The sequence below is a fragment of the Brucella pituitosa genome (genome assembly GCF_003049685.1).
Classification (GTDB): domain Bacteria; phylum Pseudomonadota; class Alphaproteobacteria; order Rhizobiales; family Rhizobiaceae; genus Brucella; species Brucella pituitosa.
The window spans coordinates 1-57,671 of record NZ_PYSY02000001.1 but is presented as its reverse complement, the minus strand read 5'-3'; the positions used below and the strand labels follow the sequence as shown (position 1 = coordinate 57,671).

Sequence of the window (57,671 nt, the reverse complement as noted above, 5' to 3'; positions counted from 1 at the left end):
AAACCGTTTCACACTTTTTGGAATGCGCTGTCAGCCATTTGCATTTTGCCAGACGGTTCTTAAATATTCACAACGAAACCCGATTCAGTTAGCTCTAGAGCCGACAAACCGAGCTTCGCCCACATCAGGGGCTTATGCGTTTGCCAGATGGAAGCGTATAGGCCGCCAAAGGAGTGATCCATGATCGAACATAATCCCACGACAATTTACGGCACGACCATCGTTACCGTTCGCAAGGGCGGCAAGGTGGTGATCGCCGGTGACGGGCAGGTTTCGCTCGGCAACACCGTCATGAAGGGCAATGCGCGCAAAGTGCGCCGCATCGGCAAAGGCAATGTCATTGCCGGTTTCGCCGGTGCGACTGCAGATGCCTTCACGCTGCTCGAGCGCCTTGAAGCCAAGCTTGAACAATATCCGGACCAGCTGATGCGCGCCTCCGTCGAGCTCGCCAAGGACTGGCGCACCGACCGTTATCTGCGCAAGCTGGAAGCCATGATGCTCGTTGCCGACAGCAAGGTGACGCTGGCACTCACTGGCACTGGCGACGTGCTTGAACCCGAACATGGCGTCATGGCCATCGGGTCAGGCGGCAATTACGCGCTGGCCGCAGCCCGCGCGCTGATCGATACCGATAAGGATGCCGAGGAAATTGCCCGCAAGGCGATGGAGATTGCAGCCGATATCTGCATCTACACCAATCACAGCATTCTTGTTGAAAGCCTCGACGCCGAATGAGCTCAATAGCGCAAGCCTCAACTTCCAAAACACAACGTTGGGGCTTAGGTGCTCTGATCGTCCTTGCCATTCTCGCTATACAAGCCTCCTGGCTTTATATCGACGGACGGATTCCCATGTGCGAATGCGGCACCATAAAATTATGGTCCGGTTCGCTGATGACCGAAAACTCGCAGCATATATCCGACTGGTATACGCTCTCGCACATCATTCATGGATTTCTGTTCTACTGGCTTCTGACAGTCATCGCGCCAAAGGCTCCGCTGGGCTTGAGACTTGCCATGGCAGTCGGCGTTGAAGCCGTCTGGGAACTGGTCGAAAACTCGAATTTCATCATCGAACGCTATCGCGCCAATACGTCCTCAGTGGATTATTTCGGCGACAGTATCGTGAATTCGATTGCCGATACCATTGCCGCCCTGATCGGCTTTTTGCTTGCTGCAAAACTGCCAACAAAAATCACCGTCGCTCTAGCGCTGTTCTTCGAAGTTCTTGCGCTGATTATCATCCGCGACAACCTTACGCTCAACGTGATCATGCTGCTGCATCCGTTCGAGTTCATCAAGCAGTGGCAAACCGGGTTATAATCATGAGTAATTTTTCTCCCCGTGAAATCGTCTCCGAGCTTGACCGCTTCATCATCGGCCAGAACGACGCCAAGCGCGCCGTGGCCATCGCTCTGCGCAATCGCTGGCGTCGCCAGCAGCTGGAAGGCCAGATGCGCGAAGAGGTCATGCCAAAAAACATTCTGATGATCGGACCAACCGGCGTTGGCAAGACGGAAATCTCCCGTCGTCTGGCCAAGCTTGCAGGCGCGCCTTTCATCAAGGTTGAGGCCACCAAGTTTACCGAAGTGGGCTATGTTGGCCGCGACGTCGAACAGATCATCCGTGATCTGGTGGAAGCGGCCATCGGTCTCGTGCGTGAAAAGAAGCGCGACGAGGTGAAGGCCAAGGCACATATCAATGCCGAGGAACGCGTGCTCGACGGCCTTGTCGGCAAGACCGCAAGCCCCGCCACCCGCGAAAGCTTCCGCAAGAAGCTGCGTGAAGGCGAGCTGGACGACAAGGAAATCGAAATCGAAGTTGCCGATACGGGTGCTGGTCAGAATTTCGAAATCCCCGGCATGCCCGGTGCCAATATCGGCATGATCAATATCGGCGATATTTTCGGCAAGGCCATGGGCGGGCGCACCAAGACGCGCAAGACCACGGTCAAGGAATCCTATGCGATCCTGATCAATGACGAATCCGACAAGCTTCTCGATCAGGATCAGCTCATTCAGGAAGCCCTGCGTTCGACCGAAAATGACGGTATCGTTTTCCTGGACGAAATCGACAAGATCGCTTCGCGCGAAGGCGGGATGGGAGCAGGCGTATCACGCGAAGGCGTACAGCGCGATCTGCTGCCGCTCGTTGAAGGCACGACCGTTGCGACCAAATATGGCCCGGTGAAAACCGATCATATCCTGTTCATCGCATCAGGTGCTTTCCACGTTTCCAAGCCTTCCGACCTTCTGCCGGAGCTTCAGGGCCGCTTGCCGATCCGTGTGGAATTGAACGCGCTGACACGTGAAGATTTCCGCCGGATTCTCACTGAAACCGAAGTGAGCCTGATCAAGCAATATATTGCCCTGATGGCGACGGAAGAAGTGAAGCTCGATATCACCGATGACGCGATTGATGCTTTGGCCGATATTGCTGTCGATCTCAACTCAACGGTCGAGAATATCGGTGCGCGTCGCTTGCAGACGGTGATGGAACGGGTTCTGGACGACATTTCCTATAATGCGCCCGATAAATCCGGCTCTGCATTCAAGGTGGATGGCGATTATGTCCGCAAAACCATTGGCGATCTTGCCAAGAATACGGACCTGTCGCGCTTTATCCTTTAAGCGATGAACGTGACCAGAAAGTCACGCTTCGGTCCCATAATCCAGAAACACAAAAATCCCCTCGACTTCATCGAGGGGGTTTTTTATTTTGCGCCAGCTTTTACATGCTACTGCATAGTTTGAACTGATAGAACGACCTTTGTGCGCCCACTGGGGCGCACGGCGCTCTATAACCATATTGGGGCCGTTACCGCGCAATGACCAGCCGAATGAACCGTATTGCAGGCATCTGCCTTGCCATCGCTTTCTCCTGCCAAAGCGCCTTTGCAGCCGTTAGCGTGCCGCCGGGAAACCGCAATGACGAACAACCGCCCATTCCTGGTGCTTCAGCCAAGCGCACAAAAGAGCTGAGCACGACTTACGAAGCCAAGTATCGCAAGATTTATAATCTTCTGAAAAAGGACGCTTCGCTGCGCTCGAAAATCAAATCGACCGCTTCGGCTTACGGCATTGATCCGATCCATATTGTCGGCGCAATCGTTGGCGAACACACCTACAATGTCGATGTCTATGACCGGCTGCAGACCTATTACGTCAAGGCTATGTCCTATGTGAACCAGGGCGTGAGTTTTGGTTACGATGGCGAAAGCATCGGTCAGTTCGTGAAGCGCCCGGAGTTTTCGGAGTGCCTCAAGTTCAAGGACAGCTATTCGCTGTGGGGTTGCCGTGAGACGATCTGGAACAAGCAGTTCCGCGGAAAATCCGTGAGCGGCAAGACCTATCCGAACAATCGTTTCAGCGCCGTCTTCTTCCAGCCATTCTATGCAGGACAGACATTCGGCCTTGGTCAGATCAATCCGCTGACCGCATTGCAGATGTCCGACATGGTCAATCGTGTATCCGGCCTGCCGAAGCTCAACGCCGAGAACGGAAATGTGGTTTACAAAACCATCATGGACCCCGATCTCACGCTGCCATATATCGCGGCAACGCTGAAGCAATCGATCACAGCCTATCGCCAGATTGCCGATTTCGACATTTCGAAAAACCCCGGCCTGACCGCAACCCTTTATAATACTGGCGGTGCGGAAGCCCGCGCCCGTGCACTTGCCAATGAAAATGCCCAGCGCAAGGCATCCGGGCAGGCACCATTGATGCCGCAGGAAAACTACTATGGCTGGCTGGTCAACACCAAGCTCGATGAGTTGAAGGCGCTGTTTTAGAGCGAGAGGCTTCAGGTAAACATCGTTAAGTCGCAATCCCGGAAGCGGGTCTGCTCGGCCTGTTTATCAGACCAAGCAACCGCTTCTTTATTTTCGGATTAAGCTGCCGTTCGATCACCACATGATAGAGAATGGAAAACACGATCAGCCCGATTACTGTCAGGGTAATGGCACTGAACGGTGACATTGTGCCCAGAAGACCAGTTATTGCTATATAGCCAACATTCTGATGAATGAGGTAAAGCGCGTAAGTAGCGCCTCCCGAAATGCTCAAGGCGCGCCAGTAGCGTTTACTGATGTTCATTCTCATCAACATCAAGAATGCAATGATCGATAGCAGAATAATTATTGTAATCACCACCGGCGAAAATGTGACGGAATAAGCCTGTTCACCCCATGCTATCGCAGCAAGTGACGTGTATATCGAATAGGCAGTGGCCACTCCGAAAAGTGCAATCGCATAAAAAGAAAATTGTCGGCTCAACCAGTTGAGCACAATCCCCATTGCAAAGAAGCCACTATGTTCGGTGATAAACAGATTCTGTAAATGCTCCGAGCCAACATAAAACTCATTCAAAAATGAGAGCGCCAGCCAGAATGGAACGATCCTGAGCAGGTTTCGGAATTGGCCGAGTGCAATAATGATAAAAATCCAGCCATAGAAAATGACTTCAAGCACGATCGACCAATATGCTCCATCAACAAGCGGTTCGCCCAACAATTTGGAAAAGATGAACAGATTGGCCACATATTGCTTGGCGCTGACCTGAAATAGCGGATTGGACGAGAGCAATATAACCACAGCTGTCGTGCTCATGAGAATCACGAAGGTTGGATATATTCGCGCAAATCTCGACACTAAAAAATCGAGCGGTTTCTGCCCTTCAGCGGAGTATGCAATCACGAAGCCGCTGATGATGAAGAACAGGCTGACGCCGAGATAGCCGTAACGGGCAATACTCTTCACGAAGTCCGAAATGTCGAGCGCAGGCAATTCCCCTGCAGCTTCACCCCGAAATGCAAAGTGGTAAAACACAACCGCCAGGGCTGAAATGATGCGGAGAATATCGAGACCATAGATGTGTCTGGATTGTCCTGGATGCGTCATTGGAGCCGTGAGCCCCGCGATAAACGAGCAACAGCCTTCACCACAATCATCAAGAGAACCCCCATTCCCCAGCAACTTTCGCTGGCAGTGGGGTATAAAGTGTGCGGGTATAATTTCTCTTAATGTTGCTCTTAACGTTGCAGGGGCTTAAAGCCCCGGCGGCGCTTGCGTGCCGCCTCAATTTCTTCCGTCAGATGCTTGATCGTCTCGCGATCAATGATGCGGATGTTGCGGGCAAGCAGATTGGCCAGTTCTGTCGCCTGTGGAGAAAGACCGGACGTGTCGATCACCACGCGGGGATGCGAAACCGCCGCCAGATTTTGCAGCTCCTCGGCCTCGTCCCAGATAATATTGAAATAAGTGATGATGCGTTGCAGCAGATCCCAGGTTGGCTGGCCGCGTCGCCCATGCTCAAGCGCCGAAAGATAGGCAGGCGAAACGCGTAAGGCTGCAGCCATCTCCTTTTGCGTCACATTGCGCTCTTCACGCAATTCACGCAGGCGTTTGCCAAAGGGGGTCATCGGATCAGACCTCCATTCTGCGTTTGCTTGCGCAGGCGCACGTAAAGCGCGCCATGACCGCCATGATGATGGGCCGCATCTTCAAAAGCGCTCACCAGAAGCCGGAACAAGGGCGTCGAGAACCAGTGCGGCACCGCCTGTTTCAGCACGCCTTCGCTGCCAAATGAGCGGCCTTTGCCGGTAATCACCATCACATGCTTGAGCCCACGTGCATGTGCGCTCAGCAAAAAGCCATAAAGCAGCTCATAGGCATCGTTCTGCGTAAGCCCATGCAGATCGATACGCGCTTCGATATCCACGCGTCCCTTGGAAATCTTGCGGTGCGTTGGCCGATCAAAGCTATGGATCGGCATTTCCTTGAGAGAAGTAAGCTTCTTTTTTGGCGTCGCTGGCTCGCTGGAAGGCGCGGGCGCTTTTTGCGAAGGTTTTTTATCAGCCTCCTGCGCCATCACCGCTTTGAAATCCGGAAACTCTTCCTCTACAGAGGGCTTTTTGCCAGCCAGCGGCTTGGCCGTTTTGGCCACCGTTTCCCAGAGAATACGGTCTTCTGGCCGAAGATAGTCTTTCGCAGATTTTTGGCTCTTATCGGTCATGGATCAGTTCCCGACCAGAGCGCGCGGGACGAGCGCATAAAAATCGGCTTTACTCTTGATCCCGCCAGCGATCTCACCGGCTGCATCACCCGATCCTGCAAAGAGATCACCGCGGGCAGGGCCGACAATCGCCGTACCGGTATCCTGCGCAATCATGAGACGCGAAAATGGGGCATTATCGAACGCTGTAACGCTAGGTGCATCGACATAAAATGGCGTCCCGAATGTATGCAGCAGCCTGTCCACAGCGATGGAACGACCACCCGTCAGCGGAACCTTGGCGGCTGCGATCTGCCCGACATTCGGATCATCAACCGGTGCTTCGCGGAAGAAAATATAGGAACGGTTCTGCCAGATGAGGTCATCGGCCTTTTCCGGGTGATCTCTCAACCATTGGCGGATCGTTTGCATAGAGATTTCATCAGCTGAAATCTCGCCTTCCACCACCAGAACACGCCCAATGCCTGTAAAAGGGTGGCCGGTTTTGGCGGCATAAGTGATGCGCATAAAACTGCCGTCGGTGAGCTTTAACCGCGCAGCCCCCTGCACATGGGCGAAAAACGCATCGACCCGATCAGCGACATAAGCAAGCTCCAGCCCGCGCCCGTTCAGGCTGCCCTGCTCAATTAACCGGCGATCATCATATTCTTCGATACCGTCCGCTGTTTTGCGCGCAAAAGCATAAGAAACATCCATGCCCGCAGGACGGTTTTCATCGGTGATCTTCACAAGATCATCGGGCTTCTTCAGAAAAGGCACGGTGAAATGCGAATCCGGCGTTCGTGACGCCTCAATCTCCGGCTCATAAAAAGCCGTCACAAAACCTTCAGCATTGATGCGGCATGGGATAAAATGCTCTTCGAAAAAAGCCCGCGCCTGAGCCGTATCGGGATTGTCGAGAGAGCGGGCGGCAGCGAAAGCCGGTTGCAGCATCTCAAAGGTGATACCGAGACTGCCGCTGTTATAGCGATTATGTTCCGCATAATCGGCTGAACGACGAAAGGCCGAAAAGGCCAGCGCCTGATCGTCCTGATCCCAGCCCGGGCAATCGGAATAGCCCAGCGGGTGAAAAAATTTCGCCAATTGGTTCACAGCCGGACCCGTAACAATGCGATATTGAAAGGGCCGCCAATTTCGCGGCCCTGTTATAAAAGATCTCTTTAGTCTTCCGCTTCGGTCGCGACAAGCTTCCAGTTCGGATCGCGCGAGCGCGTATCGCGCGCAAAGGTCCAGAGATCGCGGATCTCGACAACGTTCTCCTGATCGCCTTCGACCAGATTACCGTCCTTGTCGAGTGTGGAAGAAATCATCTGGCTCACAATATTGAGTGTAACATGTGCTTCCGAGCCCTTCATTTCGGCATTGGCGATTTCCGCCTTATCAATGCCGACAAAGGTCGAACGCGTGCTTTCACCGCGTGCTTCGCGTTCATCGATTGCCGAAACGAAGCCTTCATAGACGTCCTTGGACAGCAGGTTTTTCAGAACCTTGCGGTCGCCATCAGCAAAGGACATGACGATCATTTCATAAGCAATCTTCACGCCATCAACGAAACTTACGGGATCAAAAGCAGGGTCGGCTGCCTGAATGGCACGGAGCCCATCATTGACCGGTGTGCCGGCGGGCGCGACCTTGTCGATTGCGGTGAAATCTTTTCGCCGGGTCGCTGCGGCAGGAAACGACATTGTCTGTTTCGCCGCTGGCAGTCTGTGCATCGGTATTACGTGCAGAAGTATAGGGATCAAATGGCGGTTTTTCATTTCCCGTACGGCGGCCAAGAACATTCCTCAGCTGAAGAAAGATTACCACCGCTGCGATGAAGAAGAATATCGTGCCAAAATCAAAAAATTCCATACCGCCTGCCACCAATGGACGTTTCGGGATTACAAATCCGTCTCACGTCGTCAATTTCGTTACATATACATATAGATCGGCTTCACTGATCATTCAAATCCCGATCACGCATACCTATCTGATATTGTATGATAGAGAGTTTCAATTTTGTAAGAATGCGAAGCATTTTTGCATGTATGTCATGAATAGAACAAGCGAATGAAGTTTGCTTCATTACAAACGCAAATCAACATAAGGTCGTAACAGACGTGTCCTCTTCCCTTGCACCCCTTGCCATACTGGCAATGCCATTCATCGAGATTGCAGGTTTTGTGATCGTCGGCAGCGAAATCGGTGTGTTTGCAACGCTTGGTCTCATTATCCTCAGCGCCATGCTCGGCTTTTTCCTGCTGCGCGTACAGGGCTTCGGGCTGTTGCAGCGTATCCGCACCGAAAGTGCTGCAGGACGTGTGCCGGACCGCGAAATGATGCATGGAGCAATGATCGTCGTCGCCGCCATCATGCTCATTGTTCCCGGTTTTGTCACAAGCGCCATCGGACTTCTGCTTTTCGTTCCATTTATTCGTGATCTCGTCTGGAACCGGTTTGTGCGCAACCGACTGGTGGTGGCGACTGCATCGACACGCTATTCGGGAGCCTATCGTCCGTATGAGCCTGAAGAAAACCCATATGGGCCTAAAGAAAACAATGTGATCGATCTGGACCCGGAAGATTATACAGCAAAGCCGGACGAAAACTCACCGTGGAATCCGGACCGCAAAGATCACTAATCACGCAAATACTAACCTAAAAACGGTTTCTTGCCTCATCTACGCACACATGCTAGCCAAGCATCACTGCTTTTTGGGCAACAAGATAAATCATTAAAGAGAAGGCATACCGATAATGAGCGATAAGGCCGCTGCGGGCGAAGTAAAGAACGGCAATGGCGCAACCGCCCAGCCGTCCCTCAACATTCTGGCCCAGTACATCAAGGATCTTTCCTTTGAAAGCCCAGGCGCGCCTCTGTCGCTGCGCCCACGCGAAAAGGCTCCTTCGATCAACATCAATGTGAACGTAAACGCCAATCCTCTGTCCGAAACAGATTTCGACGTTGTTCTGACGCTTGAAGCCAAGGCTGTCGACGGTAAGGACGTTCTGTTCAACACAGAACTGACTTATGGCGGCGTATTCCGCATTCAGGGCATCGCGCAGGAGCATATGCTTCCGCTGCTGTTCATCGAATGCCCACGTCTGCTGTTCCCGTTTGCTCGTCAGATCGTTGCCGATGCAACACGCAATGGTGGCTACCCACCACTGATGATCGACCCGATCGACTTTGCGCAGATGTTCCAGAGCCGTATGGCCGAAGAAGAAGCCAGAAACGCTGTAAAGAGCTAATCTCTGCACACATCAAAAGAAAACCCCGCTTTTGCGGGGTTTTTTTATTAGAGCATTTCCAGCAAAAGTGCGAAGCGGTTTTGCGTCGGATAATGCGAAAAAACAAAGAGATAGGGCATTTCCAATGATTCAAGAAAAATGGGAAATGCTCTAGAGATCAGTTTACGTATTTTTTCCAGATCGCCTTGTCGCCCATTTTTGCGACAAGAGCATCATGCGCGGCGCGTTCCTTTTCACTGATGCGTGACGCCAATGGCGTCGGACGCTGGCGGAGCACAATACCGCTATTGTTATCCGAACGACCATCGCCATCCGAATTTCCTGATGAGCTTAAGCCGAGTGCGGTCTGCTTGCCGCCAATCAGTTCAATATAGACTTCGGCGAGAATTTCAGAATCGAGCAATGCGCCGTGCAAAGTACGGTGCGAATTATCGATGCCATAACGCTTGCAAAGTGCATCAAGCGAATTCGGGCCCATCGGATTTCTGCGGCGCGCCAGTGCAAGCGTGTCGACAATACGATCAACGGCTATTTCCGGCTTTCCCAAACGACCCAATTCCGCATTGATGAAGCCAAGATCGAACATCGCATTATGAGCAACGAGCTTTGCGCCATCGAAAAACGCCATGAATTCATCGACAATGTCTGCAAAGCTCGGTTCAGTGAGCAATTGCTCATCAGTAATGCCGTGAACCGCAAGTGCATCGGGATGAACCTTGCGACCCTGTGGATTGATGAATTTGTGGAAGGTACGGCCCGTGGAAAGCGATTGATCATTTCCACACCGCCGATTTCGATGACGCGATCCTCCAGCCGTTCAAGGCCAGTGGTTTCCGTATCGAAAACGATCTCACGCATGGAAAAACCTTTCAAATGATGCTGTACTTTTAAAGTGTTGGAGCGACCTTTGTACGCCCAACAGGGCGGCACGGCGCTCTAGTGCTTTATAACATGGTCGGGCTGGCAATCAGGATTGATTGGAAGGCTTTCCACGCAATTCCGCGACGATGGCTTCAATCTGCAATCTCGTTTCTTCAAAGTCTCCCGAAGAATCGATGATAAAATCCGCACGCGCACGTTTTTCTGCGTCCGGCATCTGCCGAGCAAGAATGGCTTCAAACTTTTCTTCGCTCATGCCGGGGGCGGGACAGAACGCGTTCACGCTGAATGTCGGCGGGGGCTGAGACAACAGCCACCTTGTCCACGCGCTTCTCACCGCCTGTTTCAAACAACAGCGGAATATCGAGAAGCGCAATTTCGGCACCACTCGCGCGCGCACTCGCCAGAAAGGCTTTCTCTTCTTCATGCACCAGTGGATGAATGATGGATTCAAGCTTTTTGAGTGCCTCTGGCTTGCCAAGCACGGCTGCTGAAAGTTTTGTCCGGTCGACTGTACCATCCACAACGGTTCCGGGGGAAGGCGGCCTCAATCAGAGGCGCGGCTCTGCCCGCATAAAGCTGATGCACCGCATCATCGGCGCTATAGACCGGAACACCGCACTCAGCAAACATGTTTGCCGCAGTGGTTTTTCCCATGCCAATCGAGCCGGTCAGTCCGAGGATGATCATAAAGCGCCAGCCTTTTTCATATCATCCAAAATATAACGACGAAGCGCTTCTGTCACTTGCGGTCTTTTGCCAAACCAGCGTTCAAAACCGGGAACCGCCTGATGCAGCAACATGCCGAGCCCATCAACGGTTTTGAGACCCGCTGCTTCCGCTTTGGCCAGAAATGGGGTCTTCAAGGGAATATAGACAATATCGGTTGCAACGGCTGATTTTTGCGCCTCGCTCAAATCAAGCGGAAATTCTTCTGCCTCACCATGTCCGCTCATGCCAAGTGAAGTCGTGTTGACGATCAGACCCGCTTCTTTGACAACACGCTGCGCTGCGTCCCATCCATGCGCCGAAACACCTTTGCCGAAATGACTCGCCAGTTCTTCCGCGCGGCTCAATGTGCGATTGACGATGGAGATGCGCGAGAAACCCCGCTTCTGCAAAGCGTGCACAATGGCACGTCCCGCGCCGCCTGCGCCCAGAACCAGAGCCGTATCAGCATTGTCCCAATCCGGTGCCAGCGCATCCATATTGGCAGCAAAGCCATAGGCATCGGTATTGCCACCGCAAAGCTTGCCATTTTCGAGCCAGAGCGTGTTGACCGCGCCAATGGCCTCGGCCGCTTCATCGCGGCTTCCCACAGTCGCAAAAGCCACTTCCTTATGCGGGATCGTGACGTTGCCGCCGACAAAACCGCTTTGCTCAAGCGAGGTGGCAAATTCCACAAAATTTTCAGGTGCCACTTCTATGGCTTCATAGGAGCCTTCGAGACCCAGTTCCTTGAGCCAGAAACCGTGAATGAGTGGCGAGCGCGAATGTTTTATCGGGAAGCCTGTGACAAATGCCTTTTTAGCCATCGATCAAATTTTCCTTCCTCAATTCATGGAGCAACGGCAACAGGGGCAATCCGACGATGGTGAAATAATCACCTTCGATTTCCTCGAAAAGCTGGATGCCTGGACCTTCGACCTGATAAGCACCAACACTTGAAAGAGCAATATCGCCAACGCGACCAAGATAACGCCCGACAAAACCCGGATCGAGATCGCGCATGGTCATGCGGGCGACCGAAACATGCCGCCACAATGTTTCGCCATTTTTGACCAGCACCACAGCGCTGTTGAGCTGATGCGTCTTGCCCGAAAACAGTAAAAGCTGACGGCGCGCCGCGTCCATATCCACAGGCTTGTGGAAAATCTGGTCGCCCAGCGAAAGCGTCTGATCGCAACCAATCACCACGGCATCGGGATGGTTCTCACTGACAGATAAGGCCTTTGCTTCAGCCAGAACCTGCGCCACCTCTTGCGGCGTCGCACCGCTTTTATAAAGGGGGGCCTCGACCGCACGTTCGTCGATATCCGCGCTTTCGGTCGAAAACGCGATGCCGGCATTTTTCAAAATTGCCGAACGGAACGGGCTCTTGGAGGCGAGAATAAGTTTCGTGGTCATGACTGATCTTCCTTCTGCCATCGCGCAGCAAGGCCATGATAGCAGCTGCGGTTTCCTCGATCGACCGGCGCGACACATCGATCAACGGCCAGCCATGCCGGTTGCACAGGTTGCGGGCATAAGCCAGTTCTTCTGAAATTGAAACGCGGTCTGTATAAAGTCCGGTATCAAGCGACGGCGCATTGCCAAGCGGGCGGTTCTGCCTGATCTGCGAAATACGCTCTGCGGTCGCCACAAGGCCGACAATCAAAGGTCGCTTTGCGGTAAAGAGAACTTCCGGCACCGGAATGCCCAGAACAATCGGCACATTCGTCGCCTTGATACCGCGGTTCGCCATATAAATGCTGGTGGGTGTCTTTGATGTACGGGAAATTCCCACCAGAATGACATCCGCTTCTTCTATATCGAGCGGCAATTGCCCGTCGTCATGCTCCATGGTGAAATTAAGCGCATCGATCCGACGGAAATAATCGGCATTGAGCACATGCTGGCGCTGGCGCGGCGATGCGCAGGCGCGCCCAGATAAGACTGAAACGTGTTGAGAACCGGCTCCAGCACCGAAACGCTCGGCACCCCCATCTCCGCGCAGGATTCATCGATGATTGCAGCAAGCTTCTGATCAACGATTGTGTAGAGAACGATGCCAGGTTCAGCGTCGATATTCTCAAGCACTTTTCCTAGCTGCTTTTCGGTGCGGATAAGTGGATAGATATGCTCGATTGCCCGCGCATTGGCATATTGAGCGGCCGCAGCGCGGCCAGCCGCCAGGAGAGTCTCTCCCGTCGCATCAGAAATCAGATGAAGATGAAAGTAAGAAAGCGGTCTGGTCACAGTTTTCTCCCGTCCCTGTTGACGAGTGTGCGTAAAACGCAGGCTTCATCCACAAGCCATGGCAGGCGGTGGGAAACTTGGCAAGTCATCCACAGCGAGCCAACATGTGAGAAGCTTTGGAAAGCCATTGTGGACAAGACTCGTAACATTTGGAAATCACGGTGATATACCCAGCTTGTCCACAAAGAGACCGAAACTGCGTCAATTGGTAACCCCTTATATTCAATGAAAGATTTTAGTTTTCATTGCTTTTGTCCCGGTGATCGGTGAATTATCGCACAGGCTGAGATGGCCAGAGCGGAACTGTGGGGAAAAGACGGACAAACCTTAATCCCCGATTCCAACAGACTCTAAGAATCAAAAGATTCCTGAATCATCCTTTCTTTATGAGAGCCGGACGGGAAAACTTTCACACAGACCCAAGAAAACAGATCAGACAGGGTGGAATGTAATGAAGCGCAAGGTCCTGAAAGTGATAGACGGTGAGACAGTCTTTCCACCTCCAATCTGGATGATGCGTCAGGCCGGACGATACCTTCCAGAATATCGGGAAGTGCGCAAAAAAGCCGGAAGCTTCCTCGACCTCTGCTATTCACCCGATCTGGCAGTCGAAGTGACGCTTCAGCCAATCCGCCGTTATGGCTTTGATGCAGCCATTCTGTTTTCAGATATTCTGGTTGTCCCTCACGCCCTTGGACGAGACCTTCGCTTTGAAGAAGGCAAGGGTCCATTGATGACGCCAATCGATGCAGATGAGATATTCTGGCTTGAGACCGAAGGTGTCGCCAAAAGGCTGGAGCCGGTCTATGAGACGGTTCGGCTGCTCCGCGAGCAACTCCCCGACGAAACAACGCTGCTGGGCTTCTGTGGCGCTCCCTGGACCGTTGCGACCTATATGATCGCCGGTCATGGTACGCCTGATCAGGCTCCTGCTCGTTTGTTCGCTTATCGCTTCCCGGAAGCGTTTGAGAAGCTTTTGAATGATCTGGCGGATGTTTCAGCCGAATATCTCATCGAACAGCTCGATGCAGGCGCTGATGCCGTGCAGATTTTCGATTCCTGGTCCGGTGTTCTTGATGAAGATTGCTTTGAACGTTTCTGTGTTCGTCCGGTTGCCCGGATCGTTCAGAAGGTGAGGGCCGTTTATCCCGACGCGCGTATCATCGGCTTTCCGAAAGGGGCCGGGATGCTCTATGCGGGCTACCGCGAAAAGACCGGCGTCGATGTTCTTGGCCTCGATTGGTCTGTGCCGGTTTCTTTTGCGCAGGAATTGCAGAAGGAAGGCGCTATTCAGGGTAATCTCGATCCGCTGCGCGTTGTCGCTGGTGGCGAGGCTCTGGACGAAGGGGTTGATGCAATCCTGAAAAATCTCGGGCAGGGCCCGCTGATCTTCAATCTTGGCCATGGAATTACGCCACAGGCACCGATTGAAAATGTTCAGCGCATGATTGATCGGGTTCGTGGAGGCTGATGATGAGTGCTTCCGATAAGGCAAACAGCGGCAAGGCCGCTCTGATCCGTACCATCGTTGGTCTTGCAGTAGTGGTACTCGGTTTATGGGGATTGTTTCACGTGAATCCAGCTGATGCTTATCTTTGATCAAATCGATCCACGTCATTGCCGTGATCGCCTGGATGGCGGGAATGCTCTATCTCCCGCGTCTTTTCGTCTATCATTGTGCCGCAACACCCGGTTCCGAAACCTCTGAAACCTTCAAGGTGATGGAAAAGCGGTTGCTTCGTTTCATCATCAATCCCGCTATGGTTGTGACCTGGATCGCTGGCCTATGGATGGCGTGGGAGATTTTTGGCTTTAAGGGTGGCTGGTTGCATGCAAAGCTTTTGCTTGTCGTGTTGATGTCCGGTCTGCACGGTTATCTGTCAAAGGCGACGCGGCTTTTTGCAGAAGATCGCAACACCAAATCGGCCAAACATTGGCGAATCATCAATGAAGTACCGACGATCCTAATGATCTTCATCGTCATTCTTGTGATCGTGAAACCGTTCTGATTTCCAATTTTATAAAGAAAGCCCGGTATTTATCCGGGCTTTTTATTTGGCACCGGGTATTTTTAGCAGAGCCACTTTCCATTTTCTGAGACTCGCACTAGCTTTTACCTATTGAACAAAAGACCGACACGCCTTATGTGAGGCTTGCTCTTCGTGCTGCAAACCGGTATGGATGAGTCCTCTTCCCACCATGACAGCAGGCCTTCGATGCCGGTCACATTACCAAAGTGACCACCTTTCCGAACAACTGCATTTTCTCCTTAAATTTCAAAAGAGTTCCTCACACATGCAGGAAATGAAACTACAAGAACTTAAAAATAAGACCCCGGTCGAGCTGCTGGCATTTGCCGAAACGCTTGAGGTCGAAAATGCGAGCGCCATGCGCAAGCAGGAACTGATGTTCGCGATCCTCAAGAGCCTCGCTGCTCAGGACGTCGAAATTATCGGCGAGGGCGTTGTTGAAGTGCTGCAGGACGGATTTGGCTTCCTGCGCTCTGCCGACGCCAATTATCTCCCGGGTCCTGACGATATTTATATTTCTCCTTCCCAGCTTCGCCGCTTCTCGCTGAAGACCGGCGATACGGTAGAAGGCCCGATCCGTGGTCCAAAGGAAGGCGAACGTTATTTCGCGCTTCTCAAGGTCAACACGATCAATTTTGAAGACCCGGAAAAGATCCGTCACAAGGTTCACTTTGATAACCTGACGCCGCTTTATCCGAATGAGCGCTTCAAGATGGAACTGGAAGTTCCGACCTCGAAGGATCTTTCGTCCCGCGTTATCGATCTGGTTGCTCCGCTCGGCAAGGGCCAGCGCGGCCTGATCGTTGCTCCGCCGCGTACCGGTAAGACTGTTCTCTTGCAGAACATTGCGCATTCGATCACAGCCAATCATCCTGAATGCTATCTGATCGTTCTTCTGATTGACGAACGTCCGGAAGAAGTGACCGACATGCAGCGTTCCGTGAAGGGTGAAGTTGTTTCTTCGACCTTCGATGAACCGGCATCGCGCCACGTTCAAGTCGCCGAAATGGTCATCGAAAAGGCTAAGCGCCTTGTCGAACATGGCCGCGACGTTGTGATCCTTCTCGACTCCATCACGCGTCTCGGACGCGCTTACAACACTGTTGTCCCTTCATCCGGTAAGGTTCTGACCGGTGGTGTCGATGCAAACGCACTCCAGCGTCCAAAGCGCTTCTTCGGTGCCGCCCGTAACATCGAAGAGGGTGGCTCGCTCACCATCATCGCGACGGCGCTGATCGACACCGGCTCGCGCATGGACGAAGTGATCTTTGAAGAATTCAAGGGCACAGGTAACTCGGAAATCGTTCTCGACCGCAAGGTTGCCGACAAGCGCATCTTCCCGGCCATGGACATTCTCAAGTCCGGTACGCGTAAGGAAGACCTGCTCGTCCCACGCGCTGATCTTCAGAAGATTTTCGTACTTCGCCGTATTCTTGCGCCAATGGGAACAACCGACGCGATCGAGTTCCTCATCGACAAGCTCAAGCAGACAAAGAGCAATGGCGAGTTCTTCGACTCGATGAACACGTAATTTCGGTTTATCCATATTCAAACAAAACGCCGCGCTGATTAATCAACGCGGCGTTTATCTTTTCTAATCTTTGAAATTATCAGGAATGGCCTCTCAGCAGGATTTCGAGTGCGGCAGGGGTCTCGACAGGCGCGAGGCAGACTTGCCCCTTACAGAGCCAGGCTGACGGTTTATCTGCATGTGCGGTGCCGCCAGTCGGAAGTTCAATCGCTTTTCCAGCTTCAAACTGAATGAACTTATCGACCCGACGCGGATCGGGAATTCGTTGAGCCAATAAGCTGAGTTCGCCGTCGACGCTTTCATCAGCAATCACCAGAGACAGCGGTTCGGCTGCAAAGCGGGCAGCGTTCAAGATACCAATCTGACCATATTGCTGGACGAGCGCACGCCCCATGGCCTGTTCGACCAGACGTTCATTCTGCGTATAGAGATGCAAATCTCCGGTAACGAGAAACAGTCGTGTGAATGCTTCGATGATCTGGCTTGTCGCGCTTGGGATCGCTTCATCATAGTCGCCATAGCTATGCAGAATAACATCCTCGGCATTGAGAGCTGAGAGCCGATAATTGCCGGATGCATCGCGATTGTTTGCATCAAGCGCCTCTTTGAGAGCTATCGCATCGCGGATAAATGTTCTGTCCCCCGTCGCTTCAAACAGCGAAAGGGCGGCATTCATCATCGCTGCGTAATCTGTCGAGAGAGCGGGGTAGACCAGCACATCATCCATTTGGCAATGCGCCATGCGCCCATCATCGAACGATGCTCCTATCGAACGATAGGTTGAAACTGCATATTCAATCCAGTCTGATCGCTTGAAGCTGCGGCCGGCTTCAGCCAATGCGCGGATCATGAGGGCGTTCCAGTCTGTCAAAGCTTTCTCATCGCGGCCCGGTCGAACACGAGCATTGCGATAGTCGAGAAGCTTATTTCTGGCAGCCGCGATATCCGGGGGAACCGAAGGTTCTTCGTTGACGGCATGAAGACGGTTGAGAATGTTGCTGCCTTCAAAATTGCCTGCGGGCTTCACGCCATAATAGTTCTTGAAATCGCTCGCCTGATCGCCGAGGACGTTGTCGATTTCGGCCTCTGAGAAGATATAGAACTTACCCTCTTCGCCTTCGCTGTCCGCATCGAGACTTGATGCAAAGCTACCATCGGGCAACCGCATTTCGCGCACCAGCCACTCGATTATCTCTTCGATTCGGATACGGAACAATTCATCTTTGGTTTCTGCATAGGCATAAGTCGCATGGCGAATAGCTTGCGCATTGTCATAAAGCATCTTCTCAAAATGCGGAACGAGCCAGTCAGCATCGACACTATAGCGACAAAGCCCACCCCCCAGATGATCGTAAATGCCACCTTGCAACATTGTTCTGAGAGAAAGCAGAAACGCATCGCGATGTGAAACTTCGCGATTATAGAGCCAGGACAGCCATAAGGCATCCATGAAGGGTGCATTGGGGAACTTGGGCGCATTATCAATGCCACCGCGCACCGGATCGAACATCGCATGGATACGGTCTGCAACTTCGTTAAATCGCGTCACTTCATTGGCGCGTGCTTCACTTTGTGCAGCCAGTTGTACCTCCAGATGGCTGAACACAGCTTCGGCATTATGGTTAATTTTTTCTTGATTTCCCTGCCAGAGATTATTGACCGCTTTGAGCACGTCAACGAAGCCGGGCAGGTTATGACGCGCTTTCGGAGGAAAATAAGTTCCACCCCAGAACGGCTTACCATCAGGACGCAGGAACATGGTGAGCGGCCACCCACCTTGCTGGCCCATGGCACTTAACGCAGCCATATAAATCTGATCGATATCAGGCCGTTCCTCGCGATCCACTTTCACATTGACGAATAGCCTATTCATAACGCCAGCAACTTCTGGGTCTTCGAAAGACTCATGCGCCATGACATGACACCAATGGCAGGCAGCGTAACCAACGGACAGCAGGATAGGGCGGTTCAATTCGCGTGCAGCATTCAGTGCATCTTTGCCCCAAGGCTGCCAATGAACCGGATTATCGGCATGCTGACGAAGATAAGCACTAGGCTCGCGGCTAAGCCGGTTGCTGCTGATATCAGTCATAAGCCTTTTCTTTCCTGACACGAATGAATATCACGTACTCATCTATATAGAACGGGAAATCAAATGAGCGAGCCGCAACATCTTCAGGACACCATTTTTGCCTTGTCGAGTGGGCGCCTTCCGTCGGGCGTTGCAGTCGTTCGGATATCAGGTCCGCAAGTTCGATTCGTAATCGAAACGATTATTGGCAAGATGATCGAGCCGCGTTATGCTGCTTACAAGACGTTCCGCACACGGAATGGAGATGCCATCGACCGTGGGCTGGCGCTTTTCTTTCCCGGTCCGAACAGCTTTACCGGTGAAGACTGCGCGGAGTTCCATCTTCATGGCGGTATCGCTGTTGTTGAAAAACTGCTTGAGGAGCTCGGTAGCTTCCCGAATTGTCGAATTGCAGAAGCTGGAGAGTTTACGCGCCGGGCTTTTACCAACGGTAAGATGGATCTGACAATTGCGGAAGGTCTGGCGGATCTGATTGCGGCAGAAACGGAAGGGCAGCGCCGTCTGGCATTGCAGGTTGCCTCCGGCGCACAGCGTCAACTTTATACGGAATGGCGCCAAAGGCTGGTGCGCGCTCGGGCTTTAATTGAAGCTGAGTTGGACTTCGCTGATGAGAGCGATGTCCCCGGTTCCGTTTCGGGGCAGGTTTGGGAACAGCTCAAAAGCCTGCAGGGTGAGATTGGGCGTCATATAGAGAGCGGAAAACGCGCTGCAATGCTGCGTGATGGTCTACATGTGGTTATTGCTGGCGCGCCGAACGCTGGTAAGTCCAGCCTGCTCAATTTACTTGCGGGTCGTGAGATTGCGATTATTTCAGATGAGGCGGGGACAACACGCGATCTTCTGGAAGTGAAACTGAACCTTGGCGGCATTCCGGTTTATGTGACGGATACTGCGGGATTGAGAGAGACCACAAGCAAGGTTGAGAAGATCGGTATTGATCGCGCGCGGGAGCGCGCTGCTGAAGCGGATTTGGTTTTGCTGCTTGAAGATATGCAAAATCCAATTGCTGTTTCTTTAGATAATGGTGGTGCGGATGTCTGGACCATCGGGACCAAAGCTGACCTTGGTACAGGTGACAGAGCGGCCTGGCAGTATCTCATTTCAACAAAGACTGCGGATGGTCTCAGCCATCTGTTGGAAGCCTTGCAGGCATTTGCCGAAGAACGCATCGGACTAATCAATGATGCTGTCCCGACGCGCCAAAGACATATCAATCTGCTGCAATCGACGATTTCCGAAATCGACACGGCCGCCGAACGGGACGATCTTCCGCTGGAGCTGCGCGCGGAGAATATGCGTCGCGCATCTCAATATCTTGGCCGGATTACCGGTGACGTCGATGTCGAAGAGATATTGATGTCATTTTCACAGTTTTGCATAGGAAAATGAGTGATTCACGTGAAACAGTGGGCTTTAGCCAATAGCACTCAACAGTGTTTCACGTGAAACATCTGTGGAATCTGTTCCGGCTTATTGACTCCCATTCACATCCGTGAGTCGCGTTCCGTATCAAATTTATCAAAGAGTTGATCGCGGTCTGGTTGGTTACCCTTCCGCCGAAGGCATAAACATGTCAAAGAGACTGCTTTCTAAACTGGATTCGGATGCATCAGGATGAACACCAAGAGTTCTACCGAAGTGACAGCTTTGATGTCATTGTTATTGGTGGTGGACATGCGGGCTGTGAGGCGGCGGCAGCTTCGGCTCGCGCTGGCGCTCGCACTGCTCTCGTGACGCATCGTTTTGATACGATTGGTATCATGTCCTGTAACCCGGCCATTGGTGGTTTGGGAAAGGGACATCTTGTTCGCGAGATTGATGCACTTGATGGCCTTATGGGCCGCGTTGCCGATAAGGCTGGTATTCAGTTTCGTTTGCTCAATCGTCGTAAAGGCCCAGCGGTACGCGGTCCACGCACGCAGGCTGATCGTAAGCTTTATCGGCTGGCGATGCAGGAACTCATTTCTGAGCAGGAGAACCTTACGGTTGTTGAGGGTGGCGCTTCCGACATTCGCATCACCGATGGAAGCATTTCCGGCGTCGTTCTCGGCGATGGTCGCGAGCTCTCTTGTGCCGCAGTTGTATTGACCACTGGTACGTTCCTGAACGGCCTTATCCATATTGGCGAAAAGAAGATCCCTGCTGGACGCATGGGTGAAAAGCCTGCGCTGGGCCTTTCTGATACTTTGCGTGGTCTTGGTTTTGCAGTCGGTCGGCTTAAGACAGGGACGCCGCCGCGTCTCGATGGACGGACAATCGACTGGCAGAGCCTTGATATGCAGTCTGCAGACGAGGACCCGGTTCCGTTTTCTCTGATGACGGATAAGATCACGACACCGCAGATTGATTGCGGTATTACCCGCACGACGCCTGAAACCCACGCCATAATTCGTGCCAATCTTCATCGGTCGGCGATGTATTCTGGTTCTATCGAAGGGATCGGTCCACGCTATTGTCCATCGGTGGAAGACAAGATCGTCAAGTTCGGGGACCGGGATGGACATCAGATCTTTCTGGAACCAGAAGGACTGGACGACCACACTGTTTATCCGAACGGAATTTCGACGTCGCTGCCTGAAGAAGTCCAACTTGCCTACCTCGCGACCATTCCGGGTCTGGAGAAGGCGATTATGCTTCAGCCGGGATACGCTATTGAATATGATTTTATTGATCCGCGCGAGTTGAAGCGCAGTCTGGAGACACGACGCGTCACCGGGCTTTTCCTTGCAGGGCAGATCAATGGCACCACTGGCTACGAAGAAGCGGGAGCGCAGGGACTTCTCGCTGGCCTCAATGCCGCCAAGCGGGCAGGGGCAGCGATCAATTATCATACAGCGCACTGAAGCTTATATCGGCGTCATGGTCGATGATCTGACTTCCAGAGGTGTGAGCGAACCTTATCGTATGTTTACATCACGCGCGGAGTTCCGTCTGTCGTTGCGTGCTGACAATGCGGATCAGCGACTGACGCCTTTAGCGGATCAGCTCGGTATTCTCGGCAGCGATCGCCGCGATAAGTTTGCTGCCCGTCAGGATGCTTTGTCGTTGGCGCGTAGAATGACTAAAGAGCTGACTATCACACCAAATCAGGCAAGCCGACATGACCTTCATCTTAATCAGGATGGCGTTCGTCGCTCGGCCTATGATCTGCTGTCTTATCCGGATATCGATTTGCAGAAGCTGCAGACTATCTGGCCAGAGCTGAATGCAATTGATTCTATCACGCGGGAAGCGCTGGAAATCGAAGCACAATACTCGGTTTATATGGATCGCCAGCAAAGCGATATCGCTGTGATGGAACGCGAGGAACGGCTTTTCATTCCGGCAACATTGGATTTTGATGGGATCTCGGGTCTTTCCAATGAGCTTAAAGCCAAGCTCAAGCAGCGTAAGCCTGAGACAATTGCCGAGGCGCAACGCGTTGAAGGTATTACACCGGCAGCGCTTGCATTGCTTATTACGCATATCAAGAAGCACGGCACGCGCGAACGCGCGGCGGCTGAACTAAGCGCCGAAAAGGGCGTAGCATGACTGTGGATAGACGTTATTCGAGCTTGAAATCGATTGTTCCTGATGTTTCACGTGAAACAACGGACCGGTTGATTGCCTTTGAAGAGCTGTTCCGCAAGTGGTCATCGGCCATCAATCTGGCATCTCCTTCGACACTCGCTGATCTCTGGAACCGCCATATTCTCGATAGCGCACAACTATTTCCGCTTGCATCAGATGCAAAGCGATGGCTCGATCTTGGTTCCGGTGGTGGCTTCCCCGGTATTGTAACTGCCTGTTTTCTGAAAGAATCTCCCGGCGCTTCGATTGATCTTGTTGAAAGTGCGGGAAAAAAAGCGGCCTTCCTTCGTACCGCAGCTGGTCATTTGACTGTGCCAGCACGCATTCACTCCGCACGTATTGAAGCTATGTGGGATAAAATCGATGTGCCGGATATCGTAACAGCCCGTGCACTCGCCTCGTTGAGCGATCTTTCAAGCTTGCCGAGCCCTGGTTAACCAGTGGTTCAAAGGCACTTTTCAAAAGGTCGGGATTACCAGAGAAATCGATGAAAGCCGTGTCGGCTGGAGTTTCGATCTGGTACAACATGAAAGTGCTATCGATAATAGCTCGGTGATACTTGAGATCAGCAATCTGCGACGCATCTCCGGTTAATCCGGCCCAGTTATTCCGGAATCGATATGACAGAAAGCAGCAGGGCGACGGTAATGAGCAAAAGATCCAGGATCATAACCATTGCAAATCAGAAGGGTGGCGTTGGTAAGACAACGACAGCCATTAACCTTGCGACAGCACTTGCAGCCATTGGCGAAACTGTGCTGATCGTTGACCTCGACCCGCAGGGAAATGCCAGTACTGGCCTCGGAATTGATCGCCTTAACCGTCCGCTTTCGTCTTATGACGTGCTGACGCAGGCGGCCTCTGCAAATGAGGCGGCCATGCAGAGCGATGTTCCAAACCTTTATATCGTTCCTTCTACGCTCGATCTTCTCGGTATCGAGATGGAAATAGCACAGGCACCTGATCGTACACGTCGCTTGCGCGATGCATTGCGCTTTGATTCCGCTGTTGCTGACAAGTTCTCTTACATTCTGGTTGATTGCCCGCCATCATTGAATTTGCTGACGCTGAATGCAATGGCTGCAGCGGATTCAGTTATGGTTCCCCTGCAGTGTGAATTCTTTGCACTGGAAGGTCTGAGCCAGCTTCTGCAGACCGTTGATCAGGTACGGTCGAGCATTAATTCAGAGCTGACAATTCAGGGAATTGTCCTGACAATGTTCGACAGCCGTAACAATCTCGCCTCGCAGGTTGTCGATGATGTTCGCGCCTTCATGGGCGAGAAGGTCTATCGCACCGTTATCCCACGCAATGTGCGGGTGTCGGAAGCACCATCCCACGGCAAGCCAGCTATTCTCTATGATTTGAAATGTGCTGGCAGTCAGGCTTATTTGCAGCTCGCATCGGAAGTCATCCAGCGGGAGCGGCAGCTTAAAGCCGCATAATTAGTGAGTGTTCCCCAAATGGGACACTTGATCGATTCGACTACGTAACAATTGCAGGAACTGCCGACGATGAACGACGATCCTTCAAAAAAGCGCCTTGGCCGCGGCTTGGCCGCACTGATTGGTGAAATCGACCGCCCGGCGGAAGAACGCAAGGTGCCGATCAGCAGCGAGCGTAACGTTCCAATTGAGTTCGTCACGCGCAATCCACGCAACCCGCGTCGCATGTTCTCGGAAGTAGATCTCGAAGATCTGGCGCAGTCGATCAAAGAACACGGTGTTGTTCAACCAATCGTCGTGCGTCCGGCACCAGGTGAGCCAGATCGCTTTGAGCTGATCGCTGGTGAACGTCGCTGGCGCGCATCGCAGCGTGCGGGCATCGATACGATCCCGGTTATCATTCGCGATGTCGATGATCGCATTGCACTTGAGATCGCAATCGTTGAAAACGTTCAGCGTGCCGACCTGAATGCGGTCGAAGAAGCAATGGGATATCAACAGCTTATCGATAATCACGATTATACGCAGAACGATCTTGCACAGGTGATCGGTAAAAGCCGAAGCCATGTGGCCAATACGCTGCGTCTTCTGAAGCTGCCGCAGCGCGTGCAGGATTTCATCTCGGATGGTGCTTTGTCTGCCGGTCATGCGCGTAGCCTGATTACCATGGAAGATCCGACAGCTCTGGCGGAGCGCGTGGTCAAGGAAGGTTTGTCTGTTCGTCAGGTCGAAGCGCTGTCACAAGCGCGCAGCGGTGCTGAGCCAAAGCCGGGTAAGAGCGCGCCGATTGAGAAAGATGCCGATACAAAGGCGCTTGAAAAGCTGCTTTCCGACGTCACCGGCATGAAGGTCGAAATCAATCACCGGGAGCGTGGCGGTGAGGTTAAAGTTCGTTACAGCTCTCTTGAGCAGCTCGACGAAATCTGCCGTCGCCTGCAGAGCTGACGACATCTGTTTAGAAATCAGACTTTGAGGCCGTGGAACATTTGTTTCACGGCTTTTTCGTTTTATCGACCACGCGCTTTGATCAGCGAAAAGACGATAGTTATCATCAGGATGACGCCGATGATAACGCCAGCCGCGCTTCCCCAGAAGGCGCCATAATCACCGCCGATCAGCCAACCAAGCAAAGCGCCTAGCATGAGCAGAAGAATTGGAGGGATGCAGCCGATCATTCTTTTATTCCAATGAATTATAGAGAAACTGGATCAACGACAAAGTTGTGGTTGTCATTTCAGCTATGAAATTGAACCATAGGAAGTCTTGTTCGGTGCGCCAACAAGCTCAAGATTGGGAAAGAGTGGTCACGCGCTATTGATCGATTGCTAAATTATCGCGGCTTTTTAATGCCCAAAGTGGTTTCTGCCGGACTTTCGATAAGTCTTATATTATTGAAACATTGCTTTTGGATCGCCGGGCTGGGGAGATACCGTATCTATGGAAATGCTGACGCAAATTATCATTCACACGCCTGTCTATGTTTGGGGCTGCTTGCCTATCTCATCATCGCGGGGATCAAGGGACGAGAAACACAAACGGTGACAGTTTGGAGAATGCTGTTTGTGCCGGTGATCTTCATCGCCGTCGGCTTCCTGAATTTTGATCGTGGTTCGGACCAGTTCGGTTCATTTCTGATCGCATGGTTTGTCGGTCTGTTGCTGCTGGCACCTGTCGGGTATCTTACGGGACCGCGTATTATCGCGGTTGATCGCGAGAACAAGCGTATCGAGAGTGCCGGAACGACTTTGCCGCTGATCCGCAATCTGATCTTCTTCTGTGCGCAATATGTTCTGGCAGTGCTCAATGCGTTCTATCCGCAGGAACAATCCACTTTGATGCTGATTACAGCTGCCGTATCGGGCGCTTCAGCAGGTTATTTTGGTGGCTGGCTCATTTCACTGTGGTTCAAATATCAGGAAAGCCCACAGCTTAAACTGGGATAAGGCATGATGAAACGTGAAGCAATTAGCCCAAAACATGTCGTGGAAAGTGGGAACCTTTCGCGGGGAAATTAGTCTGATAAATATTATTTAGTTAAATAAAATTATAAGGTAGCTATTTTTGCTATTTACCGCCTTAACTTAGAATTATATAAATTTATATTAACTTATAAATCGGATTTATTAACTTACTTTTAAGTTCGAACCAGATTTGATTTTGTTTCAATAGTATTAGGAGTAGAAAATGCACATCGGTAAAATATTAACAATTTGTTTAGTTTCTGCCTTTGCATCTATATCTGGCGCAAATGCAGAAAATACAAAGGGAATAGATACGCCATTAAAAATTGAATCGGACACTTCAAAATCAATTACAAAAACAACAATGCAATTCGATGGCAATGTTTCCATTAAAGTTGGTAACACTGAAATAAAAACAGATAAAGCAAAAGTTGTTAGCAATAAGAAAAAAGTTACCATATATATAGATGGTATGGTTGTAACAGTAAATAAATAGCTTGTTTTAATTTACTTGAATAATTGGATTTTAGTTTTTATAGCGATGTATAGTCCGATGTTCAAAGAGCGCTATTTTGATGTGTGCGACATACTTTATATACGCCATTATAGCTGGCTTACAATCTGAGACTGTTTTATCTGAAATAAATGATAGCAAAGTATGATGTCGATCAGAATCGTTTGACTGTGATCGCTGATGCTATGCATTGATCTATAAATTTTCGCAATAGAGCCTTGTTCGCTTGAAAGAATCTGCTTAGCGGCGCGATAATTTCACGGCTTCAACAGAAATGGCGAGCAGGCACTGGCGAATGATCGGAACAGCCAGTGCCGCATTCTGACGGCTTTCAAGAACGGCGCGTTGCAGGCGTTCCATCACGCGGGAAAGGCTTTCCGCATTCCAGCGACTGACGGCATTTTCAATCAGCTTCTTGCGATTGAAGAAGACCGGCGGACGCGCAGAAGCTACCACGACAGAAGCACTTTTGCGTTCGGTGTCCGCGATATGGCGGAGGTTTTGTATCTGCTGGAATTGGCGCGCCGCTGTGTTCAGAACCAGAAACGGTGCGGTTCCCGATTTCACGACGCGATCAAATGTCGTCTCAAAACGCGACAGATCGCCGTTCAGAACAGCATCCACTACTTCGTCGGTCGAAAGCCCGGCCACATCGCCAACGGCTTCCCGCACATCGTCTATATCGATGCGTTCTTTGCCGCGCGCATAGAGGCAAAGCTTTTCCAGCTCGCCACGCGTGGCCAGACGATCACCGCCAAGGCTCGCCCGCAACAGCTGGCGCCCATCCATCGTGATCTGCATTTTCCATTCGGCCAGAACGTCGTCAATCACGCCATCAATACCGCGTGCATCGTCTGAATAGCAGGGCAGGGCCATGCCAGCGGTCGCGTTCTCGACAGCACTGCGCAGGCCAGCACCCTTCTTGAGGTCGCCGGCTTCCACCAGAATATATGTTTCACGCGGCGGCTCTGTTGCCAAAAGTTTCACAGCATCGGCAAGCTTCTTCTGCCCGGCTGCATTCTTGATCCAGATAAGCCGCTCGCCACCAAACATGGAGATTGTGCGTGCCTCATCGGCGAGCTTTGCGGGATCAGCATCGATCTCGTCGGCTTCCATGCGGATGACGGCGAAGGGATCGTCCAGCGGCAGTTTGGTGGCCTTCGCATAGCGGCGCGCACGTTCGCTTACCAGTCCCTTATCAGGGCCGTAGAGCAACACCACCGGAAACGAGCTGCTCGGCTTTCCAATAAACTGATCGACTTCGTGTGCTTTCTTTGCGCCATTAGGATTAAGTAGCGCAATTCGTTTTCAAACGAAACAGCCGCCGGTCAAACTGAGCGGCGGCTGTGAAACAAAGCTGTTTGTAATATTATTCGATCAGCAAAGCATCGTCATCGAGTGTCTGTCCGCGCACTTTGCGGAACATTTCGATGAGGTCTTCAACGCCCAGTGTCTTGCGCTTGTCGCCTGTCACATCGAGCAGGATCTTGCCACCATGCAGCATGATGGTGCGGTCGCCATAGTCGAGCGCCTGACGCATGGAATGCGTGACCATGAGTGCTGTCAGCTTGTTTTCGGCAACCAATGTGCGGGTCAGTTCCATGACGAATTCAGCCATGCCCGGATCAAGGGCTGCGGTATGTTCATCAAGCAGCAGCACTTCTGAACCGGCGAGAGTGGCCATGATCAGCGAGAGCGCCTGACGCTGACCGCCAGAGAGAAGCTCCATGCGATCCTGCATACGGTTTTCAAGGCCAAGATTAAGACTTGCCATGCGTTCGCGGAACCACTCACGGCGCTTGGAATTGAGCGCATGGGTCAGGCCACGGCGTGTTCCACGCGATGCAGCCAGTGCCAGGTTCTCTTCAATCGTCAGCGTGCCGCAGCTGCCCGCAAGCGGGTCCTGAAACACGCGTGCCACAAGACCGGCGCGCTCGGCAGTGGACTTGCGGGTCACATCCTGTCCGCTGATCACGACCTTGCCTGCGGTGGGGATGACATCGCCTGCCAGAACGCCAAGCATTGTCGATTTGCCAGCGCCGTTGGAGCCGATCACGGTCACGAAAGAGCCTTGCTCCATCGTCAGGTTGATCTTGTTGAGCACCTGTTTTTCAAGCGGTGTTCCACGACCGAAAATGACTTCGAGATTGGAAACTTCGATCATGATGATGCTCCTCCACGGCGCAGGCGCGGCAAGATCAGTGCGAAGGTGACGAGAAGCGCTGTGGCGATATTGAGATCGGAAGCCTGAAGCCCGACGATACTGCCATTGGAAAGTGCGAGCTGGATAGCGATGCGGTAGATGATCGAACCGGCAACACAGCCAATGAGAATGACGAGGATGAGACGCGAGCGCAGCAATGTTTCACCGATGATCACAGCGGCAAGACCAACAACGATGGTGCCAACGCCGGAGGTCACGTCTGCAAAGCCGTTTGTCTGGGCGAAAAGCGAGCCGCCAAGTGCCACGAGCGCGTTGGAGAGCGCCATGCCAAGATAAATCTGGCGATCAGTGCGTACGCCCTGCGCGCGGGCCATTTTAGGATTGGCACCGGTTGCACGCATGGCGAGGCCCATGTCGCTTTCAAGGAAGCGCCAGACGAGGAATACCGTGATTGCAACCAGAACGAACAGGAAGGCCGGACGCACATAATATTCAGGGATGCCGTGACCGAAAACGGAGACAGCATCGTATCCTGATTAATCAGTGCTATATTCGGACGGCCCATGACGCGCAGATTGACCGAGAACAGTGCAATCATCGTCAGAATGGAAGCCAGCAGGTTGAGGATCTTGAAGCGCACATTGAGCGTCGCAGTCACCAGACCGGCAATCGAGCCTGCAATCATCGCAACACCGGCGGAAAGCCATGGATTCCAGCCAGCAAGGATCAGAACGCCGGTTACGGCCGCACCAAGCGGAAACGAGCCATCCACGGTCAGATCGGGGAAATCGAGCACTCGGAAAGCCAGATAAACGCCGATGGCGACAAAAGAGAAGACGAGGCCCAATTCGACCGCACCCCAGAAGGCGATCTGACTCACATTGAGATTCCTTGTTCTTTGCCGTCATTGAAAATGAAAACGCACCATTCGAGGCACATAGATTCACTGGCTTTCGCACATTCAGGCATTTGCCCCTACATGTCCGAAAGACCTGTTTCAATCACGACCGGTTTTGATTTGAGTTTGTTCCAAACACATTTGCCTTTGGAACCATTCCCCGGTTTTTCATGCGCAATTTTATTGCTTGCGATTGTTCTGGCTCTGTCTTTTTCCCGATACAACCCAAAAGCTCCAATAAGCAAGCATTATCGCTGCAAATGCGCCAAAAAGCACCAGTCTGTGCGCCTGTTACAATATTCGGCTCACTCGGTTTCGCTCACACTTCACCGCGTGCACGCCATAGCTCCCAGGCAAATCGTGCGCGCACGCCGATATCGAGGAATGGTCGTGGCGGCAGTTCGGTCGGGCTGCCAAGCTTCAGCATGTCGTCGATCATCGGATTATCGATATCGCAGGCCATATCGGCTGCAAGTATGCCGCCTATCGTGCCTTTGGTGATGCCGACGCCGTTCTGGCAAAGCGAGGTGTAAACATTCTTGGCGATCTGCCCAAAACCGGAGCGCCATTGCGCGACAGGCAGATGAAGCCCGTCCATGTGTGTTCCATATCGACGTTTGACAGCATCGGGAAACGCTCATCGAAAAGCCGCTTATGCTCACGCTTGATTGTTTCACGCCGCGCATTCGACTGGCGGAGCGACGGGCAGAAATGCACGTTCTGCCGGACCAGTATGCGCCGATCCGATGTCAAACGCATGGTGATACCGGCAAAGGAATTGGCCGGTGTCAGGCCCCAGGGCTCGATTTCGCCGATGGCCCTGTACTCGTCATTGGTGAGTTGTCGGCTTAAGCTCGCATGGGCTGCAAAGTTCAGGAGCTTGCGCCTGAAAAAACCGAACTGCTCACCGAAGCCGTTGACCGTCAGGATCATGGCAGGTGCCTGAATGCTGCCTTTTGGCGTGGTAATGAGAATGCGGTCGCCATAGTCGATTTTGGTCACGGCAGAGTTCTCATAAAGCGTAACATTGTCGGGCAGGCTGTCGGCAAGGCCACGCACCAGAGCTGCCGGGTTTAAAAGCGAGGTGCCATAGGTGAAGATCGCTGCTTTGAAATGGCTTGTGCCGAGCCTTTTAGCCAGAGCATCGCCTTCCAGCCAGTCGAAGGGCTCTTTAAGACGCTCCAGCTCTTTGACTGTCGGTTCGAGAACCTCACGCATCCCCTGATCTGAAACCGCTGCGTGAAACTTTCCGTCCTGTCGCCAGTCGCAGTCGATGCCGTGCTGGTCAATCTGCTGTTTGAGATGGTCGATAGCGGCACGCGCCAGCGCACGGTAGCTGTGCGACTTAGCCAGCTCCTCCATCGAAGAACTGACATTGTGCGGCAGATCGATGGCAAAACCCGCAGCGCGCCCGGATGTGCCTTTTCCGACCTCCTGCGCATCGATCAATGCAATCTGGTCGTTGGGGCGGTTCTCGGCCAGCCTTCTTGCGGCGGCAACACCTGCATAGCCAGCACCCAGCACAATCCAGTCGGCCTTGATATCGCCTTTGAGCGCCGCATTTGGCGTGCGAATTGGTAATATCCTGCTCCAGCCATTGGTGTTGTCATCAGCAGGAAGGATACGAATGGCAGGCATTTTAAAGGCTCAACTGTTGGAAAGAGATTTCAAAGAAAAGGGCGGGAGATCATCCCGCCCTTTGCAATTATATCTGGAGACCGATCATTCGACCTTGCTGGTTGCGCGGTCGATAACAGCCTGCGGGAATTCGACGCCCATCTTCTTGGCTGCAGCAAGATTGATGACGAGGTCGGTGCCCTTGGCAATGTCGACAGCGATATCGCCTGGCTTTTCACCGTTGAGGATTTTCACAACGACAGCGCCGGTCTGCTTGCCAACGTCGTAATAGTTGAAGCCGAGAGCCGCGAGCGCACCGCGCTTGACGGAATCCGTATCCGCGGTGAAGAGCGGCAGTTTGCTTTCTTCAGCAACACCGACGGCGCTTTCCAGAGCCGAAACGATGGTGTTGTCGGTCGGAACATACATAGCGTCCGCGCGGCCGACGAGGGCGCGCGCTGCACCCTGAACTTCAGCCGACTTGGTGGCAGCCGATTCCACGATTTCGATGCCTTCGGCGGAAGCGGCTTCCTTCAGTGCTGCCAGAAGCGACACGGAGTTGGTTTCACCGGAATTATAGAGATAGCCAAGCTTTTTGATGTTCGGCATCACTTCCTTGATGAGCTTGATGTGCTCAACAACTGGCGACATGTCGGAAAGGCCGGTTACATTGCCACCCGGCTTTGCCATGTCCTTGACGAGCTGTGCGCCAAGCGGATCGGAAACGGCGGTGAAGACAATCGGAATATCACGCGTTGCGGAAACAACGGCCTGTGCAGAAGGTGTCGAGATCGGAACGATGACGTCCGGAGCTTCGCCAACGAACTGGCGTGCGATCTGGGCGGCTGTTGCCGGATTACCCTGAGCGGACTGATAGACGAATTTGAGATTTTCGCCTTCCTTGAAACCGGCTTCAGCCAGCGCATCCTTCACGCCGTCGCGCGCAGCATCAAGTGCCGGATGTTCAACGATAGCAGTAACGGCAACCGTTACATCCTTGGCCTGTGCCGAAGTGGCGATAGCCGTTGCGGCCAGCAAGGCCAGAAGCATAGAACGCATAAAAATCTCCCCTGTTTTAGTGCGCTGCCTGTTTGGGCATTTTGTGGACATTGACCTTTCATCCAATCCCAAACTCTATGTTGGGCCCAAACTCTATGTTGGGATGGAAGGCCAATCCGCCTCATATCGAGGCTTAATCTGGTCTGTTTGGGCTGTCAACGTGTTGTCCTCGCGTTGCCCGCACGTTGTCAGTATCGGGCAATCCACTGCCCGTTATATTCCGTTTCATGAACACTGTGTTCAGGGCCCTTTCAATGACTATCGCCTGCCGCCATATTCTGACAAAACTGATGAAAAGTGCCACTGCACAACGTTTGAAGCATAATCCTGCCGGTCAACGTTTCACGCCGGTCGGAGTACGCTCTGAGGAACATAGTCATGAAAAAAATCGGCTTTCTTTCATTTGGCCATTGGTCGCCATCGCCGCAATCGGGAACCCGTTCCGCAAGCGATGCGCTTCTGCAATCGATTGACCTTGCTGTTGCCGCCGAGGAACTGGGCGCGGACGGCGCCTATTTCCGTGTGCATCATTTTGCGCGCCAGCTTGCCTCGCCATTTCCGCTACTTGCAGCCGTTGGTGCCAGGACGAGCAAGATCGAGATCGGCACTGCTGTCATCGATATGCGGTATGAAAACCCGTTCTATATGGTTGAAGATGCCAGTGCTGCGGACCTGATTTCCAAGGGCCGTCTGCAGCTCGGTATCAGCCGCGGCTCGCCGGAACAGGTGATCGATGGCTGGCGTTATTTCGGTTATGCGCCGGAAGAGGGCAAGACCGATGCCGATATGGGCCGTCAGCATGGCGAGGCGTTCTTCGAAGCGCTGAAAGGCGAAGGCTTTGCCCAGCCGAACCCACGTCCAATGTTTCCGAACCCTCCCGGTCTGCTGCGCATCGAGCCGCATTCGGAAGGTCTCAGAGATCGTATCTGGTGGGGCGCTGCCTCGGACGCAACCGCAATTTGGGCCGGAAAGCTTGGCATGAACCTGCAAAGCTCGACCCTGAAGAAGGACGAGTCAGGCGAGCCTTTGCATATCCAGCAGGCCAAGCAGATCCGCGCCTATCGTGAAGCCTGGAAAGAAGCGGGCCACACCCGCACGCCACGTGTTTCGGTGAGCCGCAGCATCTTCGCATTGGTCGATGATCGTGATCGCGCATATTTTGGTGGCGGCAGCAACGAGCAGGATTCGATCGGCTACATTGAAGAGGATTTGAGAGCCGTCTTTGGCCGCTCCTACGCGGCTGAACCGGATAAGCTCATCAAGCAACTCGAAAAGGATGAGGCGATTGCTGAAGCCGATACGCTGCTTCTCACGGTGCCGAACCAGCTTGGTGTCGACTACAACGCGCATGTAATCGAGTCGATCCTCAATGTTGCGCCAGCACTTGGTTGGCGCTGAGTACCCTTAAAGACAGGCGGTGAAAGCATGTCTTCTGAAAGTGGAAACCGGTTTCGGGAGACATGCGCAGAAATAGACCACCGCCTGTTTTCATTCCATGCCGTAAATCGCCAGAAGCTGTTTCATGCGGCGGATGGCGAGTTCTGGCTGGTCGAGAACATTGGCCTGATCGGCGAGACGGAATATGTCGGCGTAATGCGAAATGCCACGCGCCGACTGCATTCCGGCTGGCATGGTGAAATGGCTTTGGTGTCCATTGAGCCAGGCGAGAAATACAACGCCTGCTTTGTAATATTGCGTCGGTGCTTCAAAGATTTTCCGCGATAGCGGCACGGTCGGCTCGATGATGGCGCGGAAGCGGGCATTGTCGCCTGCGGCCAGTGCCGCGAGCGCGCTGGACGCCTGTGGTGCGACCGCATCAAAGATACCGAGCAGCGCATGACTGTGCTTGTTTCCGTCGCCTTCGATGAGCGGCGCATAGTTGAAATCGTCGCCCGTGAAACAGAGCACACCCTCCGGCAGGCGGTCGCGTAACGCGATTTCGTAGCGCTCTTCCAGCAGTGAGATTTTGATGCCTTCCACCTTGTCGCGATGGGCTCTAATGATGCCTATCACCGTATCAAGCGCATTGTCGAAATTTTCCGAACCCCAATAGCCTTTCAGCTGCGGATCGAACATATCGCCCAGCCAGTGCAGCACGACCTTTTCCCGCGCCTGACCGAGAATCCGGCCATAGACCTTGGCGTAATCGTCGGGGGACTTGGCGATGCGCGCCAGGGCACGGCTCGCCATCAGGATGAAACGCCCGCCATGCTTTTCGATGAAGCCTGCCTGTGTCTCATAGGCCTTGATGACGTCATCAAGGCTTTTCGCATCGGCGGGATCAAGGTGGTCAGTGCCTGCACCGCTCGCGAGATCAGCGCCCGCTACGGTCTTGCTTTCTGCCAGTGAGCGACGGATCAGCTCCTGCGCGCCAGCCCAGTTCAGGCCCATGCCGCGCTGTGACGTATCCATCGCTTCCGCGATCTTGAAGCCGAGGCTCCAGAGATGATGCCGGAAAGCCATCGTTGCTTCCCAGTCTATGGCCGGGTCATTCCATGGACGGGCATCTTTCAGCGGATCGGAAACCACAGCTGCCGCGTAGGCAATGCGGTTGAAACGTGGAGGTGAGACCGGTCTTGGTGTCGGTGTGCCGACTAAGCGATAAGGCCTGAGGCTTCCGTCAGCACACGGCAGGGCCAACACATTTTCAGACAATGCGCTCATATCACTCCTCCATACGAATAGTCATATCCTTAATTTAGATCGTTCCAATTATCAAGATGAGGTCAAATAAGGCGATACTTCGTAAAAATAGAAGGTTTCTTGTGAAATATGGAAAATGGACGCTGTATGTACATAAAATTTGAAAATTGGCGCTAAAATCCGAATTTCATACCGTATTATGCGCGCGGTTTCGCGGCTTTCCTGATGCTGTTCAAAACCGTTGACAAATTTGGAACGTTCCAATTAAATGACGCGAACAGGAGATTGGCATGAGCAAGAGCAGCATTACGGTCATCGATATTGCACACGAAGCAGGCGTGTCGAAATCGACCGTCTCGCTTGTGCTCCGCGACAGCCCGCTTGTTCATGCCGAAACCCGCGCCAAGGTTCAGGAAGCGATTGAGAAGCTCGGTTATGTCTATAACCGTTCGGCTGCCAATCTCCGCCAGGCGAAATCAAAGATCATCGGCCTTGTGGTCAATGATCTGACCAACAGTTTCTTTGCCGAGCTTGCGGTGGGTGTTGATCGCGTCATGCAGTCGGCGGGTTATGTGCAGTTTCTCGCCAATACGGCGGAAAGTATTGACCGGCAGCGCGAAGTGATTGCGTCGATGCGCGAGCATGGCATTGCCGGACTGATCGTTTCGCCAGCGCGTGGAACCGACGCTAATGATCTGAAACCACTGGCAAAAAGTGGTCTGCCGGTTGTGCAGATGGTGCGCGATGTGCCCGGATCGGGTGTGTCATCCATCGTTTCTGACAATCGCGGCGGCGTGGCAAAGGCGGTCGAGCATTTGGTGTCTCTGGGGCACAGCGTTATCGGTTTCATGGGCGGTTATGCCGATACGGCGGTGTTTTCCGAACGGGTTGCGGGCTATCGTGCGGGACTTGAGCAGGCGGGCATCGTGTTTGATGATGCGCTGGTCTTTACCTCTGCGCCTTCACGCGCTGGCGGTGTGGAAGCGGTGGAGCGCATGCTGCGGCAAGGCATGAAGCCGACGGCTGCGGTGTGCTTTAACGATGCTGTGGCTTTTGGTGTCTGTGATGGTTTGCGCGGCGCGCAACTGGAGCCGGGCCGAGATTTCGGTGTGGTCGGTTTTGACGATGTGATCGAAGCAAAGACCGCTGTTCCGGCACTGACAACTGTGGCTGTCGATCCGCAAGGTTTGGGAGAACGTGCGGCGCAGCTTTTGCTGAAACAGATCAATTCTGAACGAGTGGAGGCGGAGGCGCAGCGTTTGTCGGTGCGTCTTGCGGTGCGCGCAAGTTGTGGGGCGCCGTTCAGAAAACAGGAGGAGAAATTCGCATGGCAAAGTGGGGCCTTATAGGCGCAAGCACCATTGCAAAAGAATGGGTGATCGGAGCTATTCGCGCCACCGGTGGCGAGGTCGTTTCCGTTTACAGCACCAATGCTGAGCGTGGTGAAAATTACGCTCGCGAAAACGGTATTGCCCGCTCCGTGACAAGTCTTGATGCGCTGTTGTCCGATCCGGAAACCGACGCTGTCTATATCTCCACCACCAATGAATTGCATCGCGATCAGGCAATTGCTGCTGCCAAAGCAGGCAAGCATATTCTCTGTGAAAAGCCGCTGGCACTGACGCTGAGCGACGCGCATCAGATGCTGAAAGCCGTGCGCGAGACGGGCGTGGTGGCAGGCACCAACCATCATCTGCGCAATGCTGCAAGCCACCGTGCCATGCGTGATGCAATTGCCACTGGCAAGATTGGCAAGGTGCTGGGCGCGCGGGTTTTTCATGCGGTTTATCTGCCGCCGCATTTGCAAGGCTGGCGTATAGAACGCCCTGATGCGGGTGGCGGCGTGATCCTCGACATTACCGTGCATGATGCTGACACGCTGCGTTTTGTGCTGGGTGAAAACCGGTTGAAGCTTTGGCTTTCAGCCAGCAGGGAGGTCTGAGTGGTGAAGGTCTGGAAGATGGTGTGATGGGCGTTTTACGCTTTCCATCCGGCGCAATTGCCCAGTTCCACGATGCTTTCACCACCAAATATGCGGAAACCGGCTTTGAAGTGCATGGCAGCGAAGGCTCGCTCATCGCACGCAATGTCATGACGCAAAAGCCGGTGGGAACCGTCATTTTGCGTGACAAGGACGGTGAGCACGAATTGCTGCTTGATCAGAAAAATCTCTACGAAACCGCCTTGCAGGCTTTCCATGATGCGATTGCAGGCAAAGGCCAGCCTTCTGCAACACTGGAGGATGGCGTCTGGTCGCTGGCGACCGGGCTTGCTGTGCTTGAGGCCGCAAAGACCGGTAAGGCTACTGCCGTTCATTCAGGACTTTAAAGTTATGAGCAAACATATTTCCTTTGCGGAAGCAGCATCCCTCATTCCCGACAACGCTGTCGTTTCGGTTTCTTCATCGAGCGGTCTCGGCTGTCCTGACATGATGCTGAAAGCCATTGGCGAGCGGTTTGATGAAACCGGTCATCCCCAAAATATAACCACGCTGCATCCGATTGCGGCTGGCGATATGAGTGGCATCAAGGGTGTCGATTACATCGCCAAAAAGGGGCTTCTCAAAAAGATCATCGGCGGTTCCTATCCGTCAGGACCATCGAGCGCCGAGCCTCCGCTGATCTGGCAGATGATCACCAATAATGAGATTCCGGCCTATAATATCCCGTCGGGCATTCTGTTCGACATGCATCGTGAGGCAGCTGCCAAGCGTCCCGGCGTGATGACCAAAGTGGGACTTGATACCTTCGTTGATCCCAAGCGTCAGGGATCGGCAATGAACGACAAGGCGCGTGAGGAGCCGGTCGTCAAGCAGGTCAGTTTTGAAGGTGAGGACTGGCTCTATTTCCCCAATATCGTGCCGCATGTCACGATCATCCGGCAACGACGGCGGATGAACGCGGCAACCTCACCTATGAACATGAGGGTGCTTATCTTGGCGGTCTTGATCAGGCGCTGGCTGCACGCAATAATGGTGGCATCGTCATTGCGCAGGTCAAACGCATTGCCAAGGAAGGCACGCTGAAACCGCATGATGTGCGCGTTCCCGGCGTTCTGGTTGATTATATCGTGGTTGATCCCGACCAGAAGCAGACAACGCAGACGCTTTATGATCCGGCGATTTCCGGCGAGATTTTCCGTCCGCTCGATACGTTCCGCTTGCCTGAGTTCAATATTCAGAAGGCGATTGCGCGGCGTGTAGCACAGGAGTTGCAAGCGGGAAGTGCGGTTAATCTCGGCTTCGGTATTTCCGCCAATGTGCCGCGCATTCTGTTGGAAGAAGGGCTGCATGGTGCAGTCACCTGGGTGATTGAGCAGGGTGCAGTTGGCGGCGTGCCGCTTCTCGACTTTGCCTTTGGCTGCGCGTCGAATGCTGATGCTTATATGCCGTCACCCTATCAGTTCACCTATTTTCAGGGCGCAGGCTTCGACGCCTCGCTTCTGTCCTTCCTTGAGATCGGACGCGACGGCTCGGTCAATGTGTCGAAGCTGTCATTCCGTCCGCATGTGACGGCGGGCGCTGGCGGTTTTGTCGATATTACTGCAAGGGCCAAGAAGATTGTCTTCTCCGGCATGTTCAATGCCGGAGCGAAATTGTCGGTCACGGATGGCAAGCTTGTGATCGAAAAGGAAGGCAAGCTCAAAAAGCTCGTCAATGAGGTTGAGCATGTTACTTTCTCAGGTCCGCGTGGTGTCGAGCAGGGGCAGGACATTACCTATGTCACTGAACGTGCGGTTTTGAAGCTGACGCCAGAGGGCATTGTGCTGACCGAGATCGCGCCGGGTGTGGATTTGCAGACGCATATTCTGGACCAAGCCGAGTTTTCGCTGATTGTTTCGGATCAACTCAAGCTCATGGATGAAGCCTTGTTCCGTGACGAGCCGATTGGCCTCACGCTGCCGCAAAAGCCTGCGCGAAAGCTGGAGGTTTAACATGGCTCAACGGATAGAAATAGCGATTGAGAACCACATCGCGGTCATGACCATCAAGCGGCCCGAAAAGCTCAATGCGTTTGATATTGAGCTTTTGCAGGAATTGTCTGCCGCCTGTGATCAGGTGGAAGCGGACAGCAGCGTGCGGGTAGCGATCCTGACCGGTGAGGGCAAGGCTTTTTCCGCAGGCGGCGACATCAAGGCTTGGGGTGGCATGGAGCCAGCTGAATTCGGTCATGCCTGGGTGCGCTATGGTCATCGTGTGTTTGAGCGTCTTGCTACTTTGCGTGTGCCATTGATCGCAGCGATGAATGGTCATGCTTTGGGCGGCGGACTGGAACTGGCAGGCGCTGCCGATATCCGCATCGTTGAGCGACAGGCCAAGATCGGCCTGCCGGAAACCTCGCTCGGCATGATCCCCGGCTGGTCGGGTACGCAGCGCCTTGTGCGCCGTTTCGGTGCGCAGATTGTGCGCCGCATGGTGCTGGGCGGCGAGATGTTTACCGCAGAAGAAGCGCTGTCGCATGGGCTGGTCGATGCAGTGGTGGAGACGGGCGCAGCCTTGCAGGCGGCACAGGATTATGCGGCGCGGGTGGCCAAGCGCGGACCCGCCGCACTCGAAATTTCCAAACTGATGCTGTCGGTGGCGAATGGCGAGGACAATGGTACGGCAGTCGAGGCGCTGGGGTCCATCCTTGTCGCCAAGACCGGCGATCTGAAAGAAGGCGTGCGCTCGTTTGCCGAAAAGCGCGAAGCGAATTTTGAAGGAAAATGGTGATGAGCGTAGTCGTAAAACCGCAGCCGCTGAACGGGCTTGAAGTTCGTGAATTCTCGATGCTGATCGATGGAAAATGGGTTGGCAGCCAAAGCGGCGAGACAATTGAACGTGTGGCCCCCGGCCATGGCGTCACGGTAAGCCGCTATCCTGCCGGCAACAAGGCCGATGTGGAACGCGCGGTTGCGAGCGCGCGTAAGGCTTTCGATGACGGGCGCTGGTCATCCAAAACTGCTTCGCAGCGTTCGCTGGTTCTGCTGAAAGCCGCTGATCTGATTGAAGCACGGGCGGAAGAGCTTGCCTATCTTGACGCAATTGAAGCCGGCAAACCAATTTCTCAGGTGCGCGGCGAAATTGCCGGTTCCGTCGATATCTGGCGCTATGCGGCAGCGCTTGCGCGTGATCTGCATGGTGAGAGCTACAACAATCTGGGCGATGGCACTCTGGGCGTCGTGCTGCGCGAGGCAATTGGCGTTGTTTCCATCATTACGCCTTGGAATTTCCCGTTCCTGATCGTGGGCCAGAAGTTGCCATTTGCTTTGGCAGCGGGTTGTATGGCAGTGGTGAAGCCTTCGGAACTGACGTCCGGTTCGACATTGTTGCTCGGCGAAATTCTGACCGAGGCAGGGGGTTCCAGATGGTGTCGTCAACATCATCACCGGGACGGGTGCTGATGTCGGCCAGCATATGAGCACGCATCCGGATGTTGATATGGTTTCGTTCACCGGTTCAACCGGCGTGGGCAAGCTGACCATGGCCAATGCGGCGCAAACGCTGAAAAAAGTATCGCTGGAGCTTGGTGGCAAGAATCCGCAAATCCTGTTCCCGGATGCGGATATGGATGCCTTTATCGACGCTGCGGTGTTCGGCGCATGGTTCAATGCAGGCGAGTGCTGCAATGCCGGTTCGCGACTGATCGTGCATCGCTCGATTGTCGATGAGATTGTCGGGCGCGTGGCCGATCTGTCGAAAAAGGTCATCGTCGGTGATCCGCTCGATGTCAGTACGCAGGTGGGCGCGATCATTACGCCGCAGCATCTGACAAAGGTTGGCGCCTATGTTGATCAGGCCAAAAAGGCGGGTGCTGCAATTGCCCATGGCGGCGATGTGCTGGATCTCGGCCTTGGCCAATATATGGAGCCGACCATCATTGCTGGCGTGAAGGCGGATATGGCCGTGGCGCGTGAAGAAGTGTTCGGGCCGGTTCTGTCGGTGCTTTCCTTCGATAAGGTTGATGAGGCGATCTCCATTGCCAATGCGGTTGATTATGGCTTGTCAGCAGGCGTGGAGCCGCGATTTCGACACTTGCATGAGCATCGGGCGCAAAGTGCGGGCAGGTACTGTCTGGATGAACACCTTCATGGACGGCACGCCGGAACTGCCTTTTGGCGGTTATCGCCAGTCGGGTCTGGGCCGCGAGCTGGGCCGTCATGCGGTGGAGGATTACACCGAAACCAAGACGCTCAACATGCATATCGGTGCGCGCACCGGCTGGTGGATGCCGCAAGCAAAGTAAGGGAGGCGGCTTTGGGAGGACAGCCGGATATTGTCATCATCGGATCGGGTATCGGCGGCGCGAGCATAGCCGCTGGTCTTGCCGCGTCAGGTGCCGACATTCTTATTCTTGAGGCAGGAGAGCGCTTGCCGGACAGGCCGGAAAACCGCGACCCGCGCGCCATTTTCCAGCGGGGATTCTTTCGCCCGAAAGAGTTCTGGTACGAGATCGATGGCACGCCGTTTAATCCCGGCAATTATTACAATGTCGGCGGTAATTCTAAGTTCTTTGGCGCGGTGCTGATCCGCTATCGCCGCGAGGATTTTGTCGAGATGGTGCATCTGGAAGGCGTGTCTCCGGCATGGCCCTTTGCCTATGAGGAGCTGGAGCCGTGGTATAGCCGTGCCGAACAGCTGTTTCAGGTGCGGGGCGAACTGGGCGATGATCCGACCGAACCGGAACATTCAAAGTCCTATCCATATCCGGCGATCCGTGACGAACGACCAATGGCCGATGTTCGTGCGCGGTTGAAGAAAGCGGGGCTTCACCCGGCTTCCCTGCCGCTTGGCGTTGATATCGACCGCTGGTTGGCAAAGGCTAAAACGCCATGGGATGCATTTCCCAACAGCGATGACGGCAAGATGGATGCGGAATCCTGTCCGCTTGCGGCTGCTCTCAAACATCCGAATGTACGGCTGGAAACTTCTGCGCGGGTGACGCGGTTGGAAACCGGGCCGGATGGCAAGGCGATCACCGCAGTTCATTATGTGAAGAATGGCGAGACGCTGGTGCTGCGCCCCAAGCTCGTTATTCTATCCGCTGGCGCAGTTCAGTCGGCAGCGCTCCTGCTGCGTTCAGGACTGGCGAACCGTTCCGATCAGGTCGGCCGCAATTTCATGAACCACAATTCCAGCGCGGTGATTGCTTTCGACCCACGCTATCGTAACGATGCCGTCCACCAGAAGACTTTTGGTTTCAATGATTATTATCTGTCGGATGGAGCAGGCGGACCGCCGCTTGGCAATGCAACTGCTTGGCCGCGTGTCGGGCGAAATCCTGAAAGCCAATATGCCCGCGTGCCGGAATGGCTGCTGACTCGCGTTGCGCGTCATACGATCGATTTTACGCGATGAGCGAAGACCTGCCATCGCCGGAAAGCCGCGTGACAGTTGATGGCGACCGCATCATTCTGCATTGTGCGTTCCAACTGGAAGGCGCATCTGATGCTGGTCGATAAGCTCAAATCCGCGCTCAGGCAGGCAGGTTTCCCGGTAGTGATGTCGCGGGCTTTCGACCGGCGCACGCCATCGCATCAATGTGGCACGGTGCGCATCGGTGATGACCCGGCGACCGCGCCGCTTGATCCTTATTGCCGCGCTTATGATCACCCCAATCTCTATGTGGTTGATGCGTCGTTTCTGCCGACATCGGCGGCGGTCAATCCGGCGCTGACCATTGCCGCGCAAGCCTTGCGCGTGTCCGACAGTCTTAACCGGGAGGTGCTGGCATGAACCGTCAAAGACCTGTTGCAGTGGTAACCGGCGGGCGGCGCGGGATCGGACTTGGTATTGCCCGCGCACTGGCTGCCAAGGGGTTTGATCTGGCGATTACCGACCGCGAGCATGATGAGGCCACCATCCATGAATTGCGCGAGCTTGGCGGACGAGTGGCTTTCTTTGAAAGCGATCTGGCTGCGGTTGGAATGCATGCGGCAACGGTCGCCGCAGTGCTGAAAGAATTTGGCGGCATCGATTGTCTGGTCAACAATGCGGGCATGGGTTCGGTCGAGCGCGGCGATTTCCTTGGGTTGAAGCCGGAAAACTTCGACACGATCATGGATGTGAACCTGCGCGGCACGGTGTTTTTCACGCAGGCCGTGGTGAAGGCGATGCTGGCCGCAACCGAAGTGCGTTTTCCACGCAGCATCGTGACGATCAGCTCGGTTTCCTCCGTGATGACTTCGCCCGAACGGCTTGATTACTGCATCAGCAAAGCCGGATTGACTGCCTTCGTGCAGGGGCTTGCGCTACGTCTGGCCGAAGCGCGGATCGGGGTGTTCGAGGTGCGTCCCGGCATCATCCGCACCGATATGACAGCAAAGGTCACTGAGCGTTACGACGGGCTGATCGAAGCCGGTCTGGTGCCGATGAAACGCTGGGGCGAGGCGGGTGACGTCGGCGCGATTGTGGCCGGGCTTGCCGGTGGCGATTTCATTTTTGCGACAGGTTCGGCGATTAATGCCGATGGCGGCCTGTCGATAGCAAAGCTTTAGGAACGGCGTGATGGATTACGATTATATCATCGTGGGTGGCGGGCCTGCCGGTTGTGTTCTTGCCAATCGTCTGAGCGAAGATGCTTCGATAAAAGTGCTGCTGCTTGAGGCTGGTGGAAGCGACTGGAATCCGCTGTTTCACATGCCCGCCGGTTTTGCAAAGATGACCAAAGGTGTGGCGAGCTGGGGGTGGGAAACCGTTCCGCAGAAGCATCTCAAAAACCGTGTGTTGCGCTATACGCAGGCGAAAGTCATCGGTGGTGGCTCCAGCATCAATGCGCAGATTTATACGCGCGGCAATGCCGCCGATTATGATCTCTGGGCTGGCGAAGACGGTTGCACCGGCTGGGATTATCGCCATGTGCTGCCCTATTTCAAACGCGCCGAAGACAATCAGCGCTTCAACGATGATTTTCATTCCTATGGCGGGCCGCTTGGCGTTTCGATGCCATCCGCACCACTGCCGATCTGCGACGCCTATATCCGCGCGGGTCAAGAACTCGGCATTCCATACAATCCGGATTTCAATGGTCGCGAGCAGGCAGGCGTGGGCTTTATCAGCTCACCCAGCGCAATCGCCGCCGTTCCTCCGCGTCGCTTGCCTACCTTACGCCGATCAGGGATCGCAGGAATCTGACTGTGCGGATGAATGCGCCGGTGCGCACTATCGAGCTGGAAAGACCCGCGTAACCGGCGTTACGCTGATGAGCGGCGAGGGCTTGCGCGCAAGCCGCGAGGTGATTGTTTCATCCGGCGCTATCGGCTCACCGAAACTCCTGCTGCAATCGGGCATCGGTCCTGCCGATCATCTCAAAAAACTCGGTGTCAGTGTGAAACACGATCTGCCGGGTGTGGGCGAGAATATGCAGGATCATCTCGACCTGTTTGTCATTGCCGAATGCACGGGCGATCACACCTATGATGGCGTGGCAAAGCTGCACCGCACGCTGGGAGCGGGGCTGCAATATATTCTGCTGCGCTCTGGCCCGGTGGCATCGAGCCTCTTTGAAACCGGCGGTTTCTGGTATGCCGATCCGGACGCCCGCTCGCCGGATATCCAGTTCCATCTGGGGCTTGGTTCGGGCATCGAGGCGGGTGTTGAGAAGCTCAAAAATGCAGGCGTAACGCTCAACTCCGCCTATCTGCATCCGCGCTCGCGTGGAACGGTGCGGCTGGCGTCCAATGATCCGGCATCAGCACCGCTGATCGATCCCAATTACTGGAGCGATCCACATGATCGCAAAATGTCGCTTGAAGGTCTGAAGATCGCGCGCGAAATCATGAGCCAGAATGCATTGAAACCCTATGTCATGGCCGAGCGCCTGCCGGGGCCGAAGGTCGTCAGCGACGATGACCTGTTCGATTATGCCTGTGCCAATGCCAAGACCGACCACCACCCTGTTGGCACCTGCAAGATGGGAACCGATGCGATGGCTGTTGTCGATCTTGATCTGAAAGTGCGAGGGCTGGAAGGTCTGCGGGTTTGCGACAGCTCGATCATGCCGCGGGTTCCTTCCTGCAACACCAATGCGCCGACCATCATGATCGGCGAAAAGGGTGCGGATATTATTCGCGGTCTCGATCCGCTGCCGCCTGTCGTGTTTTCCTGGGAGAAAAACGAACAAAAACGGCGCGCAAGGATTTAGTCGGCTTCCACAACCGGTTCGAAACGAAGATAGCCAGCGATACCTGAACCTTTGTAGTTCGGATTGTCGGATGGATGGTTCACGCCGTCATTGACGGGAATAACCTTGAAATCGAAGGGGGAAATACCTTCGAGGCAGGCAGCATTTACACCAAACTGGTGTGGGCTGGAGCGGCGCTGGTGGAAGGTGTAAATCCCGCATTTCGAGCAGAAATAGTGCTTAGCCGCACCGGTATTGAATTGATACAGCGTCAGCGCATCTTCACCTTCGAGGATTTCCACGCCATCGAGATCGGCGGAAACAGCGACTGCTCCGCGCATCCGGCAATAGGAGCAGGTGCAGCGCCGCGCCGTGTTAAGGCCATCGGAAAGTTTGACGCGAAAGCGCACCGTTCCGCAGTGGCAGGCGCCGTTGGCGACTTGAATATCGGGGTTCATGCTGATCTCCTCTTTCGGGAAAACTGATATTTCGATTTTCACAGCTTTACCATTCCCCAAACTCGATTAAATTCACTTCGACATGTTGGGGAGGGAATTTTATGAGTGGGTTTGCGATTGTCACAGGCGGAAGCACCGGCATCGGTCGACATCTGGTTTCGGCATTTGCGGAAGCCGGATATGCGGTCGCTTTCAGTTTCAGAGGCGACGACGAAGCCGCAAATACACTCATGGAAGAAGTGGAAGCTGCGGGTGGTCAGGCGCTGGGGATCGAATGCGATGTCGGTTCCGGAGCCGAGGTCGAAGAGTTCTTCGATGAGGTCTGCAGCTGGTATGGTGATGCACCCGATGTGCTCGTCAACAATGCAGGCATCCAGACATGGGCGCCTTTACTGGAGCTTTCCGAGGAAGGCTGGGACGATGTGATCCGCACCAATATGAAAGGCTGCTTTCTCAACACGAAGTCTGCTGCCAAGCGGATGGTCGATGTCGGCAAGGGTGGTGCAATTATCAATATTGGCTCGGGCTGCAATAAGCTCGCATTCCCGAAGCTCGTTTCCTATACCGCGTCCAAGGGCGGGATTGAGCAGTTCACCAAAGTGTCTGCAGTGGAGCTTGGACCCCATGCCATCCGCGTCAATTGCGTGGCTCCCGGTGCGATTTACAATGAACGCACGGCTCAGGAACAGCCTGATTATGCAGAAACATGGGGTCGGATTACGCCACTGCGACGGGTCGGCACAGTAGAAGATCTTTCCGGTCCGGTGCTGTTTCTGGCGTCCGATGCTGCGCGGTTTGTTTCAGGCCAGACGATCTGGGTCGATGGCGGCCTGTTTTCACAGGCCAACTGGCCTTATGAGGGGTGAGGGATTGCTAGTATTCTGTAATTTTCGCACCAATTGGGCGTTCCTCAATCATATCTACCACCGGCTTTATTGATGGGCAGAAATGCTAGTGTTTTAGCTTGTATAATTACTTGATACTCAATTCATACTACCAATGAATTGCACTTTTCATATCCTTTGTGTTGGTTACGGTTTACTGGCCTTCATTGGAAGGTAAACAATATGGGAGTAATACAATGCAAATTGACCTTAAAGATCAAGTATCAATAGAAGCGCTGACGAAGGGGGCTTTCTATCACGCTAACGCGACCAGAGTGCACGGATAGCCAATCCACTCTAGGGTATAATGATAAAAATGGTTCGGGCAACAAGCCTGTTTAAAATTTTCTTTACAGGGGCGATTGTTATCGCCCCTTTCGTCTTTAATGGGAGAAGATATATTGATGAATGCCGTTCAATCTCAAGCTCCAATTTTTTCGATCGGTGTCGAGAATGCCCGCGATTTTGCCTGCAAAAATTTACGGATCGATGACGCTCCCCTCCCGCTAGCCCATACGCGAGACAGATTGGTAATGGGCAGGTTAACCGAACAAGCTTCTCTCTCTTGTTTGCCGATCTAATTCCCAAAATCCGGCATCAGCTTGATCATCCGTTGGTCGGGATCGTTGCTATTGACGTACCGCAAGTGTCTAAAGATGCCACCGTCGATGCAATCGTAGGTTCCTTGATTGCAGTATCACTTACACAAGCAATTATGCCGAGCTTGCCCGATCGTGAGAACGAAACGCCGTTTTCAATTTTTTACTGCGTCAAAAGATAATAGTAAGAAGCTGGATCGCGTAGGTATACGCGGCCTCTCTCCTACTGATGTTCTGGATTTTCATTCTGATGGGTCTATTGTCGATGGTAAACTGTCAGTTCCAGACTACATTTCCATTTTTAACGTGTTTATCAATTACCACGATAGAGGCAACTTTTTATTGGGTTCCGACGAGCACAATTTCAAGCTTTTCTCATATCGTCGAAAAGGTAGGATTGTCGCAGGAATACTGTTTCAGCCTCACTCCTGCTGTTTATGATAACGGCCAATCTGATGTTAAGGTTGTAGATAGGCGCGCAAGGGCGGCAATTTTTACCCGTGCTCTAGACGGGTCAATTACCACTTTTATGAATGGTACTTTGAAGGTCGGGCCGGTACTAGCATCGATCAAGCAGAAGACATCACCGCTGAAATCAAGACAGCTATTTCGACCAATCCGATTCGTTATTCAATTCCGCAGGAAAGCCGGAGGCTTATCCTTCTCAATAATGCGAACGGGTTTCATGCTCGCGATATTTTTTGAAAACCCTATGGAAGAATATCCCGTTACCCGAACATATCTGCGAAGCGCTTCCATTGCTGGTAAAGTTGTCGGTCAGATAGTTGAGGACTGATTTTGCTTCAAAGAGTTTTTAAGTATTTTGAACAGTTAGTTGATTTTCACTATCATGGTCTGCGGGCGCATCAGTCGCGTACTGTGCTCGCACTTTTCTTTGTTCTCATAAAACCGTTTCGGTGGCTGATTGTGGCATCTGCGCTGTCTGGTGCTGCCCTTACGGCGATTGACCTGCTTAGAATGTGGGCTGTGGCGTATATCGTTGATATGGTCGCGCATTCGCCCGAACTCAATTTAACTTTTGCAACGTTCACCTTTTTTGGCTCGTTGATTGTCGCTTATGCGGTAGCTGATCCTGCATTCTGGCTCATCAATTACATGCTTCGAATGCAGGCGCTTCGATCACAGACAAAATCATCAGCCCTTTGGCAGTCGCACAAGGCTGCTTCTCAACACGATATGGAATATTTCCATTCGCACCACGCAGGCCAGATTTCCGGGCGCATAGGGCAACTCTCGAATGCAGTGCAATCGGGTATAGAAATTCTAGCTGGTCGTTTCCACTCGGTTTTGTGCGTTTTGCAGGCTCTGCCGTTCTTATTGCCTATCTTGCCCCTCTATTTGTCGTTCCAGTGTTGATTTGGATTTTACTAAATGGATTGTTAGCGATCTATCTTGTGCCAAAGTTCAATGCTCAAGCTGAAAAAATTTCCGAGACGTCCAGCATTGTAAATGGCGCTATTACAGAATATTTTTCAAATATTCGTGCGATAAAAACCTTATTTGCTTACGATGCAGAGAACAGTTTTGTTCTTTCAAAAATCGATAAGCAACACGAAACAAACCTCGATATCAACCGTTTAACAACGATTGCTGGACTGTTCATTCGTGTGCTGAACACAGGTCTGGTTTCCAGTATTCTCACATTGGGCTTATACGGATTAGCACAGGGATTGATATCGCCTGGTGAGTTTGTTGCAGGAATTACCCTAGCCGGGGGCATGGCTGCGGATGCTGGTTGGTTTGTAGGGGTGTGGGAAGGGCTAACTCAGACATTCGGCACGATCAGAGATGCGCGTTCAACTGTTACGGCAAGACCAATCGTTAAAGACGGCAGCGAGCGTCTACGGGTATCCAATCCACTACACATTTCATTGCATAACGTCAGTTTTTCTTACGGATTACGGCAAACTTTGAGGAATATCTCGTTCGAGATAGAGGCAGGCCAGAAGGTTGGTATTGTTGGGCCCTCTGGAGCGGGTAAATCTACGCTTATCGATCTAATGCTGAGATTATACGATGTTGATGCAGGACAGATTGCGCTTGATGGGCAGGATATTCGCTCTGTAAAGATTTCTGAGTTACGGGGTGTGTTTTCGGTTGTTGCGCAAAGCGACATGCTGTTTCATCGTTCGATAAAGGAGAACATCGCGTTTGGCGCGGAAACCTCCAACAATGCAGTAATAAAACATGCAGCCGAGTTGGCAGATGCATCTTCGTTTATTGAAGAACTTGCCCCGGACGGGAGGGGCTTTGACGTAGTAGTTGGAGAGAGGGGGGCGAGACTTTCCGGTGGTCAACAACAACGCATTTTACTCGCACGCGCCTTCCTACAAAATCGGCCCGTTCTTATTCTTGACGAAGCCACCTCCGCTCTCGATACCAATAGTGAAAGCTTGATTAAGAATGCAATTGCGTCGCTTGACGCAGATACAACTGTTATCGCAGTTGCACATCGCCTTTCCACCGTTAGAGACTTTGATAAAATCATAGTTCTAGACAACGGTGCTGTCGTGGCAATGGGACCACATGACAATCTCATTCAATTCTGTGAGCTTTATCGTGAGTTGTGGATTAAGCAGGCTGGCCTGACGGCGATGTAGAATACGCTGTAGCGAGGTCGGAGACCGTAGGAAACGCGACGGGTTGGTATAATTGAAAACACCAAAATCAGTGACTTTCACCTGATTGATACCAACTTAAACTCTTTAATGAACTAAAGGGATTAAATGGTGATCCCGACTGGATTCGAACCAGTGGCCTCAAGATTAGGAATCTTGCGCTCTATCCTACTGAGCTACGGGACCAGTCATCAAAACGCCCGGATTTAATGGCTTAGAGCGACCTTTGTGCGTCCGAAAAGACGCTCGGCGTTCTAATGGGCCAGAGCATTTTCCGACACATACTGTTTTCATGGCTTTCGCCAACCCCGCAAAAGCGGGGCAGGCGCATTTCTTCTTCTGAAACGAATTTAAGCGGCCAGCGCGGTTTCAACCACCGACACAAAATAGCTCACGCCATAGGGAATGGCTTCGTCGTTGAAGTCATAGGCGGATGATGCAGGCCCGGCGTGTCACCATTGCCGAGGAAGATGTAAGCGCCCGGACGTGCTTCCAGCATATAAGAGAAGTCTTCGGCGGCCATCATCGGGGCCACATCGGTCTTCACTTGCCTTCGCCCGCCACATTCTTTGCAACACGAGCCGCAAAGTCGGTCTGGTCGTCATGATTATAAGTGACAGGATAGTTGTTCTTGTAGCGCACGGTGATTTCAGCACCTGTAAGCATGGCGATACCTGCCGCTGCTTCGCGAATACGCCGTTCAGCATAGGCACGGGTTTCTTTGCTCAATGTGCGTACGGTGCCAGATAATTTCGCCGTTTCCGGAATGACATTATAGGCTTCGCCCGCATGGAACTTCGTGATGGAAATGACGAGTGAATCCAGCGGATCGATATTGCGTGCGACAATGCCCTGAATGGCAAGATGCAGCTGTGAACCGGCAAGGATTGGATCAATCGTGCGGTGCGGTTGTGCTGCATGACCACCGCGCCCCTTGATGGAAAGATCGAACTCGTCGGTTGCCGCCATGATCGGGCCTTTGCACATGGCGAACTGGCCGACGGCAAGGCTTGGCAGATTGTGCACGCCATAGACTTCCGCAATACCGAAACGATCCATCACGCCGTCCTGAACCATGGCGAGCGCGCCTGCACCGCCTTCTTCAGCTGGCTGGAAAAGCAATACGGCAGAGCCACGAAAATTACGGGTTTCTGTCAGATATTGTGCGGCACCCAGCAGCATGGATGTGTGGCCATCATGACCGCAGGAGTGCGCTTTTCCCGGGTTTTTCGATGCCCATTCGACACCGCTTGTCTCGGTGATCGGCAGCGCATCCATATCGGCACGAAGACCGATAGCCGGACCATCGCCATGCCGCCCCTTGATGACCGCGACAACGCCACTACGGCCGACACCGGTTTCAACGAGATCGCAGCCGAAGGATTTCAGCTTTTCTTCGACAAAGCGCGCCGTCTCGTGAACGTCATAAAGAAGTTCGGGATTCTGGTGCAGATGACGACGCCATGCGGCGATCTCCGCTTGAGCTCGACGGCACGATTGAGCACTGGCATTTCGGAAATATCCTGAGATTCTTATGATGCAGAAGTTGCGAGAATATGACGTTTCGGTGAAAGCGGGCAATCCCTATTTGCCTTTTCCTTGCCACATGGCATAGATAAGAGCAGTGCAAATTCTCCTTTGACTGGTGTATTCGCAAGCCGTTGCGGCTTTTGGAGGTCGATGCAACAGGAAGCGGAACCGATAACCCGCAGGCATTGCGGCTCTCGTTGATTGGAACTACGAAATGATTTCGAAACCGTTGAAAATCTGGTTTGCAACTGCGGCAATTTCTGGCCTTGCCCTGGCTGGTGCTTTGTCCGCTGCTACCGCCAACCCATCGATTGCGGTGGATGTTGCAAGTGGCAAGGTTTATTCTGCGCAGGATCCTTTTCAGCGCTGGTATCCGGCTTCGCTCACCAAGATGATGACGGCTTATGTCACTTTCCGTGCTCTTCAGGCAGGACAGATGACGCTTGAATCCCCTGTAAAAATGACGGTTAACGCCTCGAAAGAACCGCCGAGCAAGATGGGCTATCGTCCTGGCTCCGTGTTGACGCTCGACAATGCACTCAAGATCATGCTCGTGAAATCGGCCAATGACGTTTCGGTTGCCGTTGCGGAAGCCGTTGGCGGTACGGAATCGGCTTTCGTGCAGCGTATGAATGCGGAAGCCCAGCGCATCGGCATGAGCGGATCGCATTTTGCCAATCCAAACGGTCTGCATGATCCGAACAATTATTCGACCGCGCACGATCTGGCTGTTCTTGGCGTGCAGCTGCGTCGCGAGTTTCCGCAATATGCGCATTATTTCAATACAGAAGCCATTGATGCGGGCGACGGCAAGAAGCCACAGGCCAATTACAATATTCTGCTTGGCCGCTTCGATGGTGCCGATGGCATGAAGACCGGTTTTGTCTGTGCATCAGGCTTCAATCTGGCCAGCTCTGCAACCCGTCAGGGCCGCACCATTCTCGCAGTTGTGCTGGGTGCTGATCGTCAGAAACCCGCGCTGTGCAGGCAGCACAGCTGATGACCGATGCATTCCGCAGCAATGGTGCCGGTGTGCCGACACTTGGTGGAATGGTGCCGCCAGCAAGTAGCTCCGTCTATCAGGCCGTGGATATGCGCAAGACCATTTGCAACCAGCAGGCCATGGCTGATCGCTGGGACGGTCGCGATGTCGAAGGGCGTTTGCAGCTCAATTCGCCTTATATTCATGCGATGACCCGTGAACCGGTGCCGGTTCAGGTCGGACTTGTCTCAGCGCCGCCTGCAAAGGTAACAAAAGTCGGGCAGCTCGATATTTCGCAGATTCCTGTGCCGATGCCACGCCCGCAGCGTGCTGCGGCCTCAATCAACTAAGAATAGAGCCATGCCGCATCCAATTCCTGTTTCCGTGCTGACCGGCTTTCTTGGCTCGGGCAAGACAACGCTGCTCAATCGCCTGCTGAAAGACCCTGCACTCACGGATACTGCCGTCATCATCAATGAATTTGGTGAGGTCAGTATCGATCATCTGCTGGTCGAAGAAGCAAGCGAAGGCGTGATAGAGCTCGCCGATGGCTGCCTGTGCTGCACGGTGCGTGGTGAATTGGTGGATACACTGGCCGATCTGATCGACCGTCTGCAGACCGGGCGTATCAAGGCATTGAAGCGGATCATCATCGAGACGACCGGCCTTGCCGATCCGGCTCCGGTGTTGCATTCGATCATGGGACATCCGGTGCTGATGCAGGCTTTACGCCTTGATGGTGTGCTTGCGACCGTTGATGCCGTCAATGGCATGGCAACGCTCGACAACCATGAGGAAGCGGTCAAACAGGCTGCGATGGCCGACCGCATCATCATCACAAAAGCAGATATGCCAGAAGCGCAGGCGGGTCTGGCAGCCCTGAAAGCAAGGCTGCAACTGCTCAATCCGGGTGCGGATATACTGGAAGCTTCCGATACGCGCACGGGATATGCGGCTCTTTTTGAATGCGGGTTGTATAATCCCGAAACCAAGACGGCTGATGTGCAGCGCTGGCTGAAGGCGGAAGCTTACGAGGATGATCATCACCACGATCATGCTCATCATCACGACCACGATCATGTGTGGGCCGGATTGCAATCATGATCACGATCACGCCCACAATCATGGGCATCACCATCATCATGACGACGCAATCCGCTCCTTCTCGCTGCGGCACAAGGAACCGATCCGTTTTCGACCTTTGAGATGTTTCTCGATCTGCTGCGTTCGACCCATGGTGAAAAGTTGTTGCGCGTGAAGGGAATTGTGCAGATTGCCGAAGATCCTGATCGTCCGCTGGTCATCCATGGTGTGCAGAAAATCTTCCATCCACCGGCACGCCTGCCGAAATGGCCCAAGGATGAGCACGAGACGCTTCTGGTGATGATCGTGAAGGATTTGCCGGAAACCTACGTGCGCGAGCTTTTCGATGCGTTTATGGGCAAGGCAGGGATTGATCGTCCCGATCGCGCGGCCATGATGGATAACCCGCTGGCTATTCCCGGATTTTCCACCCGATAAATAGTTGCGCTGATAATTATTTCTTCTGAATAAGAAAACGATGCAGGTTTTCGTCACGTTCCTGCGCGAGCAGGCGTGGCCTTCCTGCGTGCAGAAATGTGGAAGATCAATGCCGGATAGCGGGTCAGTCGCTTCCACCCAGAGACGTGCGCCGCTCGGCATGTTTTGAAGGCGATTGCGCGTCTTTAAAACAGGAAGAGGGCATTTAAGCCCTCAGATCATAGACGGGAACGTCTTTATCCATCTGCTGTCAATTACCGCCCAGTTTCCACCATGGCTTTTTCTTTTCAGGCGCAGGTGCCGCGACATTATCTGCAACTGTGCTTGCAGTGGTCATTGGCGAAACAGCTGTCGGGTTTTCCTGCGGAACAGGAACAGCCGCGGTCTGAGCCGGAGGAGTTGCAGCGGGCGCCGATGCTGCAGGAGCCGCGAGCGCTGGTGTTGCGGCAATTGCTGTCGGCTGTGCCGAGATTGGGGTTGCTGCAGGCGCAATATCCGGTGCATTCGGCGTTTCAGCCGAAGTTGGCGAAAGCGACGGCGGTTCGCGCGTTACCTTTTCGCCGCGTGCACGAGCGGCACTCCAGGCGGAAACGAGCTTTGCTTCGGTAATGCCCTGAATGGACGGTGCCGGCTTCTTCTGTGCTGCGCTGAAAGCAGACTGGAAGGTCTTTTCATACGACGTGGTATAAGCCATCGATTCCGCATTGGCCGAAGGCGGGCAGGCGTCGTTTGCTGAAAGTGGCTGGCCGTCTGGTGTCGGTACGTTGAAGACATAACGCTTTTCGCAGACGTCAACTTTTGGCGGTACTTTGGTCACTTCAAAAGAATCATAGCCCTGCTTGAGCATTTTCCAGAAGCTGTAATTCGGATCGCTCTTATAGCGCGCCATGTTGGCAGCGGTCATGCGAAACGGAAATGCCTGAATCTGGAAATCACGCTGGCCACCCTTGAAGGCATCGCGACCAAAGGCATAAATCTCGCTGACGCTCTCATCGGTCATCGAATAGCAGCCCGACGACGAGCAGGCACCGTGCACCATCAGATTCTGGCCGGTGCGGTTGTGGGCGCGGTCATAGGCATTCGGGAAGCCCATGTTGAATGCAAGGTGATATTGTGAGTTCGGATTCATCTGAGCGGGGCGGACGTTATAGAAGCCCTCCGGTGCCTGACGATCACCTTCGATGAATTTGGGACCGAGCTTGCCCGACCATTTGCAGATCTCATAAGATGCAATTTGATCGTATTTGCCGTTATTCTTCTGTTTCCAGACTTCGAGGACGCCTTCTTCCTTGAAAATACGCACCATGACCGGCGAAGTGCGGGTCATGCCCTTCGTCTTCATTTTGGCAACGATTTTCTCGAAAGTGGTTTTCAGCCCGCAGGCTGAGATCGGAAACGGATGAACCCTGACAGCCCGCAAGCAGAGCGGATGCCATAAGTGTTCCAAGAAGTGCGGTTCTGATCTTCATATCGCATCGAGCCTGTTAGAGCTGCGCCTTCTGACGCATTTGAGCAAATCTGACTTTTTCGGTGCCGGGATATTAACAACTAAACCTTTCGGTATCGTTGATAAACCGTTGCTCAATTACCTAAAAAACACAGTGACCGCAATATGGCGGAAATGACGACATGATGCAAATCCGGCGCAGTTTGAGCTGCGCCGGCATGGCTTTTTGAATTTTATAGTAAATTAAAGGTTACGACCGATGTCGAGGAACTTCTGACGACGTTCCTGCTTGAGTGTCTCGCCGTCGATATCCTTCATTGAGCGTAGCGAGGCGGTAATGATGTCGCCTGCAGCTGCAATGGTGGATTCCTTGCCGCGATGTGCACCGCCAAGCGGTTCCGGATGATGCCGTCGATGACCTTGAGGTCGAACAGATCCTGCGCGGTGATGCGCATGTTGGAGGCAGCATCCTTTGCACGGGTCGAATCGTGCCAGAGGATCGAAGCCGCACCTTCCGGCGAAATCACCGAATAGATCGAATGTTCGAGCATATAGACGCGGTTTGCGACAGCAATCGCGATTGCACCGCCCGAACCGCCTTCACCGATGATGATCGAGATAACAGGCACGCGCAGCTTGGACATTCTGCCGTTGAGCGCGCAATGGCTTCTGCCTGACCGCGTTCTTCTGCACTGACGCCCGGATAAGCACCTGCTGTATCAACGAAGGTGATCAGCGGCAGCTGGAAACGGTCGGCCATTTCCATGATGCGGACGGCCTTGCGGTAGCCTTCAGGACGGGCCGAGCCGAAATTGTGCTTGAGACGCGTCTTGGTGTCCGAGCCTTTTCCTGACCGAGAATGGCAGGGCTGGCCATTGAAGCGGGCAAAGCCGCCCTGAATGGCTTCGTCATTGGCAAACTGGCGGTCGCCGGCCAAAGGCGTGAACTCGGTGAACAGTGTGCTGATATATTCAAGGCAGTGCGGACGATCCGGGTGGCGGGCGATCTGTGCCTTCTGCCATGGGGTCAGCTTGCGATAGATATCCTTGAGCGCATCGGCCGATCGTTTCTCGAGACGGCTGATCTCGTCGCTCATCTCGACGCTGCCCTGTTCCTGTGCGAGCTTTTTCAGCTCAAGGATCTGGCCTTCGAGGTCTGCGACGGGTTTTTCAAAATCGAGATAGTTGTACATCGGGCCTGACTATTGTGCGTTTCCAGAGATGTTGGCCATAGAACAAGCCCAATAGAGGCTGTTTTACGACGCCCATATTTACTTCGCGCGCATCTTGCAAATTTTTCTGAAATTCTCTTACCCGCCGCGCGCTTAATCGGCAAGCGGATGATGTTCACTTACCAGCTTATGCAGTCTTTCTTCCAGAACATGTGTGTAGATTTGGGTCGTTGAAATATCCGCATGTCCAAGCAATTGCTGCACTGTTCTGAGGTCAGCACCGTTTTGTAAAAGGTGGCTGGCGAAGGCATGACGCAGCACATGCGGGGAGATGGAAGCGCTCGAAAGCCCGGCGCGGGCAGCAAGACTTTTGAGTTCACGCGCGAAAACCTGGCGCGCCAGATGGCCGCTTTCAGAAAAAGCCGGAAAGAGCCAGGGGTTATCGTCGTAGCCCGGCAGGGAATCGCGCAGCGACAGAAAGCGCTGCAATGCCTCGCGCGCCTTTTGTGACAGGGCACCATGCGATCCTTGGAGCCTTTGCCGCGCACGATCAGAAAGCGATGGTCTGTGCGGGCGACACTTGCGGAAGACCCACAAGCTCAAACACGCAATCCCGTCGCGTAAAGCGTTTCAAGCAGCGCGTGAAGGCGAAGCGCTTTGATGCGGTCTGCAGGCTCAAGTGCTTCTTTCGCCTCAAGATCGGCGCGATCAAGAAGGCGCCCGACATTTTCGACGCTCATGATTTTCGGAAGAGGTTTCTGCTTTTTGGGGGCATCGATGACACCGGTGGGATCATCCTGCCTGAAACCCTCCGAATAAAGAAAGCGAAAGAACTGTCTGATTGCGGACAGGCGGCGTGCCTGTGATGTCGCAGCAAAGCCTTCATTGGCCATGCCATCGATTACATGGCGTATATCGTCGGTTTTTGCTTCAGCAAGATTGATGCCGCGCGCGGTCATCACTTCGGCGCAGGCTTCCAGATCGCGTCGATAAGATTCAAGCGTGTTATGCGCGGCTCCGCGTTCGGCGCTCATCATTTCGAGAAAATTCTCAATCGCCAAAGATGCCCGCATGTCTACTCCTGCTTATCCGTCGTATCGGAACCATTGGTCTGGCCGTCTGTGACGGTTTCTGCCGGGGCCAATGCTGGTGCTGGTGCCGGTGCTGGCGGTGGGGCGACGACTGTCTGTTTCAGTTTTGATGCGGGGATTTCGACGGTGATCTCATGGGTAACCGGCTTCACGAAATTGGCGAGCGAGAACATTGCGCCGTAGACAATGGCAGCGATCACAGCAAGCAGGACAAGAATGCGCGTCAGCGTGGGCATGGTGCGTTTATGCTGTGCTATTGAGACGAAAGCAAGGACAGCCAAAGCATGCGCATAAAAAGCCCCATTTGGTGCAGTTCAGGCGATGAAAGCGGATGAAAGCGATTGACGCCGCGCGGTTTTTCATGTGGAACCGGAGGAAATGGATGAGGTTTATGAGCAGTACAACAAAACAGACAAATCTTAACGAGAAGGCGGATGCTGTCCGTCAGCTTCTTGGTGCGAAAGTGGTTGTTCTTGTTGGGCTGATGGGCGCAGGCAAGTCGACCGTGGGTCGCAAGGTGGCGACGATGCTCGGTCTGCCTTTCCGCGATGCCGATAACGAGATTGAGTCCGCCGCCCGCATGACGGTTCCTGAACTGTTTGAAGCCTATGGCGAAGCCGGTTTCGTGATCTGGAGCGCC

The 57,671-nt window shown here is 53.4% G+C and carries 36 protein-coding genes, 1 tRNA gene and 21 pseudogenes; 31 read left to right on the top strand and 27 right to left on the bottom strand.

What is annotated here, in order from left to right; translation table 11 throughout:
* Positions 1–180: 180 nt before the first annotated feature.
* The 4 genes from hslV (at position 181) to C9380_RS00270 (ending at position 3,792) form a co-directional block, all read left to right on the top strand.
* On the top strand, positions 181–735 hold the full coding sequence (hslV, locus tag C9380_RS00285; protein WP_024898440.1) for an ATP-dependent protease subunit HslV: 555 nt from the start codon (positions 181–183) through the stop codon (positions 733–735).
* Positions 732–1,322, top strand: coding sequence for a DUF2585 domain-containing protein (locus C9380_RS00280; protein WP_094540893.1), 591 nt, complete (start codon positions 732–734; stop codon positions 1,320–1,322). Before hslV ends, C9380_RS00280 begins: the two co-directional genes overlap by 4 nt.
* Positions 1,323–1,324: 2 nt before the next feature.
* Positions 1,325–2,629: an ATP-dependent protease ATPase subunit HslU gene (hslU, locus tag C9380_RS00275; RefSeq protein WP_094540892.1), complete on the top strand. Its 1,305-nt coding sequence runs from the start codon at positions 1,325–1,327 to the stop codon at positions 2,627–2,629.
* A gap of 197 nt (positions 2,630–2,826) precedes the next feature.
* Positions 2,827–3,792, top strand: coding sequence for a DUF1402 family protein (locus C9380_RS00270; protein WP_024898443.1), 966 nt, complete (start codon positions 2,827–2,829; stop codon positions 3,790–3,792).
* Between the two features lie 25 nt (positions 3,793–3,817).
* Here C9380_RS00270 and C9380_RS00265 read toward each other — a convergent pair whose 3' ends face one another.
* From C9380_RS00265 to C9380_RS00245, 5 genes and pseudogenes are all read right to left on the bottom strand, one after another.
* Positions 3,818–4,900, bottom strand: a complete 1,083-nt coding sequence (locus C9380_RS00265; RefSeq protein ID WP_128092755.1) for an acyltransferase family protein — start codon at positions 4,898–4,900, stop codon at positions 3,818–3,820.
* Positions 4,901–5,031: 131 nt separating this feature from the next.
* Positions 5,032–5,421, bottom strand: a complete 390-nt coding sequence (locus C9380_RS00260; RefSeq protein WP_024898445.1) for a helix-turn-helix domain-containing protein — start codon at positions 5,419–5,421, stop codon at positions 5,032–5,034.
* Entirely contained in the window at positions 5,418–6,014 is a 597-nt protein-coding gene (locus C9380_RS00255; RefSeq protein WP_128092754.1) for a Smr/MutS family protein, read from the bottom strand. Before C9380_RS00255 ends, C9380_RS00260 begins: the two co-directional genes overlap by 4 nt.
* Positions 6,015–6,017: 3 nt before the next feature.
* The gene (gene mltA / locus C9380_RS00250; RefSeq protein WP_111785603.1) at positions 6,018–7,106 is read right to left on the bottom strand and encodes a murein transglycosylase A; all 1,089 of its coding nucleotides are present in this window, start codon (positions 7,104–7,106) and stop codon (positions 6,018–6,020) included.
* Positions 7,107–7,174: 68 nt separating this feature from the next.
* Positions 7,175–7,868, bottom strand: a pseudogene (locus C9380_RS00245) (Tim44/TimA family putative adaptor protein).
* Positions 7,869–8,116: 248 nt separating this feature from the next.
* On the opposite strand from C9380_RS00245, the gene C9380_RS00240 reads away from it, so the two are divergent.
* A complete protein-coding gene (locus tag C9380_RS00240) occupies positions 8,117–8,638 on the top strand; it encodes an FxsA family protein (protein WP_100558410.1) in 522 nt (173 codons plus the stop codon).
* Positions 8,639–8,753: 115 nt separating this feature from the next.
* The gene (gene secB, locus C9380_RS00235) at positions 8,754–9,248 is read left to right on the top strand and encodes a protein-export chaperone SecB (protein WP_024898450.1); all 495 of its coding nucleotides are present in this window, start codon (positions 8,754–8,756) and stop codon (positions 9,246–9,248) included.
* Positions 9,249–9,405: 157 nt separating this feature from the next.
* On the opposite strand, the pseudogene dnaQ reads toward secB, so the two are convergent.
* The 5 genes and pseudogenes from dnaQ to C9380_RS00210 all read right to left on the bottom strand — a co-directional run.
* Positions 9,406–10,106: pseudogene (gene dnaQ, locus C9380_RS00230) on the bottom strand (DNA polymerase III subunit epsilon).
* A 109-nt stretch (positions 10,107–10,215) separates the two neighbouring features.
* Positions 10,216–10,817, bottom strand: a pseudogene (gene coaE / locus C9380_RS00225) (dephospho-CoA kinase).
* Complete coding sequence (locus tag C9380_RS00220) at positions 10,814–11,662, bottom strand: shikimate dehydrogenase (RefSeq protein ID WP_128092753.1); 849 nt, start codon at positions 11,660–11,662, stop codon at positions 10,814–10,816. The pseudogene coaE and the gene C9380_RS00220 overlap by 4 nt, the downstream one beginning before the upstream one ends.
* The gene (locus tag C9380_RS00215) at positions 11,655–12,254 is read right to left on the bottom strand and encodes a Maf-like protein (protein WP_111788070.1); all 600 of its coding nucleotides are present in this window, start codon (positions 12,252–12,254) and stop codon (positions 11,655–11,657) included. The genes C9380_RS00220 and C9380_RS00215 overlap by 8 nt, the downstream gene beginning before the upstream one ends.
* 7 nt (positions 12,255–12,261) lie before the next feature.
* Positions 12,262–13,085 (bottom strand): annotated as a pseudogene (locus C9380_RS00210) (pyruvate, water dikinase regulatory protein); the annotation flags it as partial.
* 451 nt (positions 13,086–13,536) lie between these two features.
* Here C9380_RS00210 and hemE point away from each other — a divergent pair.
* The 3 genes and pseudogenes from hemE to rho all read left to right on the top strand — a co-directional run bounded on the left by hemE (position 13,537) and on the right by rho (position 16,646).
* Positions 13,537–14,556, top strand: a complete 1,020-nt coding sequence (gene hemE, locus C9380_RS00200; RefSeq protein WP_024898456.1) for a uroporphyrinogen decarboxylase — start codon at positions 13,537–13,539, stop codon at positions 14,554–14,556.
* Positions 14,557–14,558: 2 nt separating this feature from the next.
* Positions 14,559–15,094 (top strand): annotated as a pseudogene (gene hemJ, locus C9380_RS00195) (protoporphyrinogen oxidase HemJ).
* Positions 15,095–15,380: 286 nt separating this feature from the next.
* Positions 15,381–16,646 (top strand): transcription termination factor Rho, encoded by a 1,266-nt coding sequence (gene rho, locus C9380_RS00190; protein WP_024898458.1) that lies wholly within the window; start codon positions 15,381–15,383, stop codon positions 16,644–16,646.
* Between the two features lie 79 nt (positions 16,647–16,725).
* Here the strand turns inward: rho and C9380_RS00185 are convergent, their stop codons facing one another.
* Entirely contained in the window at positions 16,726–18,738 is a 2,013-nt protein-coding gene (locus C9380_RS00185) for a thioredoxin domain-containing protein (protein WP_128092752.1), read from the bottom strand.
* A 63-nt stretch (positions 18,739–18,801) separates the two neighbouring features.
* On the opposite strand from C9380_RS00185, the gene mnmE reads away from it, so the two are divergent.
* The 5 genes and pseudogenes from mnmE (at position 18,802) to C9380_RS00160 (ending at position 24,698) form a co-directional block, all read left to right on the top strand.
* Positions 18,802–20,127, top strand: a complete 1,326-nt coding sequence (mnmE, locus tag C9380_RS00180; RefSeq protein ID WP_128092751.1) for a tRNA uridine-5-carboxymethylaminomethyl(34) synthesis GTPase MnmE — start codon at positions 18,802–18,804, stop codon at positions 20,125–20,127.
* Positions 20,128–20,342: 215 nt separating this feature from the next.
* A pseudogene (gene mnmG / locus C9380_RS00175) lies at positions 20,343–22,269 on the top strand (tRNA uridine-5-carboxymethylaminomethyl(34) synthesis enzyme MnmG).
* Positions 22,266–22,902 (top strand): annotated as a pseudogene (gene rsmG, locus C9380_RS00170) (16S rRNA (guanine(527)-N(7))-methyltransferase RsmG). The pseudogenes mnmG and rsmG overlap by 4 nt, the downstream one beginning before the upstream one ends.
* Before the next feature lie 53 nt (positions 22,903–22,955).
* The gene (locus C9380_RS00165; RefSeq protein ID WP_024898462.1) at positions 22,956–23,753 is read left to right on the top strand and encodes a ParA family protein; all 798 of its coding nucleotides are present in this window, start codon (positions 22,956–22,958) and stop codon (positions 23,751–23,753) included.
* Between the two features lie 69 nt (positions 23,754–23,822).
* Positions 23,823–24,698, top strand: coding sequence for a ParB/RepB/Spo0J family partition protein (locus C9380_RS00160; protein WP_024898463.1), 876 nt, complete (start codon positions 23,823–23,825; stop codon positions 24,696–24,698).
* 62 nt (positions 24,699–24,760) lie between these two features.
* Here the strand turns inward: C9380_RS00160 and C9380_RS26720 are convergent, their stop codons facing one another.
* The gene (locus C9380_RS26720; RefSeq protein WP_164844619.1) at positions 24,761–24,928 is read right to left on the bottom strand and encodes a hypothetical protein; all 168 of its coding nucleotides are present in this window, start codon (positions 24,926–24,928) and stop codon (positions 24,761–24,763) included.
* Positions 24,929–25,291: 363 nt separating this feature from the next.
* On the opposite strand from C9380_RS26720, the gene C9380_RS00155 reads away from it, so the two are divergent.
* Entirely contained in the window at positions 25,292–25,696 is a 405-nt protein-coding gene (locus C9380_RS00155; protein ID WP_128092750.1) for a hypothetical protein, read from the top strand.
* Between the two features lie 241 nt (positions 25,697–25,937).
* The gene (locus tag C9380_RS00150) at positions 25,938–26,210 is read left to right on the top strand and encodes an LptA/OstA family protein (protein WP_024898465.1); all 273 of its coding nucleotides are present in this window, start codon (positions 25,938–25,940) and stop codon (positions 26,208–26,210) included.
* Between the two features lie 258 nt (positions 26,211–26,468).
* On the opposite strand, the gene holA is transcribed toward C9380_RS00150, so the two are convergent.
* From holA to C9380_RS00125, 6 genes and pseudogenes are all read right to left on the bottom strand, one after another.
* On the bottom strand, positions 26,469–27,530 hold the full coding sequence (gene holA, locus C9380_RS00145; protein ID WP_128092749.1) for a DNA polymerase III subunit delta: 1,062 nt from the start codon (positions 27,528–27,530) through the stop codon (positions 26,469–26,471).
* A 67-nt stretch (positions 27,531–27,597) separates the two neighbouring features.
* On the bottom strand, positions 27,598–28,392 hold the full coding sequence (locus C9380_RS00140) for an ABC transporter ATP-binding protein (RefSeq protein WP_128092748.1): 795 nt from the start codon (positions 28,390–28,392) through the stop codon (positions 27,598–27,600).
* A pseudogene (locus C9380_RS00135) lies at positions 28,389–29,272 on the bottom strand (ABC transporter permease). Before C9380_RS00135 ends, C9380_RS00140 begins: the two are co-directional and overlap by 4 nt.
* Positions 29,273–29,609: 337 nt before the next feature.
* Positions 29,610–29,753 (bottom strand): hypothetical protein, encoded by a 144-nt coding sequence (locus tag C9380_RS27335; RefSeq protein WP_252869756.1) that lies wholly within the window; start codon positions 29,751–29,753, stop codon positions 29,610–29,612.
* A 20-nt stretch (positions 29,754–29,773) separates the two neighbouring features.
* Positions 29,774–30,928 (bottom strand): NAD(P)/FAD-dependent oxidoreductase, encoded by a 1,155-nt coding sequence (locus C9380_RS00130; RefSeq protein WP_252869755.1) that lies wholly within the window; start codon positions 30,926–30,928, stop codon positions 29,774–29,776.
* A gap of 84 nt (positions 30,929–31,012) precedes the next feature.
* On the bottom strand, positions 31,013–31,966 hold the full coding sequence (locus C9380_RS00125) for an ABC transporter substrate-binding protein (RefSeq protein ID WP_100558423.1): 954 nt from the start codon (positions 31,964–31,966) through the stop codon (positions 31,013–31,015).
* A 378-nt stretch (positions 31,967–32,344) separates the two neighbouring features.
* Here C9380_RS00125 and C9380_RS00120 point away from each other — a divergent pair, with 378 nt between their 5' ends.
* Positions 32,345–33,364: an LLM class flavin-dependent oxidoreductase gene (locus tag C9380_RS00120; protein ID WP_128092747.1), complete on the top strand. Its 1,020-nt coding sequence runs from the start codon at positions 32,345–32,347 to the stop codon at positions 33,362–33,364.
* Positions 33,365–33,454: 90 nt separating this feature from the next.
* On the opposite strand, the gene C9380_RS00115 is transcribed toward C9380_RS00120, so the two are convergent.
* Positions 33,455–34,630, bottom strand: a complete 1,176-nt coding sequence (locus tag C9380_RS00115; protein ID WP_128092746.1) for a dihydrodipicolinate synthase family protein — start codon at positions 34,628–34,630, stop codon at positions 33,455–33,457.
* A 269-nt stretch (positions 34,631–34,899) separates the two neighbouring features.
* Between C9380_RS00115 and C9380_RS00110 the strand changes: the two genes are divergently transcribed.
* The 8 genes and pseudogenes from C9380_RS00110 (at position 34,900) to C9380_RS00070 (ending at position 44,730) form a co-directional block, all read left to right on the top strand.
* Complete coding sequence (locus tag C9380_RS00110; RefSeq protein ID WP_128092745.1) at positions 34,900–35,958, top strand: LacI family DNA-binding transcriptional regulator; 1,059 nt, start codon at positions 34,900–34,902, stop codon at positions 35,956–35,958.
* Positions 35,937–36,937, top strand: a pseudogene (locus C9380_RS27330) (Gfo/Idh/MocA family protein). Before C9380_RS00110 ends, C9380_RS27330 begins: the two are co-directional and overlap by 22 nt.
* Before the next feature lie 4 nt (positions 36,938–36,941).
* Positions 36,942–38,542: pseudogene (locus C9380_RS00095) on the top strand (acyl CoA:acetate/3-ketoacid CoA transferase).
* Position 38,543: 1 nt separating this feature from the next.
* The gene (locus C9380_RS00090; protein WP_100558430.1) at positions 38,544–39,320 is read left to right on the top strand and encodes an enoyl-CoA hydratase/isomerase family protein; all 777 of its coding nucleotides are present in this window, start codon (positions 38,544–38,546) and stop codon (positions 39,318–39,320) included.
* Positions 39,314–40,833: pseudogene (locus tag C9380_RS00085) on the top strand (aldehyde dehydrogenase family protein). Before C9380_RS00090 ends, C9380_RS00085 begins: the two are co-directional and overlap by 7 nt.
* An 11-nt stretch (positions 40,834–40,844) precedes the next feature.
* Positions 40,845–42,323, top strand: a pseudogene (locus C9380_RS00080) (GMC oxidoreductase).
* Complete coding sequence (locus tag C9380_RS00075) at positions 42,320–43,084, top strand: 3-ketoacyl-ACP reductase (protein ID WP_128092742.1); 765 nt, start codon at positions 42,320–42,322, stop codon at positions 43,082–43,084. Before C9380_RS00080 ends, C9380_RS00075 begins: the two are co-directional and overlap by 4 nt.
* 10 nt (positions 43,085–43,094) lie before the next feature.
* Positions 43,095–44,730 (top strand): annotated as a pseudogene (locus C9380_RS00070) (GMC family oxidoreductase).
* Here the strand turns inward: C9380_RS00070 and C9380_RS00065 are convergent.
* Complete coding sequence (locus tag C9380_RS00065; protein WP_100558434.1) at positions 44,727–45,167, bottom strand: GFA family protein; 441 nt, start codon at positions 45,165–45,167, stop codon at positions 44,727–44,729. The pseudogene C9380_RS00070 and the gene C9380_RS00065 overlap by 4 nt on opposite strands.
* Positions 45,168–45,268: 101 nt before the next feature.
* Between C9380_RS00065 and C9380_RS00060 the strand changes: the two genes are divergently transcribed.
* The 3 genes from C9380_RS00060 (at position 45,269) to C9380_RS00055 (ending at position 49,271) form a co-directional block, all read left to right on the top strand.
* A complete protein-coding gene (locus tag C9380_RS00060; protein WP_128092741.1) occupies positions 45,269–46,033 on the top strand; it encodes an SDR family NAD(P)-dependent oxidoreductase in 765 nt (254 codons plus the stop codon).
* 1,415 nt (positions 46,034–47,448) lie between these two features.
* On the top strand, positions 47,449–48,027 hold the full coding sequence (locus C9380_RS27325) for an ABC transporter ATP-binding protein (RefSeq protein ID WP_252869754.1): 579 nt from the start codon (positions 47,449–47,451) through the stop codon (positions 48,025–48,027).
* Entirely contained in the window at positions 47,961–49,271 is a 1,311-nt protein-coding gene (locus C9380_RS00055; protein ID WP_252869753.1) for an ABC transporter ATP-binding protein, read from the top strand. Before C9380_RS27325 ends, C9380_RS00055 begins: the two co-directional genes overlap by 67 nt.
* A 127-nt stretch (positions 49,272–49,398) precedes the next feature.
* Here the strand turns inward: C9380_RS00055 and C9380_RS00050 are convergent.
* Positions 49,399–49,475, bottom strand: a tRNA-Arg gene (locus tag C9380_RS00050).
* Positions 49,476–49,680: 205 nt separating this feature from the next.
* A pseudogene (locus tag C9380_RS00045) lies at positions 49,681–50,870 on the bottom strand (M20 aminoacylase family protein).
* Positions 50,871–51,033: 163 nt separating this feature from the next.
* Here C9380_RS00045 and C9380_RS00040 point away from each other — a divergent pair.
* Both C9380_RS00040 and C9380_RS00035 read left to right on the top strand, forming a co-directional pair.
* Positions 51,034–52,151: pseudogene (locus tag C9380_RS00040) on the top strand (D-alanyl-D-alanine carboxypeptidase family protein).
* Positions 52,152–52,161: 10 nt separating this feature from the next.
* Positions 52,162–53,322 (top strand): annotated as a pseudogene (locus tag C9380_RS00035) (CobW family GTP-binding protein).
* 16 nt (positions 53,323–53,338) lie between these two features.
* Here C9380_RS00035 and C9380_RS00030 read toward each other — a convergent pair.
* The 5 genes and pseudogenes from C9380_RS00030 to C9380_RS00010 all read right to left on the bottom strand — a co-directional run bounded on the left by C9380_RS00030 (position 53,339) and on the right by C9380_RS00010 (position 57,267).
* Positions 53,339–53,566, bottom strand: a pseudogene (locus C9380_RS00030) (sulfurtransferase TusA family protein).
* Positions 53,567–53,572: 6 nt separating this feature from the next.
* Positions 53,573–54,791 (bottom strand): annotated as a pseudogene (locus C9380_RS00025) (hypothetical protein).
* Positions 54,792–55,012: 221 nt separating this feature from the next.
* Positions 55,013–55,961, bottom strand: a pseudogene (locus C9380_RS00020) (acetyl-CoA carboxylase carboxyltransferase subunit alpha).
* A 132-nt stretch (positions 55,962–56,093) separates the two neighbouring features.
* A pseudogene (xerD, locus tag C9380_RS00015) lies at positions 56,094–57,013 on the bottom strand (site-specific tyrosine recombinase XerD).
* A gap of 2 nt (positions 57,014–57,015) precedes the next feature.
* A complete protein-coding gene (locus C9380_RS00010) occupies positions 57,016–57,267 on the bottom strand; it encodes a hypothetical protein (RefSeq protein ID WP_105731195.1) in 252 nt (83 codons plus the stop codon).
* A 155-nt stretch (positions 57,268–57,422) separates the two neighbouring features.
* Between C9380_RS00010 and C9380_RS00005 the strand changes: the two are divergent.
* Positions 57,423–57,671, top strand: a pseudogene (locus C9380_RS00005) (shikimate kinase); the annotation flags it as partial.

Excerpts from the sequence above, each read along its gene's own strand:
- C9380_RS00270 (WP_024898443.1), top strand. The coding sequence starts at position 2,827 with ATGACCAGCCGAATGAACCGTATTGCAGGCATCTGCCTTGCCATCGCT.
- C9380_RS00140 (WP_128092748.1), bottom strand. The coding sequence starts at position 28,392 with ATGATCGAAGTTTCCAATCTCGAAGTCATTTTCGGTCGTGGAACACCG.
- C9380_RS00150 (WP_024898465.1), top strand. The coding sequence starts at position 25,938 with ATGCACATCGGTAAAATATTAACAATTTGTTTAGTTTCTGCCTTTGCA.
- C9380_RS00125 (WP_100558423.1), bottom strand. The coding sequence starts at position 31,966 with ATGCGTTCTATGCTTCTGGCCTTGCTGGCCGCAACGGCTATCGCCACT.
- hemE (WP_024898456.1), top strand. The coding sequence starts at position 13,537 with ATGAAGCGCAAGGTCCTGAAAGTGATAGACGGTGAGACAGTCTTTCCA.
- C9380_RS00165 (WP_024898462.1), top strand. The coding sequence starts at position 22,956 with ATGAGCAAAAGATCCAGGATCATAACCATTGCAAATCAGAAGGGTGGC.
- C9380_RS00065 (WP_100558434.1), bottom strand. The coding sequence starts at position 45,167 with ATGAACCCCGATATTCAAGTCGCCAACGGCGCCTGCCACTGCGGAACG.
- hslV (WP_024898440.1), top strand. The coding sequence starts at position 181 with ATGATCGAACATAATCCCACGACAATTTACGGCACGACCATCGTTACC.
- C9380_RS00075 (WP_128092742.1), top strand. The coding sequence starts at position 42,320 with ATGAACCGTCAAAGACCTGTTGCAGTGGTAACCGGCGGGCGGCGCGGG.
- C9380_RS00215 (WP_111788070.1), bottom strand. The coding sequence starts at position 12,254 with ATGACCACGAAACTTATTCTCGCCTCCAAGAGCCCGTTCCGTTCGGCA.
- C9380_RS00255 (WP_128092754.1), bottom strand. The coding sequence starts at position 6,014 with ATGACCGATAAGAGCCAAAAATCTGCGAAAGACTATCTTCGGCCAGAA.
- C9380_RS00115 (WP_128092746.1), bottom strand. The coding sequence starts at position 34,630 with ATGAGCGCATTGTCTGAAAATGTGTTGGCCCTGCCGTGTGCTGACGGA.
- C9380_RS00265 (WP_128092755.1), bottom strand. The coding sequence starts at position 4,900 with ATGACGCATCCAGGACAATCCAGACACATCTATGGTCTCGATATTCTC.
- C9380_RS00220 (WP_128092753.1), bottom strand. The coding sequence starts at position 11,662 with ATGGCTAAAAAGGCATTTGTCACAGGCTTCCCGATAAAACATTCGCGC.
- C9380_RS00060 (WP_128092741.1), top strand. The coding sequence starts at position 45,269 with ATGAGTGGGTTTGCGATTGTCACAGGCGGAAGCACCGGCATCGGTCGA.
- C9380_RS00010 (WP_105731195.1), bottom strand. The coding sequence starts at position 57,267 with ATGCCCACGCTGACGCGCATTCTTGTCCTGCTTGCTGTGATCGCTGCC.
- C9380_RS00160 (WP_024898463.1), top strand. The coding sequence starts at position 23,823 with ATGAACGACGATCCTTCAAAAAAGCGCCTTGGCCGCGGCTTGGCCGCA.
- C9380_RS27335 (WP_252869756.1), bottom strand. The coding sequence starts at position 29,753 with ATGGCCTGCGATATCGATAATCCGATGATCGACGACATGCTGAAGCTT.
- C9380_RS00130 (WP_252869755.1), bottom strand. The coding sequence starts at position 30,928 with ATGCCTGCCATTCGTATCCTTCCTGCTGATGACAACACCAATGGCTGG.
- C9380_RS00280 (WP_094540893.1), top strand. The coding sequence starts at position 732 with ATGAGCTCAATAGCGCAAGCCTCAACTTCCAAAACACAACGTTGGGGC.
- rho (WP_024898458.1), top strand. The coding sequence starts at position 15,381 with ATGCAGGAAATGAAACTACAAGAACTTAAAAATAAGACCCCGGTCGAG.
- C9380_RS00260 (WP_024898445.1), bottom strand. The coding sequence starts at position 5,421 with ATGACCCCCTTTGGCAAACGCCTGCGTGAATTGCGTGAAGAGCGCAAT.
- C9380_RS26720 (WP_164844619.1), bottom strand. The coding sequence starts at position 24,928 with ATGATCGGCTGCATCCCTCCAATTCTTCTGCTCATGCTAGGCGCTTTG.
- hslU (WP_094540892.1), top strand. The coding sequence starts at position 1,325 with ATGAGTAATTTTTCTCCCCGTGAAATCGTCTCCGAGCTTGACCGCTTC.
- C9380_RS00110 (WP_128092745.1), top strand. The coding sequence starts at position 34,900 with ATGAGCAAGAGCAGCATTACGGTCATCGATATTGCACACGAAGCAGGC.
- C9380_RS00120 (WP_128092747.1), top strand. The coding sequence starts at position 32,345 with ATGAAAAAAATCGGCTTTCTTTCATTTGGCCATTGGTCGCCATCGCCG.
- secB (WP_024898450.1), top strand. The coding sequence starts at position 8,754 with ATGAGCGATAAGGCCGCTGCGGGCGAAGTAAAGAACGGCAATGGCGCA.
- mnmE (WP_128092751.1), top strand. The coding sequence starts at position 18,802 with ATGAGCGAGCCGCAACATCTTCAGGACACCATTTTTGCCTTGTCGAGT.
- C9380_RS00090 (WP_100558430.1), top strand. The coding sequence starts at position 38,544 with ATGGCTCAACGGATAGAAATAGCGATTGAGAACCACATCGCGGTCATG.
- C9380_RS00185 (WP_128092752.1), bottom strand. The coding sequence starts at position 18,738 with ATGACTGATATCAGCAGCAACCGGCTTAGCCGCGAGCCTAGTGCTTAT.